52 protein-coding genes and 1 pseudogene (2 of these 53 running past the window's edge) are annotated in these 56,882 nt (G+C 66.5%); 23 read left to right on the forward strand and 30 right to left on the reverse strand.

Going from position 1 to position 56,882, the window contains the following annotated elements; translation table 11 throughout:
- Both PVW49_RS05950 and PVW49_RS05955 read left to right on the forward strand, forming a co-directional pair.
- Positions 1–1,019, forward strand: the 3' portion of a protein-coding gene (locus tag PVW49_RS05950; protein WP_048529650.1) for an amino acid ABC transporter permease. The gene continues 277 nt to the left of window position 1, outside the view; the window shows 1,019 of its 1,296 coding nt (coding positions 278–1,296); its start codon lies beyond the left edge, outside the window; its stop codon occupies positions 1,017–1,019.
- 15 nt (positions 1,020–1,034) lie between these two features.
- The gene (locus PVW49_RS05955; protein ID WP_048529652.1) at positions 1,035–1,808 is read left to right on the forward strand and encodes an amino acid ABC transporter ATP-binding protein; all 774 of its coding nucleotides are present in this window, start codon (positions 1,035–1,037) and stop codon (positions 1,806–1,808) included.
- A 216-nt stretch (positions 1,809–2,024) separates the two neighbouring features.
- On the opposite strand, the gene PVW49_RS05960 is transcribed toward PVW49_RS05955, so the two are convergent.
- The 10 genes from PVW49_RS05960 to PVW49_RS06005 all read right to left on the reverse strand — a co-directional run bounded on the left by PVW49_RS05960 (position 2,025) and on the right by PVW49_RS06005 (position 11,796).
- Positions 2,025–2,516: a SixA phosphatase family protein gene (locus tag PVW49_RS05960; RefSeq protein ID WP_074834244.1), complete on the reverse strand. Its 492-nt coding sequence runs from the start codon at positions 2,514–2,516 to the stop codon at positions 2,025–2,027.
- On the reverse strand, positions 2,513–3,172 hold the full coding sequence (locus tag PVW49_RS05965) for a ferredoxin (protein ID WP_074834246.1): 660 nt from the start codon (positions 3,170–3,172) through the stop codon (positions 2,513–2,515). The genes PVW49_RS05960 and PVW49_RS05965 overlap by 4 nt, the downstream gene beginning before the upstream one ends.
- The gene (locus PVW49_RS05970) at positions 3,148–3,942 is read right to left on the reverse strand and encodes a sterol desaturase family protein (RefSeq protein WP_048529655.1); all 795 of its coding nucleotides are present in this window, start codon (positions 3,940–3,942) and stop codon (positions 3,148–3,150) included. The genes PVW49_RS05965 and PVW49_RS05970 overlap by 25 nt, the downstream gene beginning before the upstream one ends.
- 36 nt (positions 3,943–3,978) lie before the next feature.
- The gene (gene argB, locus PVW49_RS05975; protein ID WP_274566191.1) at positions 3,979–4,851 is read right to left on the reverse strand and encodes an acetylglutamate kinase; all 873 of its coding nucleotides are present in this window, start codon (positions 4,849–4,851) and stop codon (positions 3,979–3,981) included.
- A 204-nt stretch (positions 4,852–5,055) separates the two neighbouring features.
- Positions 5,056–5,706, reverse strand: coding sequence for a ribosome biogenesis GTP-binding protein YihA/YsxC (yihA, locus tag PVW49_RS05980; protein ID WP_048533657.1), 651 nt, complete (start codon positions 5,704–5,706; stop codon positions 5,056–5,058).
- Entirely contained in the window at positions 5,706–6,449 is a 744-nt protein-coding gene (locus PVW49_RS05985) for an MOSC domain-containing protein (RefSeq protein ID WP_074834249.1), read from the reverse strand. Before PVW49_RS05985 ends, yihA begins: the two co-directional genes overlap by 1 nt.
- Positions 6,446–8,266 carry a membrane protein insertase YidC gene (gene yidC, locus PVW49_RS05990; protein ID WP_274590117.1) on the reverse strand — a complete coding sequence of 607 codons (1,821 nt, stop codon included), beginning with the start codon at positions 8,264–8,266 and terminating at the stop codon, positions 6,446–6,448. Before yidC ends, PVW49_RS05985 begins: the two co-directional genes overlap by 4 nt.
- A gap of 167 nt (positions 8,267–8,433) precedes the next feature.
- Positions 8,434–9,996, reverse strand: coding sequence for a putative bifunctional diguanylate cyclase/phosphodiesterase (locus PVW49_RS05995; RefSeq protein WP_074834252.1), 1,563 nt, complete (start codon positions 9,994–9,996; stop codon positions 8,434–8,436).
- Positions 9,997–10,060: 64 nt separating this feature from the next.
- The gene (gene ttcA, locus PVW49_RS06000; protein WP_274590118.1) at positions 10,061–10,930 is read right to left on the reverse strand and encodes a tRNA 2-thiocytidine(32) synthetase TtcA; all 870 of its coding nucleotides are present in this window, start codon (positions 10,928–10,930) and stop codon (positions 10,061–10,063) included.
- A 44-nt stretch (positions 10,931–10,974) separates the two neighbouring features.
- A complete protein-coding gene (locus tag PVW49_RS06005; protein ID WP_048529667.1) occupies positions 10,975–11,796 on the reverse strand; it encodes an ABC transporter permease in 822 nt (273 codons plus the stop codon).
- 122 nt (positions 11,797–11,918) lie between these two features.
- On the opposite strand from PVW49_RS06005, the gene PVW49_RS06010 reads away from it, so the two are divergent.
- The 5 genes from PVW49_RS06010 (at position 11,919) to recR (ending at position 16,708) form a co-directional block, all read left to right on the forward strand.
- On the forward strand, positions 11,919–12,503 hold the full coding sequence (locus PVW49_RS06010; protein ID WP_048529669.1) for a GcrA family cell cycle regulator: 585 nt from the start codon (positions 11,919–11,921) through the stop codon (positions 12,501–12,503).
- A gap of 269 nt (positions 12,504–12,772) precedes the next feature.
- The gene (locus PVW49_RS06015) at positions 12,773–14,539 is read left to right on the forward strand and encodes a DNA polymerase III subunit gamma/tau (protein ID WP_274590119.1); all 1,767 of its coding nucleotides are present in this window, start codon (positions 12,773–12,775) and stop codon (positions 14,537–14,539) included.
- A gap of 180 nt (positions 14,540–14,719) precedes the next feature.
- Complete coding sequence (locus tag PVW49_RS06020; RefSeq protein WP_048529670.1) at positions 14,720–15,064, forward strand: YbaB/EbfC family nucleoid-associated protein; 345 nt, start codon at positions 14,720–14,722, stop codon at positions 15,062–15,064.
- A gap of 4 nt (positions 15,065–15,068) precedes the next feature.
- Positions 15,069–16,118 carry a TraB/GumN family protein gene (locus PVW49_RS06025; protein WP_274590120.1) on the forward strand — a complete coding sequence of 350 codons (1,050 nt, stop codon included), beginning with the start codon at positions 15,069–15,071 and terminating at the stop codon, positions 16,116–16,118.
- Positions 16,115–16,708: a recombination mediator RecR gene (gene recR, locus PVW49_RS06030; protein WP_048529673.1), complete on the forward strand. Its 594-nt coding sequence runs from the start codon at positions 16,115–16,117 to the stop codon at positions 16,706–16,708. Before PVW49_RS06025 ends, recR begins: the two co-directional genes overlap by 4 nt.
- 532 nt (positions 16,709–17,240) lie before the next feature.
- On the opposite strand, the gene plsY is transcribed toward recR, so the two are convergent.
- The 4 genes from plsY to PVW49_RS06050 all read right to left on the reverse strand — a co-directional run bounded on the left by plsY (position 17,241) and on the right by PVW49_RS06050 (position 20,784).
- Complete coding sequence (gene plsY / locus PVW49_RS06035) at positions 17,241–17,849, reverse strand: glycerol-3-phosphate 1-O-acyltransferase PlsY (protein WP_274566188.1); 609 nt, start codon at positions 17,847–17,849, stop codon at positions 17,241–17,243.
- Complete coding sequence (gene pyrC / locus PVW49_RS06040; RefSeq protein WP_274590121.1) at positions 17,849–19,129, reverse strand: dihydroorotase; 1,281 nt, start codon at positions 19,127–19,129, stop codon at positions 17,849–17,851. Before pyrC ends, plsY begins: the two co-directional genes overlap by 1 nt.
- Before the next feature lie 153 nt (positions 19,130–19,282).
- Positions 19,283–19,834: a hypothetical protein gene (locus PVW49_RS06045; protein ID WP_074834261.1), complete on the reverse strand. Its 552-nt coding sequence runs from the start codon at positions 19,832–19,834 to the stop codon at positions 19,283–19,285.
- The gene (locus PVW49_RS06050; protein WP_074834263.1) at positions 19,831–20,784 is read right to left on the reverse strand and encodes an aspartate carbamoyltransferase catalytic subunit; all 954 of its coding nucleotides are present in this window, start codon (positions 20,782–20,784) and stop codon (positions 19,831–19,833) included. The genes PVW49_RS06045 and PVW49_RS06050 overlap by 4 nt, the downstream gene beginning before the upstream one ends.
- A gap of 167 nt (positions 20,785–20,951) precedes the next feature.
- Between PVW49_RS06050 and PVW49_RS06055 the strand changes: the two genes are divergently transcribed.
- From PVW49_RS06055 to folD, 15 genes are all read left to right on the forward strand, one after another.
- Positions 20,952–21,716, forward strand: coding sequence for a uracil-DNA glycosylase (locus PVW49_RS06055; protein ID WP_274590122.1), 765 nt, complete (start codon positions 20,952–20,954; stop codon positions 21,714–21,716).
- A gap of 21 nt (positions 21,717–21,737) precedes the next feature.
- Entirely contained in the window at positions 21,738–22,280 is a 543-nt protein-coding gene (moaB, locus tag PVW49_RS06060) for a molybdenum cofactor biosynthesis protein B (protein WP_274590123.1), read from the forward strand.
- Between the two features lie 91 nt (positions 22,281–22,371).
- Positions 22,372–23,829 carry an efflux RND transporter periplasmic adaptor subunit gene (locus PVW49_RS06065; RefSeq protein WP_274590124.1) on the forward strand — a complete coding sequence of 486 codons (1,458 nt, stop codon included), beginning with the start codon at positions 22,372–22,374 and terminating at the stop codon, positions 23,827–23,829.
- Between the two features lie 156 nt (positions 23,830–23,985).
- Positions 23,986–27,387 carry an efflux RND transporter permease subunit gene (locus tag PVW49_RS06070; protein ID WP_274590125.1) on the forward strand — a complete coding sequence of 1,134 codons (3,402 nt, stop codon included), beginning with the start codon at positions 23,986–23,988 and terminating at the stop codon, positions 27,385–27,387.
- A 172-nt stretch (positions 27,388–27,559) separates the two neighbouring features.
- Positions 27,560–28,255 (forward strand): protein TolQ, encoded by a 696-nt coding sequence (tolQ, locus tag PVW49_RS06075; protein WP_048529687.1) that lies wholly within the window; start codon positions 27,560–27,562, stop codon positions 28,253–28,255.
- A 3-nt stretch (positions 28,256–28,258) separates the two neighbouring features.
- On the forward strand, positions 28,259–28,735 hold the full coding sequence (gene tolR, locus PVW49_RS06080; RefSeq protein WP_048529689.1) for a protein TolR: 477 nt from the start codon (positions 28,259–28,261) through the stop codon (positions 28,733–28,735).
- A 12-nt stretch (positions 28,736–28,747) separates the two neighbouring features.
- Positions 28,748–29,980, forward strand: coding sequence for a cell envelope biogenesis protein TolA (locus tag PVW49_RS06085; protein ID WP_274590126.1), 1,233 nt, complete (start codon positions 28,748–28,750; stop codon positions 29,978–29,980).
- Positions 29,977–31,311: a Tol-Pal system beta propeller repeat protein TolB gene (gene tolB, locus PVW49_RS06090; RefSeq protein WP_048529691.1), complete on the forward strand. Its 1,335-nt coding sequence runs from the start codon at positions 29,977–29,979 to the stop codon at positions 31,309–31,311. Before PVW49_RS06085 ends, tolB begins: the two co-directional genes overlap by 4 nt.
- Positions 31,312–31,409: 98 nt before the next feature.
- Entirely contained in the window at positions 31,410–31,934 is a 525-nt protein-coding gene (gene pal, locus PVW49_RS06095; protein WP_048529693.1) for a peptidoglycan-associated lipoprotein Pal, read from the forward strand.
- A 43-nt stretch (positions 31,935–31,977) separates the two neighbouring features.
- Complete coding sequence (locus tag PVW49_RS06100; RefSeq protein WP_274566181.1) at positions 31,978–32,814, forward strand: tetratricopeptide repeat protein; 837 nt, start codon at positions 31,978–31,980, stop codon at positions 32,812–32,814.
- Positions 32,815–32,920: 106 nt separating this feature from the next.
- Complete coding sequence (gene tilS, locus PVW49_RS06105) at positions 32,921–34,189, forward strand: tRNA lysidine(34) synthetase TilS (RefSeq protein WP_274590127.1); 1,269 nt, start codon at positions 32,921–32,923, stop codon at positions 34,187–34,189.
- A gap of 79 nt (positions 34,190–34,268) precedes the next feature.
- Complete coding sequence (gene ftsH / locus PVW49_RS06110) at positions 34,269–36,182, forward strand: ATP-dependent zinc metalloprotease FtsH (protein ID WP_048529696.1); 1,914 nt, start codon at positions 34,269–34,271, stop codon at positions 36,180–36,182.
- 447 nt (positions 36,183–36,629) lie between these two features.
- A complete protein-coding gene (locus PVW49_RS06115) occupies positions 36,630–38,306 on the forward strand; it encodes a formate--tetrahydrofolate ligase (RefSeq protein ID WP_048529697.1) in 1,677 nt (558 codons plus the stop codon).
- Between the two features lie 103 nt (positions 38,307–38,409).
- Positions 38,410–38,721: a chorismate mutase gene (locus PVW49_RS06120; RefSeq protein WP_048529698.1), complete on the forward strand. Its 312-nt coding sequence runs from the start codon at positions 38,410–38,412 to the stop codon at positions 38,719–38,721.
- Entirely contained in the window at positions 38,718–39,620 is a 903-nt protein-coding gene (folD, locus tag PVW49_RS06125; RefSeq protein WP_274590128.1) for a bifunctional methylenetetrahydrofolate dehydrogenase/methenyltetrahydrofolate cyclohydrolase FolD, read from the forward strand. Before PVW49_RS06120 ends, folD begins: the two co-directional genes overlap by 4 nt.
- Here the strand turns inward: folD and PVW49_RS06130 are convergent.
- A complete protein-coding gene (locus tag PVW49_RS06130; protein ID WP_244526409.1) occupies positions 39,617–39,988 on the reverse strand; it encodes a PaaI family thioesterase in 372 nt (123 codons plus the stop codon). The genes folD and PVW49_RS06130 overlap by 4 nt on opposite strands.
- Positions 39,989–40,131: 143 nt before the next feature.
- On the opposite strand from PVW49_RS06130, the gene PVW49_RS06135 reads away from it, so the two are divergent.
- Positions 40,132–40,971, forward strand: a complete 840-nt coding sequence (locus PVW49_RS06135) for a LytTR family DNA-binding domain-containing protein (protein ID WP_274590129.1) — start codon at positions 40,132–40,134, stop codon at positions 40,969–40,971.
- Here PVW49_RS06135 and pdeM read toward each other — a convergent pair.
- The 15 genes and pseudogenes from pdeM to PVW49_RS06210 all read right to left on the reverse strand — a co-directional run.
- On the reverse strand, positions 40,929–41,615 hold the full coding sequence (gene pdeM, locus PVW49_RS06140) for a ligase-associated DNA damage response endonuclease PdeM (RefSeq protein ID WP_274590130.1): 687 nt from the start codon (positions 41,613–41,615) through the stop codon (positions 40,929–40,931). The genes PVW49_RS06135 and pdeM overlap by 43 nt on opposite strands.
- Positions 41,616–41,655: 40 nt before the next feature.
- On the reverse strand, positions 41,656–44,064 hold the full coding sequence (locus PVW49_RS06145; RefSeq protein WP_274590131.1) for a ligase-associated DNA damage response DEXH box helicase: 2,409 nt from the start codon (positions 44,062–44,064) through the stop codon (positions 41,656–41,658).
- A gap of 172 nt (positions 44,065–44,236) precedes the next feature.
- Positions 44,237–45,547 (reverse strand): ATPase, encoded by a 1,311-nt coding sequence (locus tag PVW49_RS06150; RefSeq protein ID WP_048529707.1) that lies wholly within the window; start codon positions 45,545–45,547, stop codon positions 44,237–44,239.
- Between the two features lie 70 nt (positions 45,548–45,617).
- Positions 45,618–46,118: a prepilin peptidase gene (locus PVW49_RS06155; protein ID WP_074834281.1), complete on the reverse strand. Its 501-nt coding sequence runs from the start codon at positions 46,116–46,118 to the stop codon at positions 45,618–45,620.
- Positions 46,119–46,121: 3 nt separating this feature from the next.
- Positions 46,122–46,982, reverse strand: a complete 861-nt coding sequence (locus tag PVW49_RS06160; RefSeq protein WP_074834282.1) for a tetratricopeptide repeat protein — start codon at positions 46,980–46,982, stop codon at positions 46,122–46,124.
- A gap of 26 nt (positions 46,983–47,008) precedes the next feature.
- Positions 47,009–47,608, reverse strand: coding sequence for a tetratricopeptide repeat protein (locus tag PVW49_RS06165; protein WP_053083316.1), 600 nt, complete (start codon positions 47,606–47,608; stop codon positions 47,009–47,011).
- 243 nt (positions 47,609–47,851) lie between these two features.
- Positions 47,852–48,820, reverse strand: coding sequence for a type II secretion system F family protein (locus PVW49_RS06170; RefSeq protein WP_048529713.1), 969 nt, complete (start codon positions 48,818–48,820; stop codon positions 47,852–47,854).
- Positions 48,821–48,831: 11 nt separating this feature from the next.
- The gene (locus PVW49_RS06175) at positions 48,832–49,800 is read right to left on the reverse strand and encodes a type II secretion system F family protein (RefSeq protein ID WP_048529715.1); all 969 of its coding nucleotides are present in this window, start codon (positions 49,798–49,800) and stop codon (positions 48,832–48,834) included.
- A 5-nt stretch (positions 49,801–49,805) separates the two neighbouring features.
- Complete coding sequence (locus PVW49_RS06180) at positions 49,806–51,248, reverse strand: CpaF family protein (RefSeq protein ID WP_048529717.1); 1,443 nt, start codon at positions 51,246–51,248, stop codon at positions 49,806–49,808.
- 12 nt (positions 51,249–51,260) lie between these two features.
- Positions 51,261–52,572 (reverse strand): annotated as a pseudogene (locus PVW49_RS06185) (AAA family ATPase).
- A 295-nt stretch (positions 52,573–52,867) separates the two neighbouring features.
- Positions 52,868–53,563 carry an OmpA family protein gene (locus tag PVW49_RS06190; protein ID WP_048529721.1) on the reverse strand — a complete coding sequence of 232 codons (696 nt, stop codon included), beginning with the start codon at positions 53,561–53,563 and terminating at the stop codon, positions 52,868–52,870.
- 4 nt (positions 53,564–53,567) lie between these two features.
- Complete coding sequence (locus tag PVW49_RS06195; RefSeq protein ID WP_048529723.1) at positions 53,568–54,992, reverse strand: type II and III secretion system protein family protein; 1,425 nt, start codon at positions 54,990–54,992, stop codon at positions 53,568–53,570.
- Positions 54,993–55,208: 216 nt separating this feature from the next.
- Positions 55,209–56,195, reverse strand: a complete 987-nt coding sequence (gene cpaB / locus PVW49_RS06200; protein ID WP_274590132.1) for a Flp pilus assembly protein CpaB — start codon at positions 56,193–56,195, stop codon at positions 55,209–55,211.
- A 200-nt stretch (positions 56,196–56,395) separates the two neighbouring features.
- Positions 56,396–56,575, reverse strand: coding sequence for a hypothetical protein (locus PVW49_RS06205; RefSeq protein WP_048529726.1), 180 nt, complete (start codon positions 56,573–56,575; stop codon positions 56,396–56,398).
- Positions 56,576–56,830: 255 nt separating this feature from the next.
- Positions 56,831–56,882: the end of a Flp family type IVb pilin gene (locus tag PVW49_RS06210; RefSeq protein WP_048529728.1), read on the reverse strand. 128 nt of this gene lie beyond the right edge of the window; 52 of the gene's 180 nt are visible here — the last part of the coding sequence; its start codon lies off the right edge, out of view; it ends in the stop codon at positions 56,831–56,833.

The following is a 56,882-nucleotide window of genomic DNA, read 5'->3' on the forward strand; positions in this document are numbered from 1 at the left end:
TCACCGAACGCTGGAACCAGCTTCTGTTCGGCTTCAAATATCCGCAGGACCAGTATTGGCGGCTTATCCTGGCCTTCGTGCTGCTCGGCCTGGCCGCCGCGCCGGTGCTGTTCAACAAGCTGCCCAAGCAGATGCTGTTCTTTACCGGCCTCTATCCCTTCATTGGCTTCTGGCTGATCTGGGGCGGCACGCTCTTGGCGCCGCTGGTGGCGCTGGCGGGCTTCCTGGTGGGTTTTGCCGCCTTCAAGAAGGTCGAACATCAGAGCTTTGCCATGGGCGCGCTGGCCTTTCTGGTGGCGGCGCTGGTGACCTGGTTCCTCGGCGGTTTCGCCATCCGGTCGGCACCGGGTTTCCTGGCGCTGGAGGCCGTGCCTTCGCGCGACATGGGGGGCTTCATGCTCAACATGATCCTGGGCGTGGTCTGCGTCTCGCTGTCGCTGCCCTTCGGCATTCTGCTGGCGCTGGGGCGGCAGTCGGACATGCCGATCATCAAGTGGATCTGCGTCGTCTTCATCGAGTTCATCCGCGGCGTGCCGCTGATCACCCTGCTGTTCGTGGCGAACGTCGTGCTGGCCTATTTCCTGCCGCCGGGCACCACCTTCGACCTGATCATCCGGGTAATCATCATGATCACCGCCTTTGCCTCGGCCTATATCGCCGAGGTGATCCGGGGCGGGCTGGCGGCGCTGCCGCGCGGGCAGTACGAGGCGGCCGACAGCCTCGGCCTCGACTATGCCCAAGCGACCCGGCTGATCATCATGCCGCAGGCGCTCAAGATCTCGATCCCGGGCATCGTCAACGTGGCGGTGGGCCTGTTCAAGGACACCACCCTGGTCTCGGTGATCTCGATGTTCGACCTTGTCGGCATGATCCGCGGACCGATCCTCGCCTCGACCGAGTGGAACGGCGTCTATTGGGAACTCTGGGGCTTTGCGGTCTTCCTGTTCTTCATCGTCTGCTACTCGATCTCGCAATATTCACAATGGCTGGAGCGTCAGCTTCAGACCGATCACCGTTAAGAGGAGGGATTGTCCATGGCTGAAGCTGCACAAACCCAGATGGAAATCTCCAACGAAGTCGCCATCCAGATCGAGAACATGAACAAGTGGTACGGCACGTTCCACGTGTTGCGTGACATCGATCTTACCGTCTATCGCGGCGAGCGGATCGTCATTGCCGGGCCTTCGGGCTCGGGCAAATCCACCCTGATCCGCTGCATCAACGCGTTGGAAGAACATCAGAAAGGCTCGATCTCGGTCGATGGCACCCGGCTGTCGTCGGACGTCAAGAACATCGACAGGATCCGTTCCGAGGTTGGCATGGTGTTCCAGCACTTCAACCTCTTTCCGCATCTGACCATCCTCGAGAACTGCACCCTGGCGCCGATCTGGGTGCGCAAGACGCCCAAGAAGGAGGCCGAGGAAATCGCCATGCATTTCCTCACCAAGGTCAAGATCCCCGATCAGGCCAAAAAATACCCCGGCCAGCTCTCGGGCGGTCAGCAGCAGCGGGTGGCGATTGCCCGGTCGCTCTGCATGCGGCCGCGGATCATGCTGTTCGACGAACCGACGTCGGCGCTTGACCCCGAGATGATCAAGGAGGTGCTCGACACCATGGTCGAGCTGGCCGAAGAGGGCATGACCATGCTCTGCGTGACCCACGAGATGGGCTTCGCGCGGCAGGTGGCAAACCGGGTGATCTTCATGGACGCCGGCCAGATCGTCGAACAGAACGAGCCGGAAGAGTTCTTCAACAACCCGCAGAACGAGCGCACCAAGCTGTTCCTGAGCCAGATCCTCGGACACTGAGACGCGCCGGGCATCCCCGGGCAGACCCGTCCCGGGCCTGACCCGGGACCTCCCGGCCAAGGGCGAGGCCCCGGATCAGGTCCGGGGCGCGTGCCTCGAAAAACAGAGCTGCGCACGCCCGCCTGGCATGCGTGGCCTCTCGCCAAAGCCTGCCAGGCTTGGCCGAAACCTCTCGTCACGTCGGAATTGGTAGCCCCGGAACCGATCCGTGGCGCGTCACACCAGCTCGCGCGGCACCACGAAATCGAGAACGGATGCCGTGCCATAATCCACCCCGGCCCAGCTCTCGGCCGCGAACTCCGCCACCAGGGTCGCGCCGGTCGGGTAGGGATCAAACTTCGGATGGTCCGGCGCCGTTGCCACCAGCCGCCCGGCAAACGCGCCGATCCCCGGGTTATGCCCGATCAGCAGCACCGACCGGGACTCGGCCTGCCGCAATCGCTCCAGCATCGTCCCGGTATCGGCCAGATACAGCGCCGGTGTGAAGCGCACCGGACAGGCCAGCGCCAGCCCGGCAAAGGTCTCTTGCGTGCGCACCGCATCCGAGCTGAGCGCCACATCCGGCAGATGGCCCTTGGCCCGCAGCCAATTTCCCAGCGCCTCGGCCGACCGCCGGCCGCGGCCGTTCAGCCGCCTTGCGTGATCGCCCTGCCACGGGTCGTCCCAGCTCGATTTCGTGTGGCGCATCAAAATCAGTCGCAGGGTCATGCCGGGTGAAAGCTCCTCATGTGAAAGGCCGATTGCGCCTCCGCCCGCCCGTAGCTCTGCGAAAGGGGACAGGACCGGCGTACAGCGCATCCCCGCGTCATGCAATCCTTGCCCGCAGGGGTGTCCAGATAGCCCTTGCAGCGCGGCACGTCATATGCGCGATCCGGGCCCATCGCCCCCACCGGACAGGCGCTCAGGCAGGGCTTGGCGCAGCGCTCGCAGGGGCAGGGTGGGGCAGGTGGCAGGGCGATCCGCTCGGCCAGCGCCAGCGCACCGCGAAACGACACCATCAGCCCGGCCCGGTCGTGCACCAGGATGCCGGCGGGCGAATTCCAGACCCGCCCCGTGGCCTTGGCCCAGGCGATGAAGGGCGCATAAGGCGGGCCATCCGAGGGGAACACCGCGCGCGCGTCCAGTTCCCGGGCCCAGCCGCCGAGCATCCGTTTCGACCAACGGTCGAGCGGATCGGGCGCGCCGTCGGAAAACTCCGGGCTGGCCTGGAACGCCGGCCAGAAGCCGGGTTCCGCCGGGCCGATCATCAGCAGGGTGGCACAGCCCTCGGGGGCGCCATCCCGTGGCCCTGGATGAAACCCGCCCAGCACCCGCAGGTGCCGCGCCTCGGCCTGCGTCTCTAGCGCTTCGAGAAGGGCAGCCACAGGCTCCACCCCAGTCGCGTCGGCCGTGTGTCCTGCCACTCCAGCCCGATTGTCATGCCGTCGTGCCCGGCCTCGGGCTGGGCCCGGTAGGTGCGGAACAGGCGATCCCAGAGAGAGAGGGAAAAGCCGTAGTTGCTGTCATGTTCGTGACGGTGCACCGAATGGTGCACCCGGTGCATGTCGGGGGTCACCAGCACCTTGCGCAACGCCGCGTCCAAACCCAGCGGCAGGCGCAGGTTGGCGTGGTTGAACATCGCCGTGCCATTGAGCAGCACCTCGAAGATCACCACCGCCCAGGCCGCCGGACCCAGGAGATAGACCAGCCCGATCTTGAGCAGCATCGACAGCGCGATCTCGACCGGGTGAAAACGGATCGCGGTGGTCACGTCGAAATCGACATCGGCATGATGCACCCGGTGCAGCCGCCAGAGCAGCGGCACCTTGTGGGTGATCAGATGTTGCAGCCAGATCGCAAAGTCGAAGATCAGTACCGCCAGCGCCATTTCGAGCCAGAGCGGCCAGCCCAGTTGGTTGAACAGACCCCAGCCCTGCGCCTCGGCATCAAGCGCCGCGCCCACCGCCAGCAGCGGCAGGCCCAGCGCCAGCGCCCGCAGTGCCAGCACATTGGCGATGGAAATCCCCCAGTTGGTCAGCCATCGGCCGCGGCGCGGATGTTTGCGCACGCGGCGCGGTGCCACCGTTTCGAGCGCCGCGAAGAGCAGGAAAAGCCCGCCGAACGCGCCCAGTCTGACAAGTGCTTCATTCTCCATGGCGGCGAATATATGCCATGGGCGGAATGTGACAACTCACGTCTTGGGCACTTCGCGGATCAGCGATCCGGCACCGTGTTCGGTATAGAGCTCGAGCAGGCAGGCATTGGGCGCGCGTCCGTCGAGGATCACCACCGCCCGCACGCCGCGCCCGATGGCGTCGAGCGCGGTTTCGGTCTTGGGGATCATGCCGCCGGCGATCACGCCCTCGGCGGTCATCTCGCGGATCTGCGCCGCCGTCAGTTCGGTCACCACCTCGCCCGCGGCATTCTTGACGCCGGCCACGTCGGTCAGGAGCAGCAACCGGTCGGCCTTGAGCGCGCCGGCGATGGCGCCGGCAGCGGTGTCGCCGTTGATGTTGAAGGTCTCGCCCTTGCGCCCCGCGCCGAGCGGCGCGATCACCGGAATGGTGTTTGACCGGAACATGTCGTGCAGCACCGCGGTGTTGATCCTATCGGGCGTGCCGACAAAGCCCAGGTCGGCATGGGTCTGTTCGCAGACGATCAGATTGGCATCCTTGCCCGAGAGGCCCACGGCCTTGCCACCCTGAGCGTTGATCGCCTGCACGATGCGCTTGTTGACGAGGCCCGAGAGCACCATCTCGACGACTTCCACCGTCGGTTTGTCCGTCACCCGCTTGCCGCCTACGAAGATGCTTTCGATGCCCAGCTTGTCGAGCATCGCGTTGATCATCGGGCCGCCACCATGCACGACCACCGGGTTCACCCCGACCTGCTGCATCAGCACCACGTCGCGGGCAAATTCCTCCATCGCCTCGTCCGAGCCCATGGCGTGCCCGCCAAGCTTGATGACGACGATGGCGTCGGTGTAGCGCTGAAGATACGGCAGTGCCTGGCTCAGCGTGCGAGCCGTGGCGATCCAATCACGGTTCATGTCCTGGGTTCTCATTTTCGGCCCTCTTGAAAGGCTGTTATCACAAGCCGGGGAAACGGGTGCAAGCGGTTTGCGGGAGGCGTGGCCCCGCCCCGGACCCGGCTCCGGGGCCGTTTGGCAAGGGTCGGGGAGGCGGCCGCGGGCCGCTGCGCCCCGCGTCGGGCCGGCGGGGCCTGTGGGGCGCGCGGTCCCTGCGCGGGGGCCGGGACGGGGTGGGCGTCAGATCAGCGTCGCGATGATCGCCCGCAATGTCTCGATACCGTCGCCCTTTTCGGACGAGGTGACCACGATCTCGGGGAAGGCCGCCGGATGCGCCGAGAGCCGCTTGCGCACCTGCGCCATCACCTTGTCGCGTTCTGCCGCCTTGACCTTGTCGGCCTTGGTCAGCACCGCCTGAAAGGTCACCGCGCTCTTGTCGAGCAGGGTCAGGATCTCTTCATCGACCTTTTTCACCCCGTGCCGCGCGTCGATCAGCACGAAGGCCCGGCGCAGCGATTGCCGCCCCGACAGATATTGCTTGAGCAGGCGCTGCCATTTCTCGACCACCGCCAGCGGCGCATTGGCATAGCCATAGCCGGGCAGGTCGACGAGGTAATGACTCTCGGCCAGGGTAAAGAAGTTGATTTCCTGCGTCCGACCCGGGGTGTTCGACGCCCGGGCAATGCCCTTGCGCCCGGTTAGGGCATTGATCAGAGACGATTTTCCCACGTTCGACCGGCCGGCGAAACAAACCTCGATCCGGTCGTCGGGCGGCAGGCCGGACATGGCCACCACGCCCTTGAGGAAATCTTTCTCGCCGGCAAAGAGCTTGCGGCCCGCCTCGCGGGCAAACGCGTCGGGCTCTTCAGCTATGGGGAAGGGCAGTTGCATCATGCGCGTCCGATCTCGTCACCTACGGCGATCTCGCCGCTTTTCACCACTTCGGCCATCACGCTGAAATCGCGATGCCCCCAGGCCTCGAGCGTGCCCAGAATATCCGCGTCCCGGGCCCCGGTCTCGGGGTTGGCATGGGTCATAAGACAGCGCCCGGTGCGCTCGCGCGGGATCACCACGGCGCTGCCGATCCGGACCTCGCGGTCGATCCAGTCGAATTCCTCCCAGGGCGCCAAGCCGTCAAACCAGAGGTTTCCGCGCCAGCGATGGATCGACAGTTCCCGGCCCAGCTTCTGCGACACTGCCCGGTGCGACGAGTGGTTGCAGAGTGTCACCGAGGCGAAATCGCTGTCGGTCATCGCCCGCGCCTCGGCCCGTACCACCCGGTCCGACGCGGCCCGGCCCTCGGGCATCAGCGGCCGCGTCCAGTCGATCAGCCGCGCGCCTTCGTCATCGGGGCGAAATCTCAACTGGCCCAGCTCGGGGTGGGCCAGCGTCACCCGGGCGTCGGCTTCGTCGAGCGCGGCGGTCATTGCCTGCAAGCCGGGCACCTTGGCGCCGCGGGTGAAATTGCGGCAGGGCACCCAATCCGAGCCATCGGCATCCGAGGCTTCGTGCGCCACTGCCCAATGCCGGTCCCAGGGCAGGGATTGGCCTTCGGTCAAAGTGACGCGAGCCACGGCCTCCCGGCCGTGGCTCTTGATCGGATACCGCAGGATATCGGTGATCCTGCCGGTCATTTCTTGGCGGCTTCCGCGGCCTTCTTCTTGTTGCGGCCGGTGATATTGCCGAACAGGTCCGGCTTGTACCCATGGCTGCGCATGATCAGATACTGCTGGATGAAGGTGATCGTGTTGTTGGCGATCCAGTAGACCACGAGTCCGCTGGCAAAACTGCCCAGCATGAACATGAAGACCCAGGGCATCCAGGCAAAGATCATCTGCTGCGTCGGATCGGTGGGCGCCGGGTTCAGCTTTTGTTGCAGCCACATCGAGACGCCCAGAAGCAGCGGCAGGATACCGATGAAGATCAGCGCGAGGATGGTGCCCGGCTCGGGCGCGGCCCAGGGCAGCAGGCCCCAGAGGTTGTAGAGCGACGACGGGTCGGGCGCCGACAGGTCGTCGATCCAGCCGATCCAGGGCGCGTGGCGCAGCTCGAGCGTGACGAAGATCACCTTGTAGAGCGAGAAGAAGATCGGGATCTGCAACAGCAGCGGCAGACAGCCCGAGGCCGGATTGACCTTTTCCTTCTTGTAAAGGCCCATCATCTCCTGCTGGAGCTTTTGGCGGTCGTCGCCGGCGCGCTCCTTGATCTTCTCCATCTCCGGCTGAAGCTCGCGCATCTTGGCCATCGAGGCATAGGATTTGTAGGCCAGCGGAAAGAGCACGGCCTTGATGATCAGGGTGAGCGCGATGATCGCCCAGCCCATGTTGCCGATCAGCTGGTTGAGCCAGTGCAACAGGGCAAAGATCGGCTTGGTCAGGAAGAAGAACCAGCCCCAGTCGATCGAGTCGATAAAGCCCTCGACGCCCTCGGCCTCGTATTCGCGGATGGTTTCCCATTCCTTGGCGCCGGCAAAGAGCTGGGTGGTGACCTCGGCGCTGGCGCCGGGCGCCAGGCTCTGGGTCGGCAGGACGGCCTCGGTCTGGTAGATGTTGCGGCGCGGGTCGTATTTCGCGGCGGCGCGAAACGCCTCGCCGGGCGCGGGCACCAAGGTCGCCATCCAGTAATGGTCGGTAAAGCCGATCCAGCCGTTCTCGGTGACCTGCATGACCTCGGCCGGCACACCTTCGCGGGCATCGACGTCGAAATCGGTCATGTCGTCATAGTCGATCTCGGCCAGCTCGCCATCGGCCATGGCGACAACGCCCTCGTGCAGGACAAAGAAGTTCTTCAGGTCCGCCGGCTCGCCGTGCCGCGCCAGAATGCCGTAGGGGGCCAGCGAAACGGTGCCTTCGGTGGTGTTTTCCACGCTCTGGGTGATGGTGAACATATAGTCCGCATCCACCGCGATCTGGCGGGTAAACCGCAGGCCGGCGTCATTGTCCCAGGTCAGGGTGACCGGGGTGTCCTGAGTCAGGGTCGCATCGCCGGCGATCTGCCATTCGGTGTTGGGGCCGGGCACATCCTCGATGGCGAGCCCCTGGCCGGGAGCCCAGCCGTGCAGTGCATAATAGGCGCCGGCGGTGCCCACCGGCCGCAGCAAAGAGACGATCGGCGCATCGGGCTCGGTGGATTCGCGGTAGTCCTTGAGCGCCAGGGTGTCGATCCGCCCGCCTTGGGTCGAGATGCTGCCCGACAGGCGCGGGGTCTCGATCGCGATGCGCGGCGCGTCGGCGGGGCCGGCGGCGGTCTCTTCGGTCGCCGGCGTGCCGCCGGGGGTGTCAGCCACGCCGGGGGTGGCGGCGACATCGCCGGGGGCCGCCGTTTCCTCGGTCACCGCCGGGGCCGGCTCGATCGCCTCCGGCTCTGGCGGTGGGAACAGCACGAACCAGATCAGGATCACGACGAAGCTGAGCGCAGTTGCGAGGATGAGGTTCTTGTTCTGATCGTCCATAGGGGACCGCCACCTGTCACTAGGGTATCGTGCCGGGTTCAACCCTTGCGCGGCCCAAAGGTCAAGGGCAGAGTGGCACATTCCCTTGCGGTGCGGCCATTCGGGGCACCCCCGAAGGGACGGCGGGCGCCGGGCGGGAGGCGTGTCAAAGGCCTTTGACGGCCGGTTCAGGGGCTCTTGCGCCGGGCCGGTCCGCGCAGGGGGGTGATCTCGGGCGGCGGGGCGATCCGCGCATTGTGATCGGTGATCCAGGCCGCCAGGTTCTCGGCCGGCATCGGCACGGCGATGCCGAAGCCCTGCACATGACCGCAGCCCATCTGCGACAGCAGGGCGTTCTCGCCCAGCGTCTCGACGCCTTCGGCCAGGGTGTCGAGGCCCAGTTTCTCGGCCATAGACAGGATCATCGTCACCATCCGCCGCTGCTCGGGGTCGGTGTCACATCTGACAATGAAGGAGCGGTCGATCTTGAGCCGGTCGATGGCGAATCGCCGCAGGCTGGTGATCGAGGCATGGCCGGTGCCGAAATCGTCGAGGTCGATGGCGCAGCCCAGGGCCGCCAGATCGGCGATATTGCGCGCGACGATGTCATCCGGGGTGCCGGCCACCACATGTTCGAGGATCTCGATCGTCAGCCGGTCGGGGGCCAGGTTGAAACGGTCGATCTCCCAGCGCAGGCGCTGGCCGAGCTTGGGGTTGCGCAGCTCGGTCTCGGTAAAGTTCACCCCCACTTGCGGAATGTCGAAGCCGTCGCGATCAAGATCGCGCAGCGTGGAGAGGGCATGAAACAGGATCACCTCGCCCAGCCGCTCCATCAGGCCGGCGGCCTCGAGCGCGGGCAGGAAATCGGCCGGCGGGATCAGCCCGCGCGCCGGGTGGCGCCAGCGGGCCAGCGCCTCGATACCGGAAATCCGGCCGGTCTCGGTACTGATCTGCGGCTGATACCAGGCGCAGATCTGGCCGTCGTCCAACGCCCGCGCCACCTCGTCCCGCAGTGCCACGCGCTGAATGCGGTTGCGCTGAAGGTCGGGGGAAAAGGCGCGGATCGCGCCGGGCCCGTGGCGCCGGGCCTCATCCAGCGCGGCCACCGTGGCCTCGATCAGCCCGGCGCCGCTCTGGTCCGGCGCGCGGGCGGCGAGGCAGAAGCCGAGGCAGGCCGAGATATAGACCGGCGCGCGGTCGATCCTGACAGGCTCTTCGAGTTCGGCCTGCAAGCGTGCCGCCATCTGAACCGCGGTTTCGATGTCGATCCGCCGCAGCGGCGACAGCACGACGCCGATCCGCCAGTCGCCCAGCCGTACGAAGCTGTCGGAACCGCGCATCGCCGTGCGCAGCCGCGCCGCCAGCGTATCGGCCACCCGGTCGCAGGCCTCGCCGCCGAATCGCTCGGTCAGTTCGGCGCTGTCATCGACCTCGATCATGAAACAGACGGTGGTGTGGCCGGTGCTGCGGCAGTCGGCCAGAAGCGCCTCGAGCCTTTCGGCAAACCCCTCCTTGAGGCGCAGCCCGGTAACCGGATCGGTGCGCGCGGCGGGCCGCCCGGCGCGGCCGATCAGCACCGCCAGCCAGACCAGGGGCACGCCGATCGCCAGAAGGGCCAGAACCGGTTCGCCGCCAAGCCAGAACCCGCCCAGGGCCAGCGCCGGAAACATCGCCGGCAACAGCGGGCTGGCCGTCACATCATTCAGAACGCGCTGCGTGGCGCGCGCCATTCGCGGCTTGGAAACCGACATGGGCAATCCGTCCGAGCTTGTCTTGTCCGAGCTTCAGACTTAGCCGCGAGGGTTCACTCATGCGTTAACGCAAGTCAGGAACATTCCCGGAACTTGTTTCGAATTGTTCCGAATTTCGCATCAACCCGGTAAAATCGAACAACCCCGAATCAAGCAGATGCGAGGGCCGCGCGTTCATCAGCGCGCGAAACATCACCTGCCGCCGGCCCGGGCTGTTGCGTTCCCATCCGTCGAGGATCTGCTTGACCTGCTGGCGCTGCAACCCGTCCTGCGAGCCGCAGAGGTCGCAGGGAATGATGGGATAATTCAACGCCTTGGCAAATTTCTCGCAATCGGCCTCGGCAACAAAGGACAGCGGACGATAGACAAAGAGATCGCCCTCTTCGTTGACCAGCTTCGGCGGCATGGTCGCCAGGCGGCCGCCGTGAAACAAGTTCATGAAGAAGGTTTCGAGGATGTCGTCGCGATGATGGCCGAGCACCACGGCAGAACAGCCCTCTTCCCGCGCGATCCGGTAAAGATTGCCGCGCCGAAGCCGCGAGCAGAGCGCGCAATAGGTCCGCCCGGCCGGCACCTTGTCCTTTACGATGGAATAGGTGTCCTGATATTCGATCCGATGCGGAACCCCCATCTTTTCAAGGAATTCCGGCAGCACGGTCGCCGGGAAATTCGGCTGGCCCTGATCGAGGTTGCAGGCCAGAAGCTCGACCGGAAGAAGCCCGCGCCACTTCAGCTCGTGCAGCACCGCCAGCAGGGTATAACTGTCCTTGCCGCCGGAGAGGCAGACCAGCCATTTTGCGCCGCGCTCGACCATGCCGAATTGCTCGACCGCTTCGCGGGTCTGGCGCACGATTCGCTTGCGCAGCTTCTTGAACTCCGTCGAAGACGGGGCATCGGCAAAGAGCGGGTGAATGTCATCGGTGTTGTCGAACATGGGGCGGGTTTAGGCCTGCTGTCGCGGCGTGGCAAGCACCATGCTCAGGCCTTGAGCCTGGTGCCCCTGCGCAACATGTTCCAGGCCACCGCGGCCACCGCCACAACCGAAACCAGCGAGATCACCAGCCCCAGCGCCGGGGCGCTGTCCGACACGCCGATCATGCCGAACCGCACGCCGTCGATCAGATAGAACATCGGATTGAAGCGGGTGATCTCGTGCAGCACCGGCGGCAGCGCCTCGACCGAGTAGAAGGTGCCCGACAGAAAGGCCAGCGGGGTGACGATGAAATTGGTGATCGCCGCCATCTGGTCGAACTTCTGCGCATAGATCCCGGCGATGATCCCGAGGCCCGACAGGAAGGCTGCGCCCAGCACCCCGAAACACAAGGCCCAGAGCGGATGCGCCACGCCCAGCCCGAGCACCAGCCAGAGCCCGGCGGCGATCACTAGCGCCACCACCATGCCGCGCGCCACGCCGCCGGCGAAATAGCCCAGCACCAGTTCCATCGGCGACAGCGGTGGCATCAGCGTATCGACGATATTGCCCTGCACCTTGGAAATCATGATCGAGGAGGAGGTATTGGCAAAGGCGTTCTGGATCACCGTCATCATCAGGATCCCCGGCGCGATGAAATGGGTAAAGGGCACGCCCATCACATCGCCGCGCCGGGGGCCGATGGCGATCGAGAAAATCAGCAGGAACAGCCCCGCCGTCACCAGCGGCGCCAGAAGCGTCTGGGTCCAGACCGCCAGAAAGCGCTGGATCTCGCGCTGGCAGAGCGTCGCCAGCCCCAGCCAGTTCACCCGGCCAAAGCGGCGCATGCCCATCTCGGGGGTGGTTCCGGCCTGCATCGTCTCGCTCATGGCTGCCTCCTGCTTGCGATTCGCGGCCTTGTAACTCAGCCACCAGTGATTAAAATAGGCGCCACACAGAAATTCCCAGAGCGGCCCGCTGTCGAGGCCGCTTTTTCTCGTAAGGATGATCCATGGCCTGGACCGATGAACGCGTCGAATTGCTCAAGAAAATGTGGGGCGAAGGGCAGTCCGCAAGCCAGATCGCCAAGGAGCTGGGCGGCGTGACGCGCAATGCGGTGATAGGCAAGGTGCATCGCCTCGGCCTGTCCAACCGCGCCGGCGCCGGCACGGGCGCCGCGGCCAAGCCCGAGCCCGCCAAGGCACCGAAACCCGAAGCCAAGCCCAAGCCCGCCCCCAAGGCCGACACCCGGCCCAAGGCCGAACCGGTCCCCGCCACCGAAGAGCCCGCGGTGGCCAAGTCCGCGACCCCGGCGCGCCGTCAGATCATTCCGGCCGGCCAGCCGCTGCCGCCGCAGCCCTCGGCCAACGAGATCAGCCCCGAGGCGCTTGCCAAGGTCAGCGAGATCGAGAAGAAGGCCAAGCGGCTGTCGCTGATGGAGTTGACCGAACGCACCTGCAAATGGCCGGTGGGCGATCCCGCGACCGAGGATTTCTGGTTCTGCGGCCTGCCGGTGCAGCAGGGCAAACCCTATTGCGAGGCGCATGTCGGCGTGGCCTTTCAGCCGATGTCCTCGCGCCGCGACCGTCGGCGCTAGCGCGTGACTGCCCCGGGTGAGGTTGCAGGACGGCGCCGGGCGTTTGGCCCTTCGCGTCCCGGACCTGATCCGGGACCTCCCGGCCCGAAGCCCCGCATCCGGCCTGCCGGCGCCGCGCGCCCGATCCCGTCGCAGGGGCCCCGGATCAGGTCCGGGGCGTGCGCCGCCCCGATCCCGGCACCGGCTCTGCCCAACATCGGCTGGACCTCCGCGCCGGCAGGCAATAGCCTGACGGCCGACTTCTGCTCAGGACAGGAAAGACCGCGATCATGAGCGATCCGCAGCAGCCCGCCTATCAGGTTCTGGCCCGCAAGTACCGGCCCGAGACCTTTGCCGATCTGGTCGGGCAGGGCGCCATGGTGCGCACCCTCAAGAACGCCTTCGAGACCGGCCGCATCGCCCAAGCCTTCATGATGACCGGCATCCGCGGCACCGGCAAGACGACGACGGCGCGGATCATTGCCAAGGGAATGAACTGCATCGGCCCCGACGGCCAGGGCGCGCCCACCACCGAGCCCTGCGGCCAGTGCGAACACTGCCTGGCGATTTCCGAGGGCCGGCACGTCGATGTGCTGGAAATGGACGCCGCCTCGAACACCGGCGTCGATGACATCCGTTCCACGGTGATCGACTCGGTGGCCTATGCGCCCTCGGCCGCGCGCTACAAGGTCTACATCATCGACGAAGTGCACATGCTGTCGAAATCGGCCTTCAACGCATTGCTGAAGACGCTCGAGGAACCGCCCGCGCATGTAAAGTTCATCTTTGCCACCACCGAGATCCGCAAGGTGCCGGTGACGGTGCTGTCGCGCTGCCAGCGCTTCGACCTGCGCCGGATCGAGCCCGAGGACATGATCGGCCTGCTGCGCCGCATCGCCACCGCCGAGACCGCCGAGATCGCCGAGGATGCGCTGGCGCTGATCACCCGCGCCGCCGAAGGCTCGGCACGCGACGCCACCTCGCTGCTCGACCAGGCGATCAGCCACGGGGCAGGCGAGACAACCGCCGAACAGGTGCGCGCCATGCTGGGCTTGGCCGACCGCGGCCGGGTGATGGATCTCTTCGATCTGGTGATGAAAGGCGACGCCGCCGGCGCGCTGGCCGAGCTCTCGGCGCAATATGCCGATGGCGCCGATCCGATGGCGGTGCTGCGCGACCTGGCCGAGGTGACCCATTGGATCTCGGTGGTCAAGATCACGCCGGATGCCGCCGAAGACCCGACCATCGCCCCCGACGAACGCGCCCGTGGCCAGCAGATGGCGGCCGACCTGCCGATGCGCGCGCTCAGCCGCATGTGGCAGATGTTGCTCAAGGCGATCGAGGAGGTGGCGCTGGCGCCCAATGCGATGATGGCGGCCGAGATGGCGCTGATTCGGCTGACCCATGTCGCCGACCTGCCCAGCCCCGAGGAACTGGTGCGCAAGCTGGGCGAGGCCCCGGTTTCCCCCCCGCCCTCGGGCGGGGGCGGCGTGCCGACAGCCGGCAACGCCCGGACCGGTGCGCAGGGCCAGGCCATGCCCCGCGCCACCCATCCCGGCCCGTCCGGCCCCTCGGCCGCCGGCGGCAGCGCCGTCGTGGCCCTGGCCGCCGACCAGGCACTGGCGCGCTATCCGAGCTTCGAACATGTGATCGAGCTGATCCGCTCCAACCGCGACGTCAAGCTGCTGGTCGAGGTCGAGGCCGGCGTGCGCCTTGCCGCCTATCAGCCCGGCCGGATCGAATTCACCCCGGCCGAGGGCGCCGCCCCCGACCTCGCCCAGCGTCTCGGCACCGCGCTGCAACGCTGGACCGGCAATCGCTGGGCGGTGACCCTGGTCAATGGCGCCAAGACGCCCACCATCGTCGAGACCCGCGACGCCGACCGCCTGGCACTCGAGGCCAAGGCCGGCGAACACCCGCTGGTGCAGGCCGCGCTAGCCACCTTTCCCAAGGCCCGGATCACCGCGATCCACACCGCCCAGGCGGCCGAGGCCGAAGCCCAGGCCGAGGCCTTGCAGGAGGTCGAGGACGAATGGGATCCCTTCGAGGAAGACTGACCCCCGCCGCCGGGGACCGATCCTGGAATTCTTTTGTTTGAAACTACGGCGGGGGAGGCCGCAGGCCGGGGGCAGAGCCCCCAGCTCTGTCGCAAACCCCCGGACGCCGCGGCCCGGCCCCTTGTCGCCGCCGGTCGCGCCCCGTATCTAACCCCCAAGCACACAGATGAGGAGCTCCCGATGTTCAAAGGTCTTGGCAATCTCGGCGACATGGCCGGGATGATGAAGAAGGCGCAGCAGATGCAGACCCGCATGGCCGAACTGCAAGACAACCTGCATTCGATGACGGTCACCGGCGAAAGCGGCGCAGGTCTGGTCAAGGCCACGGCCTCGGCCAAGGGCGAACTCAAGGGGCTCGACATCGATCCGTCGATCTTCAACGGCGATGACAAGGAAGTGGTCGAAGACCTGATCCTCGCCGCCATCAAGGACGCCCAGCAGCGCGCCACCCAGAAGGCCGAGGACGAGATGTCCAAGCTGACCGAGGAAATGGGCCTGCCCAAAGACATGAAACTGCCGTTCTGAGGCGATGACGGGCCGGGGCGTCATTCTGGGGCTGGCGGCGGCGCCGCTGCTGGGCGGCGGCGCGGCGCAAGCGCAGGACTGGGCCGATCACGCGCTCTGTAGCCCGGTCGAACCAGCGCTGCATGCCGGGGCGTTCGCGCCGGCCGATCTGGCCGGGCTCCGGGCGGCCGCGGCGGCGATCCCGCATGGCACCGGGCGGTTCTGGCGGGTGGTGGCCCCCTCGGGCGCGGTGTCGCATCTCTGGGGCACGATGCATTCCGCCGATCCCAGCATCCTCGCGCTGCCCGACCTGGTCGAGCAGCGCATTGCCGAGGCCCGGATCGTGGCCCTCGAGATCGATCCGGTCCTGCCCTCGCGCGCCGCCTTTGACGCCCGGCGGGTCAGGCGCGATTGGTACCGTCAGGACCGGCTCGACGGGCCGCCGGCGGGGCTGCATCCCGCGGTGCTGGACTGGATCCGTCAGCGCACCGAAGGGCTGGGCTGGGGGCGTGGCGCGCCCGAACGGCTGACCCCCGGCGCTCTGGCCGAGGTGCTCCTCTCCGATCCCTGCGATGATTTTTCCGCCGGCGTGCTGCCGGTTCAGGACGGCCGTATCCAGATGCTGGGGCTGATCGGCGGCGCCACGATCGCCCCGCTGGAGCCGCGGGAGCGCATCCGCCAGTACCTCGACAGCCCCGGCAACGCGGAATTCGCGGTGGATTTCCTCAATGTCTACGGCGCCTATCTCGACCCCGGCACCAGCCGCGCAGAACGGGCCACCCGCATGGCGCTGTATCTCGCCGGCGAACTCGGCTTGATGCTGGCCTGGGACAAGGCCGTCGTGAGTGCGGTTCTGGAGGATGGTGGCGCCACCCTCGCGCGGGTCAACCGCGTGTTGCTCGACGCCCGCAATCAGGCCTTCATCGATACCGCGCGCGCCGACCTGGCCGAGGGCGGGGTGTTTCTGGCGGTCGGCAGCTTTCACCTGCCGGGGCAGGCCGGGCTGATCGCGCGGCTGCGGCGCCAGGGGTTCACCGTCACCCGCATTCCGCTGCCCGGCGAGGCCGCCCCATGACCGCCACCCGCGACATCGATGCGCTGATCGAGCTGATGGCCAAGCTGCCCGGTCTCGGCCCGCGTTCGGCGCGCCGCGCGGTGCTGCACCTGATCCGCAAGCGCGGCCTGTTGATGACGCCGCTGGCCGACCTGATGAGCGAGGTTGCCGCCTCGGCCCGGGAATGCCTGAACTGCGGCAATATCGGCACCACCGACATCTGCGACATCTGCGAAAGCGAGAAACGCGGCAACGGCATGATCTGCGTGGTCGAGGACGTGGCCGATCTCTGGGCGATGGAGCGCTCGGGCGTCTTCCGCGGCCGCTACCACGTGCTGGGTGGTACGCTCTCGGCGCTTGATGGCGTCGGCCCCGAGGACCTCTCGATCCCGCGGCTGGTGGACCGGATCTCGGCCGAAAGCGTCACCGAGGTGATCCTTGCGCTCAATGCCACCATCGACGGCCAGACCACCGCGCATTACATCGCCGACCAGCTCGAGGGCCGGGTGACGCTGACCTCGCTCGCCCAGGGCGTGCCGATCGGCGGCGAACTCGATTACCTCGACGACGGCACCATCACCGCCGCGCTGAACGCCCGCAAGAGCCTGTAACCCGGCCCGGGGCCGCGCCGAGGCCGCATGCCGAACCCCGCTGGCGCTTGCGTTGTGGGCGCGAGGTCCCGGGGCAGGCCCGGGACGCGCGGGCAAGGCCACGCCCCCCGCTTCGCGCAATGCCCGCAAGAGCCTGTCACCCGCCCCGGCCGCCGCGCCAGGGCCGCTTGCCGAACCGCGCCGGCGCTTGCGTTGTGAGTGCGGGGTCCCGGGTCAGGCCCGGGACGCGCGGGGCAAGGCCACGCCCCCCGCTTCGCGCAACACCCGCAACAGCCTGTCACCCGCCCCGGCCGCCGCGCCGGGGCCTCTTGCCGAACTGCGCCGGCGCTTGCATTGTGAGCGCGAGGTCCCGGGGCAGGCCCGGGACGCGCGGGGCAAGAGGCAAGGCCACGCCCCCTGCTTCGCGGAACAACCGCAAGAGCCTGTCGCCCGCCCCGGCCGCCGCGCCGGGGCCTCTTGCCTTACTGCGCCGGCGCTTGCGTTGTGAGCGCGGGGTCCCGGGGCAGGCCCGGGACGCGAAGCGCCGGAAACCTCAGCTCTTCTTGCCGATCCGCGGCTCTTCGCCCTTCAGGATACGCCGGATGTTGGCGTGGTGGCGCCCCCAGACGATCGCCGCCAGAACCAGGCAGAGCGCCACCATCGACGGATAGCCCAGCCCCCAGGCCCAGGCCGGCGCCAGCGCCGCCGCCAGCAGCGCCGAGGCCGAGGAGATCCGCGTCAGCGCCGCGCCCGCCGCCCAGGTGGCGCAGGCCGCCAGCCCCAGCGGAAAGGCCAGACCGAGCAGCAACCCGAGGAATGTGGCGACGCCCTTGCCGCCCTTGAACCCCAGCCAGATGGGGAAACAATGGCCGAGAAAGGCCATGAGACCGGCCAGTTGCGCCGCATCTTCCGCCGCCAGCCAGCGGGCGATCAGCACCGCGATCGCCCCCTTGAAACTGTCGAGGATCAGCGTCGCCAGCGCCGCCGGCCTGTTGCCGGTGCGCAGCACATTGGTCGCGCCGATGTTGCCCGAGCCGATCTTGCGCAGATCGCCCAGACCCAGCAGGCGGGCGATCACCAGGCCAAAGGGCACCGAGCCCAGCAGATAGCCGATCAGCGCCCAGAGCAGCAGCCCGGCAAGGGTGGTTTCCAGGACCGGCATCAGGGCTCTCCGTAGACGCGGGCGCCGGCCACGAAGGTGGCCAGCACGCGGCCCTGCATGCGGGCGCCGTCAAAGGGGGTGTTCTTGGATTTCGAGTGCAGCTTGAAGCGGTCGAGCACAAAGGGCGCATGGGCATCGAACAGCACCAGGTCGGCCGGTGCCCCGGCGGCAAGCCGGCCGGCAGCGAGGCCCAGGCGCCGCGCCGGGGCGAGGCTGAGTGCCCGGAACAGCTGCGGCAGGGTCAGCGCCTCGGCGTGAAAGAGCCGGAGCGCCGCCGGCAACAGGGTTTCCAGCGCCACCGCGCCGGCGGCCGCCTCTTCGAAGGGCAGGCGCTTGCTTTCCTCGTCCTGCGGCGTGTGCATCGAACAGATCACGTCGATCAGCCCGTCGCGCAGCGCTTCGATCATCGCCTGACGGTCGTCCTCGGCCCTAAGCGGCGGCTTGACCTTGAAGAAGGTGCGGTAATCGGCGACGTCCATCTCGTTCAGTGTCAGGTGATGGATCGAGATGCCGGCGGTGACGTCGAGCCCGTTGCGCTTGGCGCGTTGCAGCGCGGGCAGGGCGCGGGCGGTGGTGATCTGGTCGAAATGCGCCCGCACGCCGGTCATCTCGATCAGCGCGATGTCGCGGTCGAGGCCCATGCGCTCGGCCATCGCCGAGACCGCCGGCAACCCGCGCAAAGAGGCGAATTTTCCCGAGGTGGCCACCGCGCCGTCCGAGAGCACCGGTTCCTGCGGATGCAGCATGACCAGCGCGTCGAGCGAGCGGGCATACGTGAGCGCCCGGCTCAGCACCTTGGTGTTGCGGGTGACGGCATCGCAATCGGAGAACGCCACCGCGCCCGCGTCGAGCAGAAAGCCGATCTCGGCCATCTCGCGGCCCTGCCGGCCCTTGGTCAGCGCCGCCATGTGGCGGACATGCACCGATGCATCGGCCTGGGCGCGGCGAGCAACGAATTCGAGGCTCTCGGGGCTGTCGATGGCCTGCGTGGTGTCGGGGCGGGTGATCATCGTGGTCACGCCGCCGGCCGCCGCGGCCCGGCCAGCAGAGGCATAGCTCTCCTTGTGGCGCTCGCCCGGCTCGCAGACCTTGACGCCGATGTCGACGATCCCCGGTGCCAGGCATTTGCCCCGACAGTCCAGCACCTGCTCGATGCCCTGCGGCGCCGCGCCGTTGCCGCTGGCCGCGATCACCCCGTCACGGATGTGCAGCCAGCCGGGGGCATCACTGTCGGCTTCGGGGTCGATCAGCCGGGCGTGTGTCAGCAACAGGTCGGTCATCGCCTCACCCCGCGATCCAGATCATCACGCCGACCAGCGCAAACATCACCAGAAGCGCCACCGTGGCGACGCGGCCCGACATCTTGGGGTCCTTGGGTTCCTGCATCAGGCATCCTTTGCATGCGTGTCATTTGCTGCGCCGCCAAGCGGCTGTCAGGCCAGCGCCCAGAGCACCACGCCCAGCACCGCCATCGTCACCACGAGGCCGATGATCAGGCCGGGCCGCATCATCCGCGCCGCGGCGGCGGGCGGCGGCGGAGCGGCCGGCGGGGCCTCCGGTTCCGGCGGCCTGGCGCTCTCGGCGCGGGGTTTTTCCAGCGGTACCGGGTCGCGCGCCTCGCCGAAGGTGGCGATCCAGCGCAGCGGATGGGTGACGCGCAACTGCTGGCCGATCCGTTCGAAGGCGGCCGAGCGCATCACCATCACCCGCCCCTTGACCCGTTCGAGCTGGGCGCGGATCGGCGCCAGTTCCTCGTCGGGGATGCCATGGCCCTCGGCCAGGTAATCGGCCAGCGGCAGGCCGGAGAGGTCGTTCATGTCGAACAGATCGATATGGTCGGGATCGAGCGCGATGGCGCCGGTCTTCTGCTGGAGCGCGCGGGCCTCGTCATCAAGCAGGATCTGCGCCTCGTCGAGCGGCAGATCGACGGTAAAGACCCGCACCAGACCGTGTTCGTCCGAGGGTATTTCGAGGACGTCGCTCATGCCATGATCCCTTCTGTCGTGGTGGTGGCCGTCCTGTTGCGGACCAGCAGGTCCATCGCCGCCATGCGCACGGCCACGCCCATCTCGACCTGTTCCTGAATGACCGAGCGGTTGATGTCATCGGCGATCTCGCCGTCGATCTCGACGCCGCGGTTCATCGGGCCGGGGTGCATGACGATGGCGTCGGGTTTCGCATGGCTCAGCTTTTCGGCATCGAGCCCGTATCGGTGGTAATATTCCCGCTCGGAAGGGATGAAACCGCCGTCCATCCGCTCTTTCTGAAGCCGCAGCATCATCACCACATCGACATCCCTGAGACCTTCGCGCATGTCGTCATGGACCTCGACGCCGAAGTCGGCGATGCCGGCGGGCAGCAGGGTCGGCGGCCCCACCAGACGCACGCGGTTTTCCATCTTGCCGAGCAGCAGGATGTTGGAGCGCGCGACGCGGGAATGCGCGATGTCGCCGCAGATCGCGATATTGAGCCGGTGCAGCCGGCCCTTGGCCCGGCGGATGGTCAGCGCGTCCAGGAGCGCCTGCGTCGGGTGTTCGTGCCGCCCGTCGCCGGCGTTGAGCACCGCGCAATTGACCTTCTGCGCCAGCAGGTCCACCGCGCCGGAATGCGGATGGCGCACCACCAGAAGGTCGGGATGCATGGCGTTCAGCGTCAGCGCGGTGTCGATCAGCGTCTCGCCCTTCTTGATCGACGAGGCCTGCATCGCCATGTTCATCACATCGGCGCCAAGCCTCTGACCGGCCAGTTCGAAAGAGGCCTGGGTGCGGGTGGAATTCTCGAAGAACATGTTGATCTGGCTGCGCCCGGCCAGGGCGTCGCCGTGCCGTTTGCCGCGATTGAGCCGGACATAATCGTCGGCCAGATCGAGGAGCGTGGTGATCTCGGACGGGTGGAGCGGCTCGATGCCGAGAAGATGGCGCTGGGTAAAGGTCATGACCTGCTCCGGTTCGGGTTGGCTGCGGTTATAGGAGCGGGGGCGGATGCGTTCAATGGGGGCGCCTTGGGCTGGCGTCGGAATTGCGTATTTGTCAAAGAGAAGAAGCAGGGGCGGGTTTATTCGGACGTTTTCATTCGGGGGCCGGGCGGGATAGGATCGCGGTGATGGATTATTTCGAACACATGAGCCTGCGGGCGGCGCTGGACTGGCAGATCGAGGCCGGGGTGCTCGACACCATCGGCGAGGAGCCAGTCGACCGCTATGCCGTGCCCGCCGCGCCCGCGCAGCCCAAGCGGGCCGCAGTCGCTGGCGCCGCGCCGGCACAGCTCGCGGCGCCGGTCCGGGCCGATCCGGTGGCCGAGGCGCAGCGGATGGCGGCGGCCGCGCAGGATCTGGCCGGGCTTCAGGCGGCGATGGCGGCCTTTGACCATTGCGATCTCAAACGCGGCGCGCGCAATCTGGTGTTTTCCGACGGTGTGCCGGGGGCGCGGGTGATGATCGTGGGCGAGGCGCCGGGCCGCGACGAGGACCGGCAGGGCAAGCCATTTGTCGGCCGCGCCGGGCAGTTTCTCGACCGGATGCTGGCCGCCATCGGGCTGAGCCGCGACAGTTCGGTCTATATCACCAATGTATTGCCCTGGCGGCCGCCGCAGAACCGCGATCCCCTGCCTGCCGAGATAGCCATGATGCGGCCCTTCGTGGCGCGGCACGTGGCGCTGGCGCAGCCCGAATTTCTGGTGCTGATGGGCAATATCTCCTGTGACGCGGGCCTGGGCAAACGCGGCATCACCCGGCTGCGCGGCAGCTGGGCCGAAGCCTATGACACGCCCGCCCTGCCGATGTTCCACCCGGCCTATCTGCTGCGCCAGCCGCATCTCAAGCGCGAGGCCTGGGCCGATCTTCTGTCCCTCAAGGCCCGCCTCGGCTGAGCCAAAGACCTGCGAGACCCCATGCGCCCCATCGACGACAGCCGAGACTTCATTCCCGTCCGCATCGCCGTCCTGACGGTGAGCGACAGCCGCTCGCTGACCGAGGACCGCTCCGGCGATGTCCTTGCCGCCCGGATCGAGGCGGCGGGGCATGTGGTGGCCTGTCGCAGGATCCTGCCGGATGAACGGGCGGAGATCGCGGCGCTGCTGCGCGACTGGAGCCGAGATGCAGAGGTCGATGTGGTGATCACCACCGGCGGCACCGGGCTGACCGGGCGCGACGTGACGGTCGAGGCACACCGCGATGTCTATGAAAAGGAGATCGAGGCTTTCGGCACGGTCTTCACCCATGTCTCGATGGCCAAGATCGGCACCTCCGCCGTGCAGAGCCGCGCCACCGGCGGGGTGGCGAACGGAACCTACATGTTTGCGCTGCCCGGCTCTCCGGGGGCCTGCAAGGACGCCTGGGATGAAATTCTGGCCTATCAGCTCGATTACCGGCACCGTCCCTGTAACTTTGTCGAGATTTTGCCGCGATTGACCGAGCATCAGCGACGGAAATAGCGGATAAGTCCGTATCACTGCCGAAGCGGTGCGTCCGGCGGCGCCGGAACGCCGCCGGCGACTTGTGTTCAACGATCAGGGGATGTCGCGCATGCGGTTCCTACGCCAGAGCCTGACCGGTCTGTTTCTGCTGTCGCTGACGCTGGGCCTTCTGGTCTATGCCGGCCTGCTGGTGCGCGAGGCCGTCGAGGCGCGGATGAGCCAGGAGCGGCGGGTGCCGGAGGCGCGCGAACGGGTGTTTGCCGTCAATGTGGTCGAGGCCGCACCGCAGACCGTGACCCCGGTGCTCACCGCCTTTGGCGAGGTGCAGAGCCGCCGTGCGCTCGAGGTGCGTGCCGCCAGCGCCGGCAAGATCGTCGAACTGGCCGAGACCTTCGAGGAAGGCGGCCAGGTGCGCGCGGGCGAATTGCTGGTGCAGATCGATCCCGGCGATGCCGAACTGGCGCTGAGCCGGGTGCAATCCGACATTCTCGATGCCCGGGCCGAACAGGCCGAGGCCGAGGCTGCGCTGCTGTTGGCGCGGGACGAGCTGCACTCGGCCGAGGAACAGGCGGCGTTGCGCGAAAAGGCCTATGATCGGCAGCGCGACCTGCTGAGCCGTGGCGTCGGCACCGCGGCCAGCGTCGAGACCGCCGAATTGGCGGCCTCGTCGGCGCGGCAATCGGTGCTCACCCGGCGCCAGGCGGTGGCCCAGGCCGAAAGCCGTGTCAGCCAGGCCGCCACTGCGCTGCAACGCGCCGAGATCGCCCTGGCCGAGGCGCAGCGGCGGCTAGACGACACCCGGATCGTGGCGCGTTTCGCCGGCACGCTGGCCGATGTGAACGCCACGCTGGGCCGGCTGGTGTCGAACAACGAGCAACTGGCGCGGCTGGTCGATCCGGCGGCGCTCGAGGTGTCGTTCCGGGTCTCGACCGCGCAATATGCCCGGTTGCTGGACGGCAGCGGCGCCCTGGCGCGCGCCCCGGTCCGGGTGACGCTGGATGTGCTGGGCACCGGGCTGGTCAGCGAGGGCGTGCTGGTGCGCGACAGCGCCGCCGTCGGCGAAGGCCAGACCGGCCGGCTGCTGTTTGCCCGGCTGGAGGCGCCGCGCGGGCTGAAGCCCGGCGATTTCGTCACCGTCGAGATCGAGGAACCGCCATTGGAGCGGGTGGTGCGGCTGCCGTCTTCGGCGCTGGATGCCGGTGGCCGGGTGCTGGTGCTGGACGCCGAGCAGCGGCTGGAAGAGCGGCCGGTCACCCTTCTGCGGCGCCAGGGCGATGACGTTCTGGTGCGCGCGCCCGATCTGGCGGGGCGCAGCGTGGTGGCGGAGCGCACGCCGCTGCTCGGTGCCGGGATCAAGGTGCGGGCCTTGCGGCCGGGCGCGGCGGCCGCGCCCGAGGAGCCCGAGATGCTGGAGCTGAGCGCCGAGCGGCGGGCGAAGATCCGCGCCTTTGTCGAGGCCAATGCGCGGATGCCGGACGAAGCCAAGGCGCGCATCCTCGCGCAGCTCGAGCAGGAGAAGGTGCCGGCGCAGGTGGTGCGACGGATCGAGGAACGGATGGGGGGTTGAGGCAATGATACGGGATGCCAGCCGCCGCAACAGCGCCATGCAACGCCCCGCCGAGCCACATCGCCGCCCCGGGGGGCGGGTCATGCCGAAGGCCTGCCTCTGGCATGACGATCGTGCGGTGGCCTGCGGCCGCGATTTCGCGCGGAGGATACCAGCATGACCCGCGATCTTCCGCCAGGCCCGGGCGGCATTCTCAGCTATTTCACCCGCCACCGCACGCTGGCCAACCTGCTGCTTGTCCTTCTGGTTGCCGCCGGCCTCCTGGCGGCGCCCAACATGCGGGCGCAATTCTTTCCCGATGTCATCATCGACGAGGTTTCGGTCTCGGTGAACTGGGACGGGGCGGGGGCCGAGGATGTCGACGCCGCCATCGTGCAGATCCTTGAGCCGGCGCTGCTGGCCGTCGAAGGTGTCGAGAGCGCGCAATCCACCTCGCGCGAGGGCCGCGCCGCGATCGATCTCGAATTCGAACCGGGCTGGGACATGGCCCGCGCCGGCGACGATGTGCAGGCGGCGGTCGATGCGGTCTCGAACCTGCCGGAGGAGGCCGATGATCCCAGCGTCCGGCGGGGTGGCTGGCGGGACCGGGTGACCGACGTGGTGATCACCGGCCCGGTGGGTGTCGATCAGCTGGCCCGCTTCGCAGATGAAATGGTGGTGCGGCTTTTTGCCGAGGGCGTCACCCGCGCGACCATCCGGGGCCTCGCCGCGCCGCAGACCATTGTCGAGGTGCCTTCGGTGGCGCTGATCCGGCATGACGTCACCATGCGCCAGATCGCCGATGCCATCGCCGCCGAGGTCGATGCCGATCCGGCCGGCGATGTCACCAGCGCCAATACTCGGGTGCGCACCGGCGTCGAGAAACGGTCGGCCGATCAGATCGAGGCCATTGCCCTGCGCTCGAACGATGACGGCTCCAAGCTTACCATCGGGGATGTCGCCAGGGTCCGGGTTGAGGGCATCGACCGCGATCGGAGCTATTTCGTCGGCGAGAACCCGGCCATTTCGGTGCGCGTCGACCGCTCCAATCAAGGCGACGCCATCGAGATTCAGGACACCGTGGAAGAGGTGGCCGAAGCGCTCGAGGCGACGCTGCCCGCAGGCACCCGGATCGACCTGATCCGCACCCGCGCCGAGGCGATCACCGGGCGGCTCGACATCCTGCTCGACAACGGGTCGATGGGGCTGGCGCTGGTGCTGGCGCTGTTGTTTCTCTTTCTGAATGCCCGCATCGCCTTTTGGGTGGCGGCGGGCATTCCGGTGGCGATGGCGGCGACCATCGCCCTGATGTTCCTGGCCGGGCTGACGCTCAACATGATCTCGCTCTTTGCGTTGATCATCACGCTGGGCATCGTGGTCGACGATGCCATTGTCGTGGGCGAACATGCCGATTTCCGCTATCGCCGGCTGGGCGAAAGCCCGGTCGAGGCGGCAGAGAATGCCGCCCGGCGCATGGCGATGCCGGTCTTTGCCTCGACGCTGACCACGGTGATCGCGTTTTTCGGGCTCACCGCCATCTCGGGCCGCTTCGGCGACCTGATCTCCGACATTCCCTTTACCGTGATCGTGGTGCTGCTGGCCTCGTTGGTGGAATGTTTCCTGATCCTGCCCAACCACATGGCACATGCGCTGGTGCACCAGTCGAAGGAGCATTGGTACGACTGGCCGTCGCGCCAGGTCAATCGCGGCTTTCGCTGGGTGCGCGACGTGATCTTCCGCCGGATCATGGCCGTCGTCGTCTGGGCGCGCTACGCGGTGCTCGCCGGTGCGGTGGTGCTTCTGGCCAGCCAGGTGGCGCTCTTCATCCGGGGCGAGGTGCAATGGCGCTTCTTCAACGCGCCCGAGCGGAGCTCGGTTACCGGCAATTTCGCCATGGCGCCGGGCGCCACCCGCGAAGACACGCTGGAAATGATGCGCGAGATGCAGCGCGCCACCGAGGCGCTGGGCGCGGAATACGAGGCCGAACATGGCCGCAACCCGATCGATTATGTCATCGCCGAGATCGGCGGCAACGCCGGCCGCGGCCTGGCCGGCACCGACACCAAGGAGAGCTATCAGCTCGGCGCGATCTCGATCGAGCTGATCGATCCCGACCTCCGGCCCTATTCCAGCTTTCAGTTCGTAGCCGCGCTGCAAGACGCCGTGGGCCGCCATCCGATGCTGGAAACCGTGAGCTTTCGCGGCTGGCGCTCGGGCCCCGGTGGCGACGCGCTCGACGTGCAGTTCTATGGTGCCTCCTCCGAGGTGCTCAAGGGCGCCTCGGAAGACCTTAAGGCGGCGCTGGCGCGCTTCCCCGAGGTTTCGGCGGTCGAGGACAACCTGGCCTATGACAAGGAAGAGCTGATCCTCGAGCTGACCGCCCAGGGTCAGGCGCTGGGTTTTACCATCGACGGGCTGGGCACGGTGCTGCGCCACCGGCTGGGCGGCATCGAGGCGGCGACCTATCCCGACGGGCCGCGCAGCGCCGCGATCCGGGTGGAACTGCCCGAGGGCGAACTGACCGCCGATTTCCTTGAACGCACCCAGCTCCGTGCGGCCTCGGGCGCCTATGTGCCGCTGGCCGATATCGTCAGCGTCGCGCGGCGCACCGGCTTTTCCACCGTGTGGCGCGAGAACGGCATCAGGCTGATTTCGGTCACCGGCGATATCTCCGAGGATGATCCGGCGCGGGCACAGGAGATCCAGGAGGTGCTCGAGGCCGAGATCCTGCCGAAGATCGCCGAAGAGCGGCAGGTGGATTACCGGCTCTCCGGTCTGTCCGAGCAGGAGAACGACTTTCTCAACGATGCCCGCACCGGGCTGATCCTCGTGCTGCTGGGCATCTATCTCGTGTTGTCCTGGGTCTTTGCCAGCTGGACCCGGCCGCTGGTGGTGATGTCGATCATTCCCTTCGGTCTGGTCGGCACGATCTATGGCCACAATTACTGGGACGTGCCGCTGAGCATGTTCACCGTGGTCGGAATGCTGGGGATGACCGGGATCATCATCAACGATTCGATCGTTCTGGTCTCGACCATCGATGACTACGCCAGGGACCGGGGCCTCGTGCCCTCGATCATCGAAGGCGCCGCCGACCGGCTGCGGCCGGTGATGCTGACCACGCTGACCACGGTGCTGGGGCTGGCGCCGCTGTTGTTCGAGAAATCCTCGCAGGCGCAATTCCTCAAGCCGACGGTGATCACCCTGGTCTATGGCCTGGGCTTCGGCATGGGACTTGTGTTGCTGGTGGTGCCGGCGCTGATTGCCATCCAGCAGGACCTTGGGCGGATCCATGCCACCCTGCGGCGCGGCTGGCGGTTCCGCGCGGCGCCGATCCGGGCGCTGCTCGTGCTGGCGACGCTGGCGGTCCTCGGCTGGCTGGCGGCGACCATGGGCGCGGTGGTGGTCACCGGCGCGCTGCCCGAGGCGCTGGCGACGCTCGTGCCGGAGGCGCTTGGGCAGGGGCTGGGCGCGGCATTCGTGCTCTATCTGGCGGGGGCGGCGTTGCTGGCGCTTGTCGCCTATGCGCTGGCCGCGCTCTCGCTGACACTGGCCCGGAGGCGGCGCGGCGCGGCCTGATCACGGCGCCCGGGGGATGTTACAGCGGCTTGGCAAATATCCGCCAGCCGGCACGACATTCCCATGACAATGCCCCTCTGCTGACGCCTTCGTGTTGGCTTTCCCCCTTTCTTTCGGCTACGCTCGCGCTCAATTGGGCCGCAGAGAAACGGCCATAACAAAGAGCAGGCTGATGGAAACAGAGACCCTCGCGCTCGCACAGGAGATCGATTTCTCCATGTGGGGCCTTTTCGCCCGTGCGACCCTGACCGTGAAGCTGGTGATGATCGCGCTGATCGTGGCAAGCTTCTGGTCGTGGGCGATCATCGTCTACAATCTGGCCACCTATCGCCGCGCCAAGCGCGAGGCGCGCCGCTTTGACCGCGCCTTCTGGTCCGGCGAGCCGCTCGACGAGCTGTTCGAGCAGATGGGGCCGGGGCCCAAGGGGCGCGCCCAGCGGGTGTTTGCCGCCGGCATGCTGGAATGGCGCCGCTCGCACCGCGAGGACGGCGGGCTGATCCCCGGCGCCCAGGCCCGCATCGACCGCTCGATGAATGTCGCCATCGCCCAGGTCAGCGACGAGTTGCAGAACGGCCTTTCGGTGCTGGCCACCGTCGGCTCGACCGCGCCTTTCGTCGGCCTCTTCGGCACCGTCTGGGGCATCATGAACGCCTTTGTCGAGATCGCCGAGCAGCAGAATACCTCGCTCGCCGTCGTGGCCCCCGGCATCGCCGAGGCGCTGCTGGCCACCGGGCTGGGGCTTCTGGCGGCGATCCCGGCGGTGATCTTCTACAACAAGCTGAGCGCGGATGCGGACCGGATCCTGTCGGGCTACGAAAGCTTTGCCGACGAATTCGCCACCATCCTCAGCCGCCAGTTGGACAGCTAGGCCATGGGCGCGCATATCGTCAAACCGGGCGGTGGCGGCTCGGGCCGCAGACGGCGCAGGGGCGGGGCCAAGCCGATGTCCGAAATCAACGTCACGCCCTTTGTCGACGTGATGCTGGTGCTGCTGATCATCTTCATGGTCTCGGCGCCGCTGTTGACCGTGGGCGTGCCGGTCGAGCTGCCCAAGAGCGCGGCGAGCGCCCTGGCGGCGGATTCGGAAGAGCCGCTGACCGTGACACTGACCGCCGAGGGCGGCATCATGATCCAGACCACCGAGACGCCCTCGGACGAACTGGTCGGCAAGCTGCGCGCCATCGCCCAGGAGCGGACCAGCGACCGGGTGTTCCTGCGCGCCGACGGGGCGGTGCCCTATGCCCAGGTGATGGAAGTCATGGGGGCGCTCAATGCCGGCGGCTTTTCCAACATCGGGCTGGTGACCGATACCGGCGGGCCACGGCTCGACGGGCAGGATGAAGGCTAGGCCGGGTTCGCCGTGAGCGCTGATCAGGATATCCCCGAAGCGGGCCGCCGCAGGCTTCACTTCGGCTTTTACGTGTCGGGTGCGGCGCATGTCGGGCTGATCGGCTGGCTGCTGATCGGGCCGTTGTTCGAGGTCGAGCCGCTGCCCTTCGACGTGACCAGCGTGACCACCATCAGCGAAGCGGACTACGCCGCGCTGACCGGGCAGGACACGCCGGAAGACGCCACGCCCGAGGTTGCCCCCGCGGTGCCCGACGCGCCGGAAGAACCCGCGCCGCCCGCCGCCGAGGATACGCCGCCGCCGGCCCCGGTCGAGGAACCGCCGGCCCCGGTGACGCCGCCGGAGCCGGTCGAAGAGCCGCCGGCCCCCGCGCCGGAGACCCTGCCTGACGTGCCCGAGCCGCCGGCGCCGGTGCTGAGCGAACCAGACGACATTCCGCCGCCTGAACCGGCGCCGCCGGCCGACGAGGATGTGGCCGTGGTGCTGCCCGAGGTCTCGCAACGGCCGCAGCCCCGGCCGGCGCCGCGCGTCGCGCCGGAACCGGTGGCGCCGCCGGAGCCCGAGGTCGCGATCGAGGACACCACCCGGGATGCGGTGGTGGCCGAAGAGGACAGCCCGACGCCGGAGCCGCAGGAAGAACAGGAGGCCACCGCCGAGGAGGAGGCCACCAGCGAGATTGTCACCGAGGCCGCCGAGGCGCCTTCGGGCGCCCCCGAACGCTCGGTGCGTCCGCGGGGCCGCCCGCCGGCGCCGCCGACCGTGGCCGAAGCGCCGCAGGAAAGCCCGGAAACGCCGCGGCAGGCCCCGGCACCCGCCGACGATCCGGCGCCCGCCGCCGACGGCACCGCCGATGCGGTGGCCGATGCTCTGGCCGAGGCGCTGGGCGGCGGCGACACGGCGGCACCGGCGCCCACGGCCGCCAGCGGCCCGCCGCTCACCGCCGGCGAGCGCGAGAACCTGCGCCTGGCGGTGCAGGATTGCTGGGTCGTGGATGTCGGCTCTGCCGCCGCCCGGGTGACGGTGGTGGTCTCGATGGAGATGGAGCAATCCGGCCGCGTCATCACCAGCTCGATCCGGCTGACCGGCAGCGAAGGCGGTGACACACGGGCCACTGAAGTGGCCTTTCAGGCCGCCAGACGCGCGATTATCCGCTGTCAGAAGGACGGCTATGAACTGCCGGTCGACAAATACGACCAATGGCGGCAAATCGAGATGACCTTTAATCCCGAGAAGGTAAGCAGATGAGTGTAAACCACCGAGTGACCCAGGTCCTGACCGCCTTGACCGCCGCGCTGGCCCTGCTGTTGGCCCTGCCGGCCCAGGCCGCGCCGCTGCGGATCGAGATCACCGAGGGGGTTGTCGAACCCTTGCCCTTTGCCGTGCCCGATTTCATCCCCGAAACCGCCGCCGCCGGCGAATGGGGCGGCAAGCTGGCGCAGGTGGTGGCCGACGACCTCAACGGCACCGGGCTGTTCATCCAGACACCGCAGGATGCCTTCATCTCGCGCCCCACCAGCTTTGCCGCACCGGTGCAATACAACGACTGGAAGGCGATCAATGTCCAGGCGCTGATCATGGGGGCGGTCTCGGTCGCCGACAATGGCCAGCTGACGGTGAAATTCCGGGTCTATGACGTGTTTTCCGGCCAGGAGCTGGGCAAGGGCCTGCAATTCCAGGGCACCACAGAAGGCTGGCGGCGCATGGCGCACAAGGTGGCCGATGCGGTCTACAGCCGGATCACCGGCGAGAGCGGCTATTTCGACAGCCGCGTGGTCTATGTCAGCGAAACCGGCCCCAAGGACGACCGCAAGAAGCGGCTGGCGATCATGGATTACGACGGGGCCAACGTGCAGTACCTGACCGACAGTTCGTCAATCGTGCTGGCGCCGCGGTTCTCGCCCACCGGCGACCGGGTGCTCTATACCTCCTACGCCACCGGCTTTCCGCGCATCCATGTACTCGATGTCGGCAACACCCAGAGCCGCATCCTCGAGAGCCAGACCGGGGTGATGTCCTTTGCGCCGCGCTTTGCGCCGAACGGGCAGACGGCGGTGTTTTCAATCTCGGAAGGCTCGAACACCGATATTTTCACCATGGACCTGGCCTCGGGCGCGACCACGCGGCTGACCAACACTCCGGCGATCGAGACCGCGCCGTCCTATAGCCCCGACGGCAGCCGAATCGTGTTTGAAAGCGACCGCTCGGGCAGCCAGCAGCTCTACATCATGCCGGCCGGCGGCGGCGAGGCCGAGCGCATCTCCTTCGGGCCCGGCCGCTATGGCACGCCGGTCTGGTCGCCACGCGGCGACCTGATCGCCTTTACCAAACAGCACAAGGGCCGGTTCCATATCGGCGTGATGCGCACCGACGGCAGCGAAGAGCGGCTGCTCACCGCCTCGTTTCTTGACGAGGGCCCGACCTGGGCGCCCAATGGCCGGGTGATCATGTTCACCCGCGAAACCCAGGGCGCCAGCGGGCAGGCCAGCCTCTATTCGGTCGATGTCTCGGGGCGCAGCCTGCGGCGGGTGCGCACCCCCGATGCGGCCTCGGACCCGAGCTGGGGGCCGTTGCAATAGGCCGGTCGCGGGATCGGCAATTAGGATGTCAAGGCGGGCAGGCATATGTTAGGCTCGCAGGCAACAATGGCGAAATGCCACGGAGCAGGACAGGAATTATGACACATCTCACCAAGATCGCGCTTCTCGTGGGCGCTTTGGCCGTTTCGGCCTGTACCAATGCCGGCCGCTTCGGTCAGGACGATCCGCGGCTCGACGGCAGCGCCGGTGCGGGCGCCGGAGCGGGTTTTGTGCCCGGTGGCGCCGGCGATCCCTCGAGCCCGGCCTATTTCCAGCAGGCGATCGGCGACCGGGTGCTGTTTCTCGTCGATCAGTCGTCGCTGACCGCCGAGGCGCAGGCGACGCTGGACCAGCAGGCCGAATGGCTGCTGACCAACAGCGATTATCAGGCGGTGATCGAGGGTCATGCCGACGAGCAGGGCACCCGCGAATACAACCTCGCGCTCGGCGGCCGCCGGGCCAATGCGGTGCGCGAGTACCTGATCTCCCGGGGCGTGCCGGCCAGCCGGCTGCGGTTTGTCAGCTACGGCAAGGAACGCCCGATCGAGATCTGTTCGGATGAAAGCTGTTATGCCAAGAACCGCCGCGCGGTGACGGTGATTGCCGGCAGCGCGGTCAGCTGAAGCCGGCACGCTGGGACAAGGCCCCCCGGGGCAGGAGAGGACGATGCGACTTCTGGTGCGATTTGTTGTGATCTTCGGGCTGGGCCTGGCGCTGCCGCTGTCGGCGGCGGCGCAGGACAGGGCCGAGACGCTGGCCGATATCCGGCAGGATCTGACGCTTCTGAACATCGAGGTGAAACGCCTGCGGCGCGAGCTGTCGACCACTGGCGGCTCGGATGTCTCGGCCGGCAGCGGCACGCTGCTCGACCGGGTGCAGGTGATCGAGGCCGAGCTGTCGCGGCTCACCGGCAAGACCGAGGAGCTGGAATATCGCATCGACCGGATCGTGACCGACGGCACCAACCGGATCGGCGATCTCGAGTTCCGGCTGGTCGAGCTGGAAGGCGGCGACGTGGGCGCCCTGGGCGAGACCTCGACTCTGGGCGGCGAGGAGGTGGCGACACCGGCCGCGCCGCAGCCGATCGCGCCGCCCGAAGGCGAGGGCCCGGCGCTGGCGATGAGCGAGGAAGAGGATTTCCGCCGCGCCGAAGAGGCGCTGGCCGCCGGCGATTATCAGCGCGCCGCCGAGCTTTTCGGCACCTTCAACGAGACTTATCCCGGCGGGCCGCTGGGCCCCGGCGCCTTGCTCGGACGCGGCGAGGCGCTGGAGAAGATGGGCAATACCAAGGAGGCGGCCCGGGCCTATCTCGACGCCTATTCGCTGGCCCGCGACGCTCAGGCCACGGCGGCGCCGGCGCTGCTGAACCTGGGCCGGGCGCTGGCCTCGCTGGGCCAGAACGACGCCGCCTGTCAGATGCTGGCCGAGATCGCGCCGCGGTTTCCTTCGGCGACCGAGCTGACCGAGGCGCAGACCGAGATGGGCCGGCTGGGCTGTTCCTGACCGGGGCGGCCCGGGCCGAAGGGAGAGGGGGCTCTGCCCCCGTCGCCTCCGGCGACTCCCCCGGGAATATTTTGGGCCAGAAGAAGCAGGGGGCGCGGCGCGCCGGATGACCTCTTTCAGTCTCGACAGCCATTTTTCCGGGGTGATGGGCGATCTTCTGGGGCCGGAGTTCCCGGATGAGATCGGGCTGGCGGTGTCCGGCGGCGGCGACAGTATGGCGCTGCTGACCCTGGCGCACAACTGGACGCGGCACATGGGTGTCGGCCTGCGGGTGGTGACCGTGGACCACGGGCTGCGGCCGGAGAGCGGCGCCGAGGCCGCGCTGGTGGCGGCGGAATGCGCGGCGTTGGGACATCGCCATGACGTGCTGCGCTGGCAGGGCTGGGACGGCAGCGGCAACCTTCAGGAAGCGGCCCGGACGGCGCGGCTGCGGCTGATCGGCCGGTGGCGCGGCGGGCTGCGGCATGTGCTGATGGCGCATACGCTGGACGATCAGGCCGAGACCGTTCTGATGCGGCTGGCGCGCGGCTCCGGGGTCGACGGGCTGGCGGGCATGGCGGATCGCCGCTTCGTGCCGCAGGCGACCGAGGATGGCGGCTTTTGGCTGATGCGGCCCTTGCTGACGGTGCGGCGGGCGGAGTTGCGGCATTATCTGACGGTGCTCAAGGGGGCCTGGGTCGAGGATCCGTCGAATGCCGACCCGCGGTTCGACCGGGTGCGCATGCGCCAGGCGCTGGAGATTCTGGCGCCGCTCGGGATCGACGCAGCGGCCCTGGCGGAGACCGCGGGCCGGATGGCACGGGCGCAGGCGGCGCTGCGGGCACGGGCGGCCGAGGCCGCGACGCGCGCGGTGCGCGTGCAGCATGGCGATCTGCTCATGGATCGCGACGCTCTGGCGGCGCTGGAGGCGGAGACCCGGCTGCGGCTCCTGGCGGGCGGGCTGCAATATGTCTCGGGGCGGGTCTACCGGCCGCGCGCCCGCGCACTGGCGGCGGCCGCCGACCGGGTGCTGTCGGGCGGCAGCGCCAGCCTGCACGGCTGCCTGATGCGGGCCGAGCGGGCCGAGATTCGCCTCTGTCGCGAATATGCCGCGGTGGCCGAAACCCGGGCGCCGGTGGGGGCGCCCTGGGACGGACGGTTCCAGCTGGGCGGCGCGGCGATTGCCGGGCTGACGGTGCGCGCCCTGGGCGAGGCCGGCGCCGCGCAGCTGCCGGCGCGGCCCGAGGGCCTGCCTTATCAGAGCCTGATCGCGCACCCTGCGGTCTTTGATGGCGACCGGCTGGTGGCCTTTCTCCCGGCCGGCTTTGGCCCCGAATACGACATCTGCCGCCTGACCGGGCAGCATGGCTTTGCCGCTTTCCTCACGACGCATTGAATGTGCCGCACAAACCCCTATTTTTCACCACAAGGGCACGCTATAGAGCGGGCCACACCCAATCTTCGGGAGAACTTTCTTGGGCAACCTGCGTAACATCGCCTTCTGGGTCGTACTCTTCGTATTGATCCTGACGCTCTTCAATCTCTTTTCCGGCGGTGGCAGCACGCTGCAAAGCCAGAGCACGCCGTATTCGGACTTTGTGCAACTGGTGGAGGAGGACAAGGTCTCCTCGGCTGTGATCGATGGCGAGACGATCCGCTATCGGGGCAAGGACGGGCGCGATTACGTGACCATCAAGCCCGAGGATGCCGAAGTCACCCAGGTTCTGATCGACAACGGCGTGGCGGTGAATGCCGAATCGCAGGAGCAATCGGGCTTTCAGTCCTTCATCCTGAGCCTGCTGCCCTTCCTGCTGCTGATCGGGGTCTGGATCTATTTCATGAACCGGATGCAGGGCGGCGGCAAAGGCGGCGCGATGGGCTTTGGTAAATCCAAGGCCAAGATGCTGACCGAGAAACATGGCCGCGTCACCTTTGACGATGTGGCCGGGATCGACGAGGCCAAGGAAGAGCTGGAAGAGATCGTCGAATTCCTGCGCAACCCGCAAAAATTCTCGCGCCTTGGCGGCAAGATCCCGAAAGGCGCGCTGCTGGTGGGCCCTCCGGGCACCGGTAAGACGCTCCTGGCGCGCGCGATCGCGGGCGAGGCCGGCGTGCCGTTCTTTACAATTTCCGGTTCGGATTTCGTCGAGATGTTCGTCGGTGTCGGCGCTTCTCGCGTCCGTGACATGTTCGAACAGGCCAAGAAGAACGCGCCCTGCATCGTCTTCATCGACGAGATCGACGCTGTCGGCCGTCATCGTGGTGCGGGCTATGGCGGCGGCAACGACGAGCGCGAGCAGACGCTCAACCAGCTGCTGGTCGAGATGGACGGCTTCGAGGCCAATGAAGGCGTGATCATCATTGCCGCCACCAACCGCAAGGACGTGCTGGACCCGGCGCTGCTGCGCCCCGGCCGCTTTGACCGGCAGGTGACGGTGCCCAACCCCGACATCAAGGGCCGCGAGAAGATCCTCAATGTCCACGCTCGCAAGATTCCGCTGGGCCCCGACGCCGACATGCGCATCATCGCGCGCGGCACGCCGGGATTTTCCGGTGCGGACCTCGCCAACCTGGTGAACGAGGCGGCGCTGATGGCGGCGCGCGTCGGCCGGCGTTTCGTGACGATGGAAGACTTCGAGAACGCCAAGGACAAGGTGATGATGGGCGCCGAGCGCCGTTCGATGGTGCTGACCGACGATCAGAAGGAAAAGACCGCCTATCACGAGGCCGGCCACGCGGTGGTGGGCTTGTCGCTGCCGCAATGCGACCCGGTCTACAAGGCGACGATCATTCCGCGCGGCGGTGCGCTGGGCATGGTGGTGTCGCTGCCCGAGATCGACCGGCTGAACTGGCACAAGTCGGAATGCGAGGAAAAGCTCGCAATGACCATGGCCGGCAAGGCGGCCGAGATCATCAAATATGGCGAGTCCAATGTCTCGAACGGGCCGGCGGGCGACATTCAGCAGGCGTCGGCGCTGGCGCGGGCCATGGTGCTGCGCTGGGGCATGTCGGAAAAGGTGGGCAATATCGACTACTCTGAGGCGCATGAGGGCTACAGCGGCAATACCGCCGGCCTGTCGGTCTCGGCCCATACCAAGGAGATGATCGAGGACGAGGTGAAGCGCTTTATCCAGGACGCCTATGACCGTGCCTTCGAGATTCTGACCGAGAAGAAAGAGGAATGGGAGCGGCTGGCGCAGGGTCTGCTGGAATACGAGACGCTGACCGGCGAGGAAATCCGCCGCGTGATGAAGGGCGAGCCGCCGCAACTGGGCGAGGATGAGGACGACACGCCGGATCAGGGCAATGCGCCTTCGGTCACGGCGATCCCCAAGACCAAGCCCAAGGCCAAGCCGTCCGGGGACATGGAGCCGGAACCGACGGCCTGAGCCCGGCAGATCAGTCAAGGACGCCCCCGCAGCCGATGCTGCGGGGGTTTTGTTTTTCCGGAGGGGTCTGACGTTTCGGTTGCCAGGGCAGGGGGAGGCCCCGGAGCGGGGTCCGGGGCGGGTCATCTGGACGTCGGGCGGTGGCGCATTTGATGAGCTGTCGGGGATCGGGGCACGATCCAGGATGCAGGCCGCAGCCCACGCCGCGCCCGCACCCGCCCCGGCCCTGCGCCGGGGCCCCGCGGTCCGGTCGGCGGCCGGGAGAGCGGACAGGGCAGAGGCCGAGCCGCTCCGGGGCGGCGGCACGCCGAGACCCGGAGCGGCGGGTTTTCGAACTGCCGTGTCTTCGGGCAAAGCCGCCGCAAGCTGCGGTCAAAATGTCGGATTCACCTCGGGCTGCGGCGGGATGCCGCGTTATGCAGGGCCAAAGCCAACTGGAGTGCACCCATGTCCCATAAATCCGACATCGAAATCGCCCGCGACGCCAACAAGAAGCCGATCCAGGAAATCGGCGCAAGGCTCGGGATCGGCTCGGAACATCTGCTGCCCTTCGGCCATGACAAGGCCAAGGTCAGCCAGGATTTCATCACCTCGGTGCAGGGCAACAAGACCGGCAAGCTGATCCTCGTCACCGCGATCAACCCGACGCCGGCGGGCGAGGGCAAGACCACCACCACCGTAGGCCTGGGCGACGGGCTCAACCGGATCGGCAAGAAAGCGGCGATCTGCATCCGCGAGGCCTCGCTCGGGCCGAACTTCGGCATGAAGGGCGGCGCCGCGGGCGGCGGCTATGCCCAGGTGGTGCCGATGGAGGACATGAACCTGCATTTCACCGGTGATTTCCATGCCATCACCGCGGCGCACAACCTGCTCAGCGCCATGATCGACAACCATATCTACTGGGGCAATGCGCTCGACATCGACCCCCGCCGGGTGGTCTGGCGCCGGGTGATGGACATGAACGACCGGGCGCTGCGCGATGTGGTGACCTCGCTCGGCGGCGTGGCCAACGGCTTTCCGCGCCAGACCGGCTTTGACATCACCGTGGCGTCGGAAGTCATGGCGATTCTCTGCCTTGCGACGTCGCTGGCGGATCTCGAGCGGCGGCTGGGCGACATCATCGTCGCCTATACCCGCGACCGCAAACCGGTGACCTGCCGCGACATCAAGGCCGATGGCGCGATGACGGTTCTGCTCAAGGACGCGATGCAGCCCAACCTGGTGCAGACGCTGGAGAACAATCCCGCCTTCGTGCATGGCGGGCCGTTCGCCAATATCGCGCATGGCTGCAACTCGGTGATGGCGACCTCGACGGCGCTCAAGGTGGCCGATTACGTAGTGACCGAGGCCGGTTTTGGCGCCGATTTGGGCGCCGAGAAGTTCATGAACATCAAATGCCGCAAGGCCGGCCTCGCGCCCGATTGCGTGGTGCTGGTGGCGACCTGCCGGGCGATGAAGATGAACGGCGGCGTGGCCAAGGGCGATCTCGGTGCCGAGAATGTCGAGGCGATCCGCAAGGGCTGCCCCAACCTCGGGCGGCATATCCAGAACGTGAAGAGCTTTGGCGTGCCGGTGGTCGTGGCGATCAACCATTTCGTCACCGACACCGAGGCCGAGGTCCAGGCGGTCAAGGACTACGTCGAGAGCCAGGGCTCCGAGGCGATCCTCTGCCAACACTGGGCCAAGGGCTCCGAGGGCACCGAGGCACTGGCCACCCGCGTGGCGCAGATTGCCGACGCCGGTGTGTCGCAATTCGCCCCGCTCTATCGTGACGAGATGCCGCTCTTCGAGAAGATCGAGACCATCGCCAAGTCGATCTACCGCGCCGATGAGGTGCTGGCAGATGCCAAGATCCGCAACCAGCTGCACGACTGGGAGAAGGCGGGATATGGCGATCTGCCGGTCTGCATGGCCAAGACGCAATACAGCTTCTCGACCGATCCCAACCTGCGCGGCGCGCCCACCGGCCACTCGGTGCCGGTGCGCGAAGTGCGGCTTTCTGCGGGGGCCGGCTTTGTGGTGGTGATCTGCGGCGAGATCATGACCATGCCGGGCCTGCCGTCGGTTCCAGCGTCGGAAAATATCCGGCTGAACGAGGGTGGCCAGGTCGAAGGATTGTTCTAAAAGGGGGCGGGCCGCGGGGGGCATCTTGCCTCCTCCGGTCCGGTCGCCGCTGGGGCGGCGCCTGCCTCTGGCGGGGATATAGGACAATCGAAAAAGGACAGGCATGCGCAAGACCCCCGACGAGATCGAGACCATGGCCGAGCTGCGCGACACGATCGATGACATCGACCGCGCATTGATCGCGCTGCATGTGGAAAGGGTGGGGTACATCGACCGCGCGCCGGTGCTCAAGGCGCCGGACGGCATCGCGGCACGCGCCCCCTCGCGGGTGGCGGATGTGCTGGCCAAGGTGCGGGCCGAGGCGGACCGAACGGGGTTTGACGCGGATCTGGCCGAGGCCATGTGGGCGCTGTTGATCGATGCCATGATCGCCCGCGAAGAGCAGGTGATGGGCAAGGAAGGAAAAGACGGATGACGGCGAGTATTATCGACGGCAAAGGGTTTGCCGCCAAGGTGCGGGTCGAAGTGGGGCGCCATGTGAAAAGGCTCAAGGACGAGCATGGCATCACCCCGGGGCTGGCGGTGGTGCTGGTCGGCGAAGATCCGGCGAGCCAGGTCTATGTACGCTCCAAGGGCAAACAGACGGTCGAGGCCGGCATGAATTCCTACGAGCACAAGCGTGACGCCTCGATCTCGCAGGAGGAGCTGCTGGCGCTGGTCGAGCAGCTCAATGGTGATCCGGCGGTGCATGGCATTCTGGTGCAATTGCCGCTGCCCGATCACATTGACGAGGATCTGGTGATCAATGCCATCGATCCGGCCAAGGATGTCGATGGATTTCACATCTCCAACGTCGGGCTTCTGGGCACCGGGCAGGAGAGCATGGTGCCCTGCACGCCGCTGGGATGCCTGATGATGCTGCGCGATTTTCACGGCAGCCTGTCGGGGATGAACGCGGTGGTTGTCGGCCGGTCGAACATCGTCGGCAAGCCGATGGCGCAGCTTCTGCTGGGCGACAGCTGCACCGTGACCATCGCGCATTCGCGCACCAAGGACATTCAGGAGGTCACCCGCCGCGCCGATATCGTGGTCGCCGCCGTCGGCCGGCCCGAAATGGTCACCGGCGACTGGATCAAGCCCGGTGCCACGGTGATCGACGTCGGCATCAACCGAATCGACGCGCCGGAAAAGGGCGAAGGCAAGACCCGCCTGGTGGGCGATTGCCACTTTGACAGCTGCGCCGAGGTCGCGGGCGCGATCACCCCGGTGCCCGGCGGAGTGGGGCCGATGACCATCGCCTGCCTGCTGGCCAATACGCTGACCGCCTGTTGCCGGGCCAATGGCATCGCGGCACCCGAGGGGCTGACCGCCTAAGCCTCGGCCAGGACGGGCACCATGGTGCCCTGAAGGGCGGCGATCTCGGTTTCCCGGTCGCCGTCGCGCGCCCAGACCGCGGCCCGCACCACGATCAGCCGCCGCCCGGGCTTGAGCACCTCGCCCACCGCCCGCAGGCTCTGGCCGCGGGCCGGGGCCAGCAGATTGATCTTGATTTCCGCCGTCAGCACCTCGGCCCCCTCGGGCATCAGCGTGAGGGCGGCATAGCCGGCCGCTGTATCGCCGAGGGCAAAGGTCAGCCCGGCATGGCCAAAGCCGTGTTGCTGGCGCGCTCCGGGCCCGATGGGCGCACCGATCACCACATGCCCCGGGGCGATCTCGGCCAGTTCCGCCTCGAAGGTGGTCATCAGGCTTTGCCGGGCAAAGCTTGCCCTTAGGTCAACCCTTTTTTGGGGGGACAATTCCATGGTTTTCCCTTAGCCCGATGGTATTAAACACTCACTGTAGAAATCACGATGCCAAAGCGGCAAGTTTTTTGCAAAGAGCAGACATGACGCATTATTCAACGATGTTGAAAGAAGACACCGACATTTCCCATACCGACACAGACCACCCCCCTCTGACGGCCATTATCAACCGGGTTCAGAGCCTGCGCCACTCGCGCATTGCTCTGGCGGTGTTCTTTGGCCTGACGGCCGTCGCCGTGATCGCGGAACCTTTTGGCACAGATGGGCAATTGAGCGTTGGTCTGCGGATTTTCTTCTGGTCCTTCCTGATCGGCGTGTCGATCATGTGCGGCGCGGTCTTCGACGAGATTTCCTATCGCCTGGTGCGCCCGCTGGTGGCCTGGCGCGCGGCGCTGGTGGCCTCGGTTCTGATGACGCTGATCTTTGCGCCTTTCGTCTATCTGTGGTCGCGCGCGATGGCGGTTCTGGGCGGCACGCTTGACCCGCAGATGCCATCGATCGCGCTCAATGTCCTGGTGCCCACGCTCACCGTCTATTCTGTGATCCATGTGGTGCGCCCGCATCTGCGCGCGCCCGAAGCGGCCGCCGCCGCGCCCGAAGAGGAACCGCTGCCACGGCTGTTCGATCGGCTGGAAGTGTCGCAGGCGACGGTCTATCGCCTATCGGCCAACGATCACCTGACCGATGTCGCCACCGACCGCGGGCTGGAGCAGATCCGCATGCGGTTTGCCGATGCGGTGGGCGAGATGGCGCCAATGCCGGGCTGCCACGTGCATCGCTCGCACTGGGTGCCGCTGGATGCGGTCGACGCGGTGCAGCGCCGGGGCGGCAAGCTCCTGGTCAAGCTGGTGAACGGCGATGAGCTGCCGGTCAGCCGCACCTATCGCCCGCGTCTGGAAGAGGCCCGGCCCGATCTGTTCTGACGCATCGGCACCGCCAGCGCCCGGGCTCCGGTGAGGATTGCCAGAGCGCCCGGCGCCATCAACCGGTCGAGCGCCGGATCGTCGCTGCGCAGCCCGCCGGTGTAGGTGCCGAAAGCCGGCAGAATCAGCCGCGCATCATCGACGAGAAAACAGGCGCGCGACCCGGCCCGCAGCCGCAGCTTGGGGTGGTAATGGCCCGAAATCTCGCCCCGGTCTTCGTCACTGGCGAAATGGCGGAAGGTCAGCCCGAGGTGGCGAAACTGCGCCAGATGATCGCCGGCCAGCGCCACCGGACCGGGATCGTGATTGCCCTCGATCCAGATCCAGCGCCGGCCGGCCTGCAACCGGGTGATCCAGTCAAGCGCCGTCAGGGGCAGGGCGTCAAAGGCCTGCAAATCGTCGAAGCTGTCACCGAGACAGATCACCGTCGCCGCCGCGGTCGCCTCCACCTCGGCCTCGAGCCGGGCCAGCGTGTCCTCGACGTCATAAGGCGGCAGCTGCACGCCATTGCGCCGCGCCTGCCGGGCCGATTTGCCCAGATGCAGGTCAGACACGCAGAGCAGCCCGGCCGCGGGCCAGTGCAAGGCGCCCGAGGGCCGCGCCACCAGACGCTGGCCGGCAAAGGTGAAATCGTAGGTGTTCATGCTCTGTCCCTTGCCGCAAGCCGCGCCCGGGCGCAAGCGATCACAGCCGGTCGATTCCCGCCTCGGCCATCAGCGCCGCCGCCTCTTCCTCCAGCAGCCGCTCGCGCGCGGCGCCCGTCACCGGCACCCGGCCGACCTCGAGCAGCATCGGCGCGGCCAACGGCGTCACCCGGTCGAGCCGGTGCAGATCGATTCGCCCCTGCACCCGTTCGGCCATCTCGCGGATGCGGGCGAAATCCACCAACCCGCGCATCGCCTCGGCCCGGGTGATCCGCATCAACAGGTGATCGGGATCGTATTTCAGCAGCGTGTCATAGAGGATGTCGCTGGAAAACGTCGCCTGCCGCCCGCTTTTCCTGGTCCCGGGCATGTTGCGGTTGATCAGCATGGCGATGGTGGCGCTGGCGCGAAAGGTGCGTTTCATCACCGCGTTGCCGGCCAGCCAGCCATCCAGCCCCGCCTCCAGCGCTTCAATGTCGAACAGCGGCGCCGGATCGGTCAGCGGCGTCAGCCCCCAGATCAGCGTGGCATAATCGGTGGCGACAAAGCCCAGCGGATCGAGCCCCAGCTCCTCCATCCGTTTGGTGACCAGCAGGCCGAGGGTCTGCTGCGCATTGCGTCCGGCAAAGCCGTAGATGCAGGCATGGGCACGGCCGTCATGCGGAAAGCTCTCGATCAGCAGCCGCCCGGGCTCCGGCAACCGGCTGACCTGTCGGTGCAGGTGCAGCCAGTCGCGGGTGTGATCGGGCAGGTACGGCCAGTCGCGCGCCTGCAACATGTCGAGGATGCGCTGGCTGAGCTGCGTCGAGGTGGCGAACTTGGTGCCGCCGAAGGTGGCGATCTTGGGCTTTTTCGCCGCATCCCGCGTCACCTCCACCACGGTCTCGCGCAGCCCGGCATAGCGCACGATCTGGCCGCCGATCAGAAAGGTGTCGCCCGGCGTCAGGGTGGCGGCAAAGCCTTCCTCGATCTCGCCCAGGGGCTTGCCGCCGCGGCCCTTGAACCGCACCTTCAGCAGGTCGCTGTCCTGGATGGTGCCGATGTTCATGCGGATGATCCGCGCCGACCGCGGATCGCGCAGTTGCCATTGCCCGTCCGCGCGCCGCTGGAGCCGCTGCCACTGGTCATAGGCGCGCAGCGCATAGCCGCCGGTGGCGCAGAATTCCAGACAATCGTCGAACTGCGCCCGGGTCAGCCCGGCATATGGCCCCGCCGTCGTCATCTCGGCATAAAGCGCCCCGGCCTCGAACGGCCCGGAACAGGCGGCGATCAGGATATGCTGGCACAGCACGTCCAGCGGGCCGGGGCCGCGCGGATCGCCATCAAGCGCATGGGCGCGGGCGGCCTGAAGCGCGGCATGGCATTCCACCACCTCGAAACGGTTGGCCGGCACCAGCCGCGCCTTCGACGGCGCATTGTAGCGGTGATTGGCGCGGCCGATGCGCTGGATCAGCCGCTTGACGTTCTTCGGCGCGCCGATCTGGATCACCAGGTCGACATCGCCCCAGTCGATGCCGAGGTCGAGCGACCCGGTACAGACGATGGCGCGCAGGTCGCCGCGCACCATGGCCGCCTCCACCTTTTCGCGCTGCGCCCGATCCAGGCTGCCGTGGTGGATGCCGATCGGCAGGCTGTCATCATTGGCCAGCCACAGGTTGTGAAAGAAGATCTCGGCCTGTGCCCGGGTGTTGTGAAAGATCAGCGTGGTGCGATGCGCCTTCACCGCCGCCATCACCTGCGGAATGGCATAGGCGGCGCCGCCCCCGGCCCAGGGCGGCGCCGCCGGCAGCGCGAGCATGGCAATGTCCGGGTCGGGGCCGGGATCGGCGGCGACGATGGCGCAGGGATCGGGATGCCGCGCCAGCATCTGCGCGATCGCGTCGGGATCTTCCACCGTGGCCGAAAGCCCGACCCGGCGCAGCCCGGGGCAGAGCCCCTGCAACCGCGCCAGCGCCAGCATCAGCTGATCACCGCGCTTGCTCTCGGCCAGGGCATGGATCTCGTCGACGATGACTCGCTGCAAGCCTTTGAAAATCCGCGGCGCATCCTCGTAAGAACACATCAGCGCCAGGCTCTCGGGCGTGGTCAGCAGAATATGCGGCGGATCGGCGCGCTGCCGCCGCTTCCGGGTGTAAGAGGTATCGCCCGTGCGGTCCTCGATCCGGATCGGCAGGCCCATCTCCGTCACCGGCCCGGTCAGGTTGCGCTTGATATCCGCCGCCAGCGCCTTCAGTGGCGAAACATAAAGCGTATGCAGTCCCTCATGCCGCCCCGCCGCCAGTTCGGCCAGGGTGGGCAGAAACCCCGCCATGGTCTTGCCGCCACCGGTGGGCGCGATCAGCAGAACCGCCGGCTCCGCCCGCCGGTCGACCATCGCCTGCTGGTGCGGGTGCACCTGCCAGCCGCGGGTGGCAAACCAATCGGTGATGACGGCGGGCAGCGACTTCATCGGAAAAATCCAGGGCGCCCCCGCCGGATGTAAGACCGCCCCGGTCTTCTTCTCTTCGAAAATACCGCCGGGGGAGTCCCGCAGGGACGGGGGCAGCGCCCCCAGACCCCGCCTGCCAAGCCTCTCGCGGGGGGATCTTCCTGGCGCGGGGGTGCCCCGGCTGCGGTCGGTCTCACTTCACGATCTTCTCGTCCTTGACGAACATATTCGCCCAGGCGCGATCGACATAGTCCGGCGTCATCCGCGGCGCGACCCCTTCGAAGGCGCAGATCGATAGGATCTGATCGATCAGGAAGACCGGCTGGTAATTGGCATAGACATTGTCGATGGTCGGATATTTCACCTGCAACAGATGGATCAGGCTGGCCTCGTCCAGCGGCAGCCCCTTCTTCTTCGCCACCAGGGCAAAGATCTTGAGGAAATCCTTCTGCCCCGGCCCGTCGATCTTGATCTTGAAGAAGATCCGCCGCAGCGCCGCCTGGTCGAAAATCTCGTTCGGGTGGAAGTTGGTCGAAAACACCACCAGCGTGTCAAACGGCACCTCGAACTTCTCGCCCGATTGCAGCGCCAGGATGTCGCGGCTTTCCTCCAGCGGCACGATCCAGCGGTTGACCAGCGCCTGCGGCGGCTCTTCCTGCCGGCCCAGGTCGTCGACGATGAAGATGCCGCCCGAGGACTTGAGCTGCAACGGCGCCTGATAGGTCCGCGCGGTCGGGTTGTAGACCAGGTCGAGCATCTTCAGCGACAGCTCGCCGCCGGTCACCACCGTGGGGCGTTCGCAGCGCACGTAGCGGGTGTCATAGCGGTTCGACGAGCGCCGAAGCCGGGTCGGGTCGTCCTCCTGCTCCTCGGCGGCGGAATGCACGATCGGGTCATATACGGTGATCACCTGACCGGCGTATTCGATCGCCCGCGGCACATAGATCTTGTCGCCCATCGCCTTGCGGATGCCGTTCGAGATCGAGGACTTGCCGTTGCCGGGCGGGCCATACATCAGGATCGAGCGGCCGGCCGAGACCGCCGGGCCGAGCTGGTCCATCAGCGTGTCGGGCAGGATCAGCTCGCCCATGGCGGCGGTCAGCTGGCTGCGGGTGATCTGGATGTTGCGGATCGACTGGCGCTTGACCTGCTCCTGATAGACATGCAGCGGCACCGGCATGGCGCCGTAGTATTCCGACTGCGCCAGCGCATCCAGCGCCCGCGCCTTGCCGGCATCGGTCAGCTCGTAACCCATCTCGTTGCCGGAATTGGCGTTCAGCGTGCCGGTGGCCTGCAACAGCTTTTGGCCGCGCGCCAGATCGACCAGCTCCTGTGTCACCGGGATCGGCAGGCAGATGCCGCGGGCGATCTCGGTCACCACGTCGAGGTTCGAACGGAACATGGTCTTGAGCAGGATATCCCGCATCATCACGATCGGCAGGGCCATCTCCTCCAGTCGCCTGGGGGCGGGCGGGGCTGTGACGTTTCCGACGGCCATGTTCATTGCAGATACCTCTCTCAATGCGGGGCCATGGTTGCGGGCAGGGGTTCAGAAATCATGAAGCGCATGGCGCTCAGCTCCCGTAAACCGCGCCAAGCGCGAGATAGAGCGCCAGCGTGCCGCCAAGCGCAAGGCCCATGGGAAAATCGCTGCCGGTCTCCCAGCTCTGCCAGCCGGGCGCCATGCGGCGCAGCGGGCTGTATTTCGCCAGCCGGTGGGCGGCAAAGGCGCCCAGCAGTGTCGCCGCCAGAAGCATCATCAGAAAGATGAAATCGCCGGGATGGATGAATGGCGCGGCAGCGGCGGCAAACTTGGCGTCGCCCGCACCGACCAGCCCGGTGGCATTCATCACGATGCCCAGCAAGAGCACGACCCCCAGCTGCAAGAGCCGCCAGGAATAATCGGCCAGCGGCAGGGCGATCAGCCCGACCACGACAAACACCGCCGTCAACGCCAGAACCGCATTGTTGGGGATCTTCATCATCCGCATGTCCGACCAGCAGACATAAACGCAGACCGGCGCCGCGAAGGGCAGGAACCACAGGGCCGACCAGGCGGTGACATGCAGGCCCATCGGTCAGTTCGCCGTGTTGTTTTCCAGGGCGCTCAGGGAGCGGACGGCGGCCTCGAAATACTGCGGATGGGTCTCGATCGCGTCGCGGAACAGGCCCTTTCCGGTCTCGACATCGCCGCGTTTGATCGCCGAGAGCCCCAGGGTATAGAGCAGCTCGGCGCGCTCCTGCTGGCTCATCGGCACCACCGGCAGGGTGTAGTTGCCCTGGGCGCCGCGGGCCAGAACGAGGTTGTTCTTGGCGGTAAAGAGCGAGGTGTCCTGGCGGATCGCCTGCACGAACATCCGCTCGGCACCCGGGTAATCGCCCCGGCTCAGCTTGGAATAGCCCCAGTTGTTCATCACGCTCGACGGCGTCGTGGTGAGGCCGATGGCGGTTTCGTAGAAGCTGTCGGCCTTTTTCCATTCCTTGTTGCTGTCGGCGATCATCGCTTCGAGCCGGTAGCGCTTGAAGGTCTCATGCGTCGGCGGCACGCTGTCGAGCACCTCTTCGGCCTCTTGCCACTGGTTGTTGCGGATATAGGCATCGGCGAGCTGCACCTTGTCATCGGCTTCGCTGTCTTCGAGCTGGACGATCTTCTTCCAGGCCGAGACCGCCTCGGTCGGGCGTTTGGCCCGGATCAGCGAGGCCGCGAGGCCGCGTTGCAGATCGATCCGTTTCGGTTGGCTGGCGGCGGCGCGCTGGAAATAGCTCACCGCCTCGTTCGGGTCGGAATTTGTCAGCATCACCTCGTTGAGGTTGCTTTCGTCGATCACGTTGATGTCTTGCAGCTTGCGGTCGACGGCGTCCCTGTCGATCTCTTTCTCACAGGCGGCCAGGGCCAGCACGGCGGCCAGACCGGCGAACACAAAGATAGGGTGGCGCATTCTTGCGTCCTTTTCTGCTCGTGCCTCTAGAGTGCGGTTCGGATCAGGTAGTCGGAACTGCCCCGCCGCACCAATTTATAGTCTTGTTGTTGCTCGATACCGTACTGGATATTGTCCAGTTTTGCGAGGGCTAACCGCAGGTTGTCCCGGATCGAGTCGCTCTGCCCATCGTCGAGCGCATAGGCTCGGCGGAACACCTGGGCGGCCTCGGCATGTTTGCCGCGCTCCATCAGAACGACGCCCAGATTGTTCCAGACCTCGGGCCAGCTTTCCTCTTTCTTGACCGCGCGGCGCAGCAGGGTCTCGGATTGCCCGAGCCGCCCGAGTGCCAGATTTGCGGTGCCCAGCGCCGAGAGCACCTCGGCATCGCCGATCCCGCGTTCCAGCGCGGCGCGGTTGAAGGCCGAGATCGCCAGTTCGTATTCCTTGGCAGCGAGCAGCCTGTGGCCCACAAGGAGCTGATCCACCGGCTCCGCGCGGCGATTGACCTGCGGAGCATAGGGCGAATTGCGGTCACGCTCAAAGCCGCCCTGGGAACAGGCGGCGGACACCAGGATCACGGCCAGAAGGCCGGCTGTTCTGGAAAGGGACACCTTCTTTCCTGCTCGTTGACTGCCTCGGTTCATGCCGGTGTCTCGCCTCGCGGCGGCCCGGCTTGGCCCGAGCCTAGCGCAAGCCGGCGCAGAAACGGGACCGGTTTGTTGATCCCGGCCGCAAAAACCCCGTCCACGTTGCGGATTTGCCGATGGCGCCAGCCCAGCCACCGCCGCAGGACAAAGGGGGATACGCCCCATGCCTGACTGTAGGGTGGGTTTCCAACCCACCGCTTTGCGCCCGAGTGGCGGGTGGGTGTTCAACCCACCGCCACCTCACCCCGCCAGAGAGCCGAGCTTCATGATGCCCATCGCCGAGGGGCCGACCAGGATGATCAGCAGCGGCGGCACGGTCAGACCCATGGTCACCAGCGTCATCTTGGTGGGCAGCTTGTTGGCCTTTTCCTCGGCCCGCATCACCCGCTTGTCGCGCATCTCGCCGGCATAGACCCGCAGCGCCTCGGCGATCGAAGTGCCGAAAACCTGAGCCTGGATCAGCACGGTGACAAAAGACGAAATATCCTGCACGCCGCAGCGTTCGCCCATGTCGTTGAGCACGGTGGATTTGTCCTTGCCGGCCTTGATTTCGTGGCTGACGACCTGAAATTCATAGGCAAGCTCTCGATAAGACGACTGGATTTCCTTGCTCACCCGCAGGATCGACTGGTCGAGCGACTGCCCGGCCTCGACGCAGACCAGCATCATGTCAAGCGCGTCCGGGAACCCGTCCTCGATCTCTTCGTGACGTTTGCCGGCGCGGCGCGAGACCCAGTATTTGGGTAGGAAATAACCCGCCGCACCGGGGCCGAGGATATACATCACCATTTGCTGCGTGGTGGCATTCTCCGGGCCGAGCACAAGGTAATAATAGGCCAGGCCCAGCCCGAGGGCGAGCACGCCCAGGATCACCTGCGCCGCGTGGAACATCCGCACCGCGTCGCGGCCGCGATAGCCGGCCTGCATCAGCTTCTTCTGGATCTCGGAATAGCTTTCCTGGTCCTGCGGCTCGAGGAAGGCACCGTATTTCTCCAGCTTTTCGTTGCGGGTGCCGCCGGAACGCAAGGTCTCGTTCTTGCTGACCTTTTGCTGGCGGGTCTGCGCCGCCAGCTTTTCCATCGGGTCGGGGCGCTGTTTGAACAGCATCGACACCGCCAGCAACAGAAGCAGCACCGCCATGGCACCGACGATCAGCACCGGCGCCATCGGACCAAACAATTCGTAGAACACTCCGCCGGGTTCGAACATGACGGGCTCCTTTACACTTTGATGTTCACAAGCATCCGCATGACGACAAGGTTCGCCGCGAGGAAGCCGAAGACCACGAAACAGGCAATGATGAAGAGCGGGTGATCGATCACTTCGTCATAATAGTTCGGGTCGGTAAGCTGGATGAAGATCAGGCACATGATCGGAAAGCCCGAGAGGAACTTGCCCGACCACTTGGCCTCGGCGGTGATCGCCTTGACCCGGCGAAACAGCCGAAAGCGCGCCCGGATCACCTTTGACAGCCCCGCCAGCACCTCGGCCAGGTTGCCGCCGGATTGCTGCTGGATGGTCACCGCCACTGCCAGAAAACGCAGATCCTGCATGTCGAGCCGGTCCGACATCTCGCGCAGCGCCTCGCCGACGTCGCGGCCATAAGCGGCCTCGTCGGCGATGATGCCCAGCTCCGAGGCCAGCGGATCCTTGACCTCTTTCGACACGATGGTCAGCGCCGAGGAAAACGGGTGGCCGACGCGCAGCGAGCGCACGATCAGTTCGATGGCGTCAGGCAGCTGCTCTTCGAGCATCGCCATCCGCTTGCCGGCCTTGTGGTTGATCCAAGTATAGACCCCGCCGACCCCCATGGCGATGGCGCCGGCCACGCGCACGGCCAGGCCGGCCTCGGTGCCCAGCGTCAGCCCGACAAAGGCGAGGAAGCTCACCACCACCATGATCAGGATGAGCTGGCCGGGCGTAAAGGCGATGGCCGCCTTCTGCGCCTTGGTGGCCAGCAGCGAATAGAGCGGGATCTTGCGCGATTTGACGTGCTGGGTCATCTCCTTGCGGAGCTTTTCCAGCACCTCGTCGCGGCGCGCGCCCTTGTCCATCATCTCCAGCCGGCGGTTGACCCGGCTGTTGAGGCTGATCGATTTGCCAAAAACGGTCAGGTAGACCCCTTCGACGAGCGCCAGGACGCCGACAAAGATCAACCCGTAGATAATCGGTTCTGCTGAGAGCTCCATGCGATCTACTCCGCGGCAAAGGGTTCAAAGATGGCGGGCGGCAGGTCGTAGCCCCAGAGCTTGAAGCGCTCGGAAAAATGGCTGCGGACGCCGGTGGCGGTGAAATGGCCGATGATCTTGTTGTCGGGCGTCAGGCCGACGCGCTGATACCGGAACACCTCCTGCATCGAGATCACCTCGCCCTCCATGCCGGTCACTTCGGTGATCGAAACCATGCGGCGCGAGCCGTCCTGAAGGCGCGAGGCCTGGACGATCAGGTTGACCGCCGAAGAGATCTGCGAGCGCACCGCCTTGATCGGCATCTCGATCCCGGCCATGGCAATCATGTTTTCCAGCCGGCTCACCCCGTCGCGGGCGCTGTTGGCGTGGATCGTGGTCATCGAGCCGTCGTGGCCGGTGTTCATCGCCTGCAACATGTCGATCACTTCCTCGCCGCGGGTCTCGCCGACGATGATCCGGTCGGGGCGCATCCGCAGAGCGTTGCGCAGACAGTCGCGCTGGGACACAGCGCCCTTGCCCTCGACGTTGGCGGGGCGGCTTTCCATCCGGCCGACATGGGTCTGTTGCAGTTGCAGTTCCGCGGTGTCTTCGATGGTCAGGATGCGTTCACTGTCATCGATGAAGGACGACAGCGCGTTGAGCGTCGTGGTCTTGCCCGAGCCGGTCCCGCCCGAGACGATGACGTTCAGCCGGCAGGCGACGGCGGCTTGAAGATAGGCGGCCATCTCTTCGGTGAAGGCGCCGAAATTCACCAGATCGTCGACCGCCAGCTTTTCCTTCTTGAACTTACGAATGGAAACCAGGCTGCCATCGACGGCGATCGGCGGCACCATGGCGTTGAAACGCGAGCCATCGGCGAGACGGGCGTCGACGTAGGGGTTGCTCTCATCGACCCGCCGGCCCACGGCCGAGACGATCTTGTCGATGATTCTGAGCAGGTGCTTTTCGTCCTTGAAGGTCACGTCGGACAGGGTCAGCTTGCCATTGCGTTCGACAAAGACCTGCTGCGGGCCATTGACCAGGATGTCGTTGACCGTGTCATCCTGAAGCAGCGGTTCCAGCGGGCCGAGGCCCTTGACCTCGTTGTAGAGTTCCTGGATCAGCGTCGTGCGGTCGTCGCGGTTGAGCACCACGCCCTTTTCGTTGAGCAACTCCTGCCCGATGTCGCTGATCTCGGCCTTGAGGTCGGCCTCGGAGGCATGTTCCAGCGCGCTGAGGTTGAGATTGTCGAGCAGCGCGCGGTGAAGTTCGAGCTTCAGATCGCCCATCTTTTCCTTGCGCTTCTGCTCCTTGTCGGTGGCCACCGGACGCGCGGCCATGGTCTTGACGACCGGCCGGCGCATCGAGACCGGCTTGGCCGGGGCCTCTTCCTGGACCGGCATCTTGGCGACATTGTCGGGCTTGGGCGCCGGTTTGGCGGCGTCGGGCTTGCGGTATCTGGAAAACATCGGGCTTTGTCCTCAGGCTGCTTCTGCCGCATCTGCACCGATTTCGTGCAGAGATTTGGCAAGCTTGGCGATTTCACGGCGCAGCGGGTTCTTGGCGGCGGCGGTGGCCAGCGGCAGGCCGTGGTCGCAGGCCTGCACCACCGGCTTGCCGCCGTCGGGGAATTGCACGTCGATCGAGATGCCGAGGCTCTCGGCCATGCGCTTGACCCGGCTCTTGCCGGTCAGATCGGTGAATTTCGGCGCGCGGTTGAGCAGGAACCGCAGCTTTTCGAAGGGCAGATCCTCCGATTGCAGCGCACGTTTGAGCCGCAGGGCGTTTTGCGCCGAACGCATGTCGATCTCGAGCATCGAGAAATAGACATGCGCCATGTTGAGCACCGTCTCGGACCATTGCACCAGGGTCTTGGGCATGTCGACGATGACATAGTCGAAATGCGCGCAGGCGGTGGCCAGCAGCTTTTCCACATCCTGCGGCGGCAGCAAGTCGAGCGGCAGCATGTCGGCCGGCGCGGTCAGCACCTGCATCTTTTCTTCGTAATCCATCAGCGCCTGGCTGAAGCTGTCTTCGTCCATGTTCTCGATGTCCGAGAGCAGCTCGTAGACGGATTCGCGGCGCGGCAGATCGAGGTAGGTGGCCACCGATCCGAATTGCAGATCGAGGTCGATCAGGCAGACCTTGGGCGCATCGGTCTTGGCGATGGTGGCCAGTTCCCAGGCGAGGTTGGTGGCAAAGGTCGTGGCGCCGGTGCCGCCGACAAGCCCCTGCACCGCGATCAGCACGCCGTTGCGCGCCGCGCCCTTTTCAAGCTTGACCTTCTTCTCGTTCGTCTCGTCGGACGCGGGCTCTTCGGCCACCGGAGCGTCGCTCACATCGGCCAGCGCCACGGCGGCGGCGGTCTCGGCCGGGGCAGGGGGGGGTGGCCCGGACCCGGTCGATGGCGAATTGCAGTTCGGTCTCGGGCAGCGGGTACGGCACGAATTCGTCGGCGCCTTTGCGCATCAGGTGATGCAACGCGGCGGGCGAGACATCCTCGGTGATCAGAATCACCTTGATGCCACGCGCCTTGGCGGCCTCGATGATTTCGGCCAGCACCGGCAGATCGGCCTCGTCCTCGGCATCCATGGCGATGGCGATGAATTCGAGCGAGCCGGCGTCTTCCTGGGCAAAGAAGGGCGCCGCCTCTTCAAAGCCCAGATCGCCCCATTGCTCGCCCAGGGCGTTTTCCATGTCTTCGATCAGGAGCTCGAATTCCTGCACATTCCGGCTGATGGTGCAGGCAATGATGGGGGGGATGTCCATCTCAAGCGCTGTTTCGTCGGTCATGGCCTTGTTATCCTTTACCAAGCTCTACTCGCCCTCTGTCTTCGCCGTCTGCCGCTACATGAAGCGCCTGTTGCAGCAGCGAGGATCCGGGACCGTCCCGCAGGTTCATCGTCCCGCGTGGCACATTTCACTGGATCGAAGGTGATGGAAAATTCGGGCGAATTTGCGGCCAAAAGATCGTCATTTCGCGAATTCGGTTCAATCGCGGGCCTGACCAGGCATTGTTCACCGGCTCCGAAAACCAAAAAGGAGGCGGAACATCCGCCTCCTTCTGCGTGCCGCCGGACGAGGTAGTCTAGTTGGCAGAACTGTCGGAGGTGTCCGCCTGCGTGCCGGTCGACACGCCGGTGGTAAAGGTCGAGGCCGGTTCGCCGGACACCAGGTATTCGCGATAGACGACGGCGGCATAATTGCCGTCGAGCAGCATCGGATGCCCCGCCACGAAGCCGGAAACCTCGGTCACGGTGCGGCGGTTGCGGCGTTCGCGGCCCTGGGTCACGATCAGCGGCTGGGTCTCGCCAAAGCTCACCACCGCCTCGAGCCGGGCACGCGAAATGCCCTGACCGATCAGGAAATTGACCACCGCATCGGCGCGGCGCTGGCCCAGCCGGCGATTGTAGGCATTCGAGCCGACCTTGTCGGTATGGCCATAGACCCGGAAGCGCACTTCGGGGAAGCGGCGGATGAACGCCGCCTGCTGACGCAGGATGGCGCGTGCGCCGGCCTCGAGCTGCGACGAGTTGAAGGCAAAGTTCACCGTGGTCGGCACCTCGTCGGCAAACCGCTGGGCCATGTTGTAGACCCATTGCTTTTCGCCGGTCTGATAGGCCTGGTTGTTCAGCGTCGCGGTGCCGAAATGGCCGGTGTCGATCAGCGCGCCGGATTCGCGAAAGAACGAGCTCTGAACCGGCCCCCGATCGGGCGAGCATCCGGCCAGGACGCCGAGAGCGGCGACCGAAGCCACAAGATATGTCAAGCGCGGCTGCTGCATCCGATCAATCCATCACATAGCCATAGGACCCGGAGAAATCCTGCTTGGCAACCTCGGCAACGGGGCCCTTTTTATATGCCGTGTCGCTGGCCACGCGGCCATGCAGGAAGAGGTCTTTCTCGGAGGGCGGGCGCACCTTGTCGGTGGGCAGGGCCAGCGCCTCGCCGCGGGTGGGGGTTACCAGATGCGGCGTCACGATGATCACCAGTTCCGATTGTTCGCGGCTGTATTCTGCCGACCGGAACAGCGCGCCCAGCACCGGCACATCGCCCAGCCAGGGCACCTGGCCGTTGAGATCGCGGAAATCGTCCTTCAGCAGGCCGGCGATGGCAAAGCTCTCGCCGTCGCGCATCTCGACCGTGGTGGTCGCTTCGCGGCGGGTGAAGGCATCGATCTGGAAGTCGTTGTTGACAAATCCGTTTGTCGGGTCGATGGCCGACACCGCTGTCTTCAGTTCAAGGTTGATGACGTCATTGTCGACCACCCGCGGGATAAAGCTCAGCTCGATCCCGAAAGGTTTGAACTCGATGCGGATCAGGTCGCTTTCGGCCGAGACCGGCACCGGATATTCGCCACCGGCCAGAAAGGTCGCCTCCTGGCCCGACAGCGCGGTCAGGTTGGGCTCGGCCAGCATCCGCACCATGCCCTTGCTTTCCAGCGCCTCGAGCAGGACCGCCACTTCCACCGCGCCCATGTTGAAGCCAATCGAGGAGGAGAGCTCGTTCGAGGTCGAACCGGGGATCGTGCCGTTGAGAATGCCCTGAAGCGCCGAGTTGCGCGCCGCCTGGCCCGAGCCGAGCCGCACGCCGACATCGCCGCCGAAGATGTCGCCGCCAAGCGCCAGCGAGGACGACAACGATTTCGACACGTTGCGCGACATCTCGGCAAAGCGGACCTTGAGCATCACCTGCTGCACGCCGCCGACGCTCATCAGGTTGGACACCCGGTCGGGGGCGTAGCGTTCGGCAAGATCGAGCGCGCGCGTCATCTTTTGCGTGGAGGAGGCGACGCCAGACAGGACGATGCCGTCATCGGCGCTGCGCACCTCGATCTTTTCGCCCGGCATGATCTGGCGCAGGCGTTCCTTGAATTCGGTCAGGTCGAAGGTCACATGCACGTCGACATTGGTGATCAGCCGGCCCGAGGCGTCGAGCAGGGTCAGCGTGGTGGTGCCGGTGCCCTTGCCCAACACATAGATGGTGCGGTCGGACAGCGACGAGATATCGGCAATCGCGGGGTTGGCAATCGAAAGTTCCGCGAAGGGCACGTCGCTTTCAACCACGACGGCGCGGTTGATCGGCACCGAGAGCTTGGACGAGGTGCCTTGCCGCACCACGCGAAGGGTTTCGGCCTCCGCGCTTGGCGCAAACGGCCCGGTGGCCAGAGCGGCGCCCATGAGGGCGGCCCCGAGGAACATCTTCACTGTCATCTGTGACCTGCCTTTCCGATCACGCCTCACACGCGCAGGTCTTGTTGCCTGCATTTGGCGCCACCTTGCGGGAACTTTGGATTTTTTGCAATATTCAATGGCTTCCGACCCTGTGTTTATGTGGGTATCTCGCAACAGGCGCAGAAAAAAGAAAACGCCACATTACAGGATGCGGCGTTTTTCATTTGCTGTCCTACCGGATATGGGGTGAGTCGCTCAGTTTGTGCAGGGGATCGGGATTTCGATCATTTCGCCGCCCTTGCGGGTGCGGATGGTGCAGACTTCTTCCTTTTCCACCTCGACGATCTTTTCCTCTTCCGGCGCCTCGAGCCCCAGAAGGCTCATCTGGTCGACCTCGACCGGGCCCACTTCGCTGGTGTCGCCCGAGCCGACCAGCGCCAGCGACAGCCGGCCGGTCGATTGTGCCTGGGCCAGCGCCGCCACCTGCTGCGGCTTGGCCGAAACGGTCACCGTGCGGGCGATGGTGGTCGCGGTCTTGTCGCCATAGGCCGATTGATCGACGGCGATCAGCTTGACGCCGGTCTCGATCAGCTTGGTCACATCGGTCGAGCTGCGGCCGCTTTCGTCGGCAAAGGACGCGACACGGCCGGTCCAGTAGACGTCGACCCGGTCGCCGGGACGCAGGAAGCCGGAAACGCCGGATGCCACGTCGACCTTGATCGCAAAGGCGCGCATGCCCGGGCTCAGCCGCGAGGTGATGCCGGCATCCTGGCCGGGCAGGGTGACTTTGCTGGCCAGAACCGCCTCGCCCCGCTCGATTGTACGCATCACAAACCGTTCCTCGCCGGTTTCGGGGAAGAGATCGGCGATCTCGGTGATCTTCATGCCGTCGCGGCGCGGGTGCACGCCAGGCTGCGGGTTTTCGCGCAGCCGGTCCTGGGTCTCTTCGTCGAGCTCGTCCCAGGGCTTGTGATAGGGCACGGCGCCACCGCGTTGCAGAAAGGTGCCTTCCGGCACCGAGGTACGGGGAAACTTGACCACGCGCACCGCGTCCTTGTCCAGCTTGTCGCCGTAGTTCATCCGCTTGGTCGCGACAAAGACCTCGACCGTGGCGATGCCTTCGGCGCCCTTGGCCTTGGCCAGCGCGACACGATAGGAATTCACATAGCCGTTTGCCAGATAAACCGCGAATCCGGCCAATGCGATGCCGAGAATCAGCACAAATCCGAATACCACCCGCATATCCTGCCCTCTCCTTTGAAGCGTCCCGGTCTTATGCCGGGAAAATGTGGTGAAACTAAGCCCGGCAGCGGGCGTCCTGGCGGCGCGCCGGCCTTTCCCGGCCGCAGCGGCCGGCGCCGATCACGCCCTGCACGTACATGCGAAAGCCGGCCCAGGGATCGGGCCGGCCGTCGAAACTTGGTCCTGCGTTCTGTCAGGTGTCAGAAATCGTTCTGGCCGCCGATCGCGCCGCCAATTGCGGTGGACAGGGTATTGGTGTTGCCCTCGATCGTCACATAGGCCACCGAGGCCAGCCCGACGATCGCGGCGGTCAGAATGACCCAATCCACGGTCACGGCACCATCTTCGGACTTGTAAAATTGTTTGAGAAGCCTTTGCATAGCTCTCTCTCCTAACTCTTGATACCCGCGGGAGGCGCCGCCAGGGGTTGGCCTGACATCCGCGCCGAGCTGAAACTGCCCCGAAACGTCGGGGCGCAGCGGACCTGGCGCTTGCGCCCGGTCCGATCATCCGATCCGCCCTGTCCCGACATGCAACGGCCGCCACACGGGCGGCCGGCGCCATACGGCGAAGCGGATCCGACAGGTGCCCAAGCGTGAAATCGGGGCACCTGTCGATGTTCAGGCACTAAGCGATCAGAAGTCGTTCTGGCCGCCGATGGCGCCGGCAGTGGCGTTGAACAGCGTG

The sequence above is a fragment of the Marinovum sp. PR37 genome (genome assembly GCF_028807375.1).
Lineage (GTDB): Bacteria > Pseudomonadota > Alphaproteobacteria > Rhodobacterales > Rhodobacteraceae > Marinovum > Marinovum algicola.

Coding starts and splice junctions, on each gene's coding strand:
- PVW49_RS06055 (WP_274590122.1), top strand. CDS start 20,952: ATGGATTATTTCGAACACATGAGCCTGCGGGCGGCGCTGGACTGGCAG.
- PVW49_RS06120 (WP_048529698.1), top strand. CDS start 38,410: ATGCGCAAGACCCCCGACGAGATCGAGACCATGGCCGAGCTGCGCGAC.
- PVW49_RS06100 (WP_274566181.1), top strand. CDS start 31,978: ATGCGACTTCTGGTGCGATTTGTTGTGATCTTCGGGCTGGGCCTGGCG.
- PVW49_RS05995 (WP_074834252.1), bottom strand. CDS start 9,996: ATGTCGGTTTCCAAGCCGCGAATGGCGCGCGCCACGCAGCGCGTTCTG.
- PVW49_RS05960 (WP_074834244.1), bottom strand. CDS start 2,516: ATGACCCTGCGACTGATTTTGATGCGCCACACGAAATCGAGCTGGGAC.
- PVW49_RS06050 (WP_074834263.1), bottom strand. CDS start 20,784: ATGACCTTTACCCAGCGCCATCTTCTCGGCATCGAGCCGCTCCACCCG.
- yihA (WP_048533657.1), bottom strand. CDS start 5,706: ATGCAACTGCCCTTCCCCATAGCTGAAGAGCCCGACGCGTTTGCCCGC.
- tilS (WP_274590127.1), top strand. CDS start 32,921: ATGACCTCTTTCAGTCTCGACAGCCATTTTTCCGGGGTGATGGGCGAT.
- PVW49_RS06020 (WP_048529670.1), top strand. CDS start 14,720: ATGTTCAAAGGTCTTGGCAATCTCGGCGACATGGCCGGGATGATGAAG.
- pyrC (WP_274590121.1), bottom strand. CDS start 19,129: ATGACCGACCTGTTGCTGACACACGCCCGGCTGATCGACCCCGAAGCC.
- PVW49_RS06115 (WP_048529697.1), top strand. CDS start 36,630: ATGTCCCATAAATCCGACATCGAAATCGCCCGCGACGCCAACAAGAAG.
- PVW49_RS05955 (WP_048529652.1), top strand. CDS start 1,035: ATGGCTGAAGCTGCACAAACCCAGATGGAAATCTCCAACGAAGTCGCC.
- PVW49_RS05970 (WP_048529655.1), bottom strand. CDS start 3,942: ATGGAGAATGAAGCACTTGTCAGACTGGGCGCGTTCGGCGGGCTTTTC.
- argB (WP_274566191.1), bottom strand. CDS start 4,851: ATGAGAACCCAGGACATGAACCGTGATTGGATCGCCACGGCTCGCACG.
- folD (WP_274590128.1), top strand. CDS start 38,718: ATGACGGCGAGTATTATCGACGGCAAAGGGTTTGCCGCCAAGGTGCGG.
- PVW49_RS06150 (WP_048529707.1), bottom strand. CDS start 45,547: ATGAACATGGCCGTCGGAAACGTCACAGCCCCGCCCGCCCCCAGGCGA.
- cpaB (WP_274590132.1), bottom strand. CDS start 56,195: ATGCGGGTGGTATTCGGATTTGTGCTGATTCTCGGCATCGCATTGGCC.
- moaB (WP_274590123.1), top strand. CDS start 21,738: ATGCGCCCCATCGACGACAGCCGAGACTTCATTCCCGTCCGCATCGCC.
- tolR (WP_048529689.1), top strand. CDS start 28,259: ATGGGCGCGCATATCGTCAAACCGGGCGGTGGCGGCTCGGGCCGCAGA.
- PVW49_RS06070 (WP_274590125.1), top strand. CDS start 23,986: ATGACCCGCGATCTTCCGCCAGGCCCGGGCGGCATTCTCAGCTATTTC.
- pal (WP_048529693.1), top strand. CDS start 31,410: ATGACACATCTCACCAAGATCGCGCTTCTCGTGGGCGCTTTGGCCGTT.
- PVW49_RS06015 (WP_274590119.1), top strand. CDS start 12,773: ATGAGCGATCCGCAGCAGCCCGCCTATCAGGTTCTGGCCCGCAAGTAC.
- tolQ (WP_048529687.1), top strand. CDS start 27,560: ATGGAAACAGAGACCCTCGCGCTCGCACAGGAGATCGATTTCTCCATG.
- PVW49_RS06005 (WP_048529667.1), bottom strand. CDS start 11,796: ATGAGCGAGACGATGCAGGCCGGAACCACCCCCGAGATGGGCATGCGC.
- PVW49_RS06025 (WP_274590120.1), top strand. CDS start 15,069: ATGACGGGCCGGGGCGTCATTCTGGGGCTGGCGGCGGCGCCGCTGCTG.
- PVW49_RS06010 (WP_048529669.1), top strand. CDS start 11,919: ATGGCCTGGACCGATGAACGCGTCGAATTGCTCAAGAAAATGTGGGGC.
- tolB (WP_048529691.1), top strand. CDS start 29,977: ATGAGTGTAAACCACCGAGTGACCCAGGTCCTGACCGCCTTGACCGCC.
- plsY (WP_274566188.1), bottom strand. CDS start 17,849: ATGCCGGTCCTGGAAACCACCCTTGCCGGGCTGCTGCTCTGGGCGCTG.
- PVW49_RS06065 (WP_274590124.1), top strand. CDS start 22,372: ATGCGGTTCCTACGCCAGAGCCTGACCGGTCTGTTTCTGCTGTCGCTG.
- PVW49_RS06205 (WP_048529726.1), bottom strand. CDS start 56,575: ATGCAAAGGCTTCTCAAACAATTTTACAAGTCCGAAGATGGTGCCGTG.
- PVW49_RS06175 (WP_048529715.1), bottom strand. CDS start 49,800: ATGGAGCTCTCAGCAGAACCGATTATCTACGGGTTGATCTTTGTCGGC.
- yidC (WP_274590117.1), bottom strand. CDS start 8,266: ATGGACGATCAGAACAAGAACCTCATCCTCGCAACTGCGCTCAGCTTC.
- PVW49_RS06135 (WP_274590129.1), top strand. CDS start 40,132: ATGACGCATTATTCAACGATGTTGAAAGAAGACACCGACATTTCCCAT.
- PVW49_RS06195 (WP_048529723.1), bottom strand. CDS start 54,992: ATGACAGTGAAGATGTTCCTCGGGGCCGCCCTCATGGGCGCCGCTCTG.
- pdeM (WP_274590130.1), bottom strand. CDS start 41,615: ATGAACACCTACGATTTCACCTTTGCCGGCCAGCGTCTGGTGGCGCGG.
- PVW49_RS06160 (WP_074834282.1), bottom strand. CDS start 46,982: ATGCGCCACCCTATCTTTGTGTTCGCCGGTCTGGCCGCCGTGCTGGCC.
- recR (WP_048529673.1), top strand. CDS start 16,115: ATGACCGCCACCCGCGACATCGATGCGCTGATCGAGCTGATGGCCAAG.
- PVW49_RS06180 (WP_048529717.1), bottom strand. CDS start 51,248: ATGTTTTCCAGATACCGCAAGCCCGACGCCGCCAAACCGGCGCCCAAG.
- PVW49_RS06130 (WP_244526409.1), bottom strand. CDS start 39,988: ATGACCACCTTCGAGGCGGAACTGGCCGAGATCGCCCCGGGGCATGTG.
- PVW49_RS06190 (WP_048529721.1), bottom strand. CDS start 53,563: ATGCAGCAGCCGCGCTTGACATATCTTGTGGCTTCGGTCGCCGCTCTC.
- ttcA (WP_274590118.1), bottom strand. CDS start 10,930: ATGTTCGACAACACCGATGACATTCACCCGCTCTTTGCCGATGCCCCG.
- PVW49_RS06165 (WP_053083316.1), bottom strand. CDS start 47,608: ATGAACCGAGGCAGTCAACGAGCAGGAAAGAAGGTGTCCCTTTCCAGA.
- PVW49_RS06045 (WP_074834261.1), bottom strand. CDS start 19,834: ATGAGCGACGTCCTCGAAATACCCTCGGACGAACACGGTCTGGTGCGG.
- PVW49_RS06145 (WP_274590131.1), bottom strand. CDS start 44,064: ATGAAGTCGCTGCCCGCCGTCATCACCGATTGGTTTGCCACCCGCGGC.
- PVW49_RS06170 (WP_048529713.1), bottom strand. CDS start 48,820: ATGTTCGAACCCGGCGGAGTGTTCTACGAATTGTTTGGTCCGATGGCG.
- PVW49_RS05985 (WP_074834249.1), bottom strand. CDS start 6,449: ATGACCGGCAGGATCACCGATATCCTGCGGTATCCGATCAAGAGCCAC.
- PVW49_RS06155 (WP_074834281.1), bottom strand. CDS start 46,118: ATGGGCCTGCATGTCACCGCCTGGTCGGCCCTGTGGTTCCTGCCCTTC.